Source organism: Haliscomenobacter sp. (genome assembly GCF_041740695.1).
In the GTDB taxonomy this organism is placed as follows: Bacteria; Bacteroidota; Bacteroidia; order Chitinophagales; family Saprospiraceae; genus Haliscomenobacter.
The window spans coordinates 1-57,671 of the sequence record NZ_JBGSLK010000098.1 but is presented as its reverse complement, the minus strand read 5'-3'; the positions used below and the strand labels follow the sequence as shown (position 1 = coordinate 57,671).

Annotated in this window: 38 protein-coding genes (1 of these 38 running past the window's edge); 33 read left to right on the top strand and 5 right to left on the bottom strand. The window is 48.2% G+C overall.

Features of this window, described 5'->3' with window-relative positions:
* The 30 genes from ACEW9O_RS19660 to ACEW9O_RS19515 all read left to right on the top strand — a co-directional run.
* Positions 1–1,853: the 3' portion of a SusC/RagA family TonB-linked outer membrane protein gene (locus ACEW9O_RS19660; RefSeq protein ID WP_373551902.1), read on the top strand. The gene continues 1,162 nt to the left of window position 1, outside the view; 1,853 of the gene's 3,015 nt are visible here — the last part of the coding sequence; its start codon lies off the left edge, out of view; the stop codon is at positions 1,851–1,853.
* Between the two features lie 21 nt (positions 1,854–1,874).
* A complete protein-coding gene (locus ACEW9O_RS19655) occupies positions 1,875–3,572 on the top strand; it encodes a RagB/SusD family nutrient uptake outer membrane protein (protein WP_373551901.1) in 1,698 nt (565 codons plus the stop codon).
* A gap of 108 nt (positions 3,573–3,680) precedes the next feature.
* The gene (locus ACEW9O_RS19650) at positions 3,681–5,648 is read left to right on the top strand and encodes a DUF4861 family protein (RefSeq protein ID WP_373551900.1); all 1,968 of its coding nucleotides are present in this window, start codon (positions 3,681–3,683) and stop codon (positions 5,646–5,648) included.
* 3 nt (positions 5,649–5,651) lie between these two features.
* Positions 5,652–7,151 carry a hypothetical protein gene (locus ACEW9O_RS19645; protein ID WP_373551899.1) on the top strand — a complete coding sequence of 500 codons (1,500 nt, stop codon included), beginning with the start codon at positions 5,652–5,654 and terminating at the stop codon, positions 7,149–7,151.
* 3 nt (positions 7,152–7,154) lie between these two features.
* The gene (locus tag ACEW9O_RS19640) at positions 7,155–8,558 is read left to right on the top strand and encodes a hypothetical protein (protein ID WP_373551898.1); all 1,404 of its coding nucleotides are present in this window, start codon (positions 7,155–7,157) and stop codon (positions 8,556–8,558) included.
* Between the two features lie 11 nt (positions 8,559–8,569).
* On the top strand, positions 8,570–10,060 hold the full coding sequence (locus ACEW9O_RS19635; RefSeq protein ID WP_373551897.1) for a glycoside hydrolase family 88 protein: 1,491 nt from the start codon (positions 8,570–8,572) through the stop codon (positions 10,058–10,060).
* Positions 10,057–11,724, top strand: a complete 1,668-nt coding sequence (locus ACEW9O_RS19630) for a sodium:solute symporter family protein (protein ID WP_373551896.1) — start codon at positions 10,057–10,059, stop codon at positions 11,722–11,724. Before ACEW9O_RS19635 ends, ACEW9O_RS19630 begins: the two co-directional genes overlap by 4 nt.
* 13 nt (positions 11,725–11,737) lie before the next feature.
* Positions 11,738–12,436: an SDR family oxidoreductase gene (locus tag ACEW9O_RS19625; protein ID WP_373551895.1), complete on the top strand. Its 699-nt coding sequence runs from the start codon at positions 11,738–11,740 to the stop codon at positions 12,434–12,436.
* Positions 12,436–13,125 (top strand): RraA family protein, encoded by a 690-nt coding sequence (locus tag ACEW9O_RS19620; protein WP_373551894.1) that lies wholly within the window; start codon positions 12,436–12,438, stop codon positions 13,123–13,125. The genes ACEW9O_RS19625 and ACEW9O_RS19620 overlap by 1 nt, the downstream gene beginning before the upstream one ends.
* Positions 13,126–13,135: 10 nt before the next feature.
* Complete coding sequence (locus ACEW9O_RS19615; protein ID WP_373551893.1) at positions 13,136–15,193, top strand: heparinase II/III family protein; 2,058 nt, start codon at positions 13,136–13,138, stop codon at positions 15,191–15,193.
* A 205-nt stretch (positions 15,194–15,398) separates the two neighbouring features.
* Positions 15,399–15,818 (top strand): VOC family protein, encoded by a 420-nt coding sequence (locus tag ACEW9O_RS19610; protein WP_373551892.1) that lies wholly within the window; start codon positions 15,399–15,401, stop codon positions 15,816–15,818.
* A gap of 7 nt (positions 15,819–15,825) precedes the next feature.
* Positions 15,826–16,839 (top strand): zinc-binding dehydrogenase, encoded by a 1,014-nt coding sequence (locus tag ACEW9O_RS19605; protein WP_373551891.1) that lies wholly within the window; start codon positions 15,826–15,828, stop codon positions 16,837–16,839.
* 23 nt (positions 16,840–16,862) lie between these two features.
* Positions 16,863–17,633 (top strand): SDR family oxidoreductase, encoded by a 771-nt coding sequence (locus tag ACEW9O_RS19600; RefSeq protein ID WP_373551890.1) that lies wholly within the window; start codon positions 16,863–16,865, stop codon positions 17,631–17,633.
* A gap of 130 nt (positions 17,634–17,763) precedes the next feature.
* Complete coding sequence (locus tag ACEW9O_RS19595) at positions 17,764–18,345, top strand: RNA polymerase sigma factor (RefSeq protein WP_373551889.1); 582 nt, start codon at positions 17,764–17,766, stop codon at positions 18,343–18,345.
* A gap of 111 nt (positions 18,346–18,456) precedes the next feature.
* Positions 18,457–19,566 carry a FecR family protein gene (locus tag ACEW9O_RS19590; protein WP_373551888.1) on the top strand — a complete coding sequence of 370 codons (1,110 nt, stop codon included), beginning with the start codon at positions 18,457–18,459 and terminating at the stop codon, positions 19,564–19,566.
* 158 nt (positions 19,567–19,724) lie between these two features.
* Positions 19,725–23,177, top strand: a complete 3,453-nt coding sequence (locus ACEW9O_RS19585) for a TonB-dependent receptor (protein WP_373551887.1) — start codon at positions 19,725–19,727, stop codon at positions 23,175–23,177.
* Positions 23,178–23,187: 10 nt separating this feature from the next.
* On the top strand, positions 23,188–24,966 hold the full coding sequence (locus tag ACEW9O_RS19580) for a RagB/SusD family nutrient uptake outer membrane protein (RefSeq protein WP_373551886.1): 1,779 nt from the start codon (positions 23,188–23,190) through the stop codon (positions 24,964–24,966).
* An 83-nt stretch (positions 24,967–25,049) separates the two neighbouring features.
* Positions 25,050–27,896 (top strand): SusC/RagA family TonB-linked outer membrane protein, encoded by a 2,847-nt coding sequence (locus tag ACEW9O_RS19575; protein ID WP_373551885.1) that lies wholly within the window; start codon positions 25,050–25,052, stop codon positions 27,894–27,896.
* A 20-nt stretch (positions 27,897–27,916) separates the two neighbouring features.
* On the top strand, positions 27,917–29,659 hold the full coding sequence (locus tag ACEW9O_RS19570) for a RagB/SusD family nutrient uptake outer membrane protein (RefSeq protein WP_373551884.1): 1,743 nt from the start codon (positions 27,917–27,919) through the stop codon (positions 29,657–29,659).
* Between the two features lie 113 nt (positions 29,660–29,772).
* Positions 29,773–30,945 carry an acetylxylan esterase gene (locus ACEW9O_RS19565; protein WP_373551883.1) on the top strand — a complete coding sequence of 391 codons (1,173 nt, stop codon included), beginning with the start codon at positions 29,773–29,775 and terminating at the stop codon, positions 30,943–30,945.
* Positions 30,946–30,979: 34 nt separating this feature from the next.
* Positions 30,980–32,269, top strand: a complete 1,290-nt coding sequence (locus ACEW9O_RS19560; RefSeq protein WP_373551882.1) for a polysaccharide pyruvyl transferase family protein — start codon at positions 30,980–30,982, stop codon at positions 32,267–32,269.
* Between the two features lie 17 nt (positions 32,270–32,286).
* On the top strand, positions 32,287–33,660 hold the full coding sequence (locus tag ACEW9O_RS19555) for a right-handed parallel beta-helix repeat-containing protein (RefSeq protein WP_373551881.1): 1,374 nt from the start codon (positions 32,287–32,289) through the stop codon (positions 33,658–33,660).
* A 35-nt stretch (positions 33,661–33,695) separates the two neighbouring features.
* Positions 33,696–35,639 (top strand): right-handed parallel beta-helix repeat-containing protein, encoded by a 1,944-nt coding sequence (locus ACEW9O_RS19550; protein ID WP_373551880.1) that lies wholly within the window; start codon positions 33,696–33,698, stop codon positions 35,637–35,639.
* Positions 35,640–35,644: 5 nt separating this feature from the next.
* Positions 35,645–38,962 (top strand): endo-1,4-beta-xylanase, encoded by a 3,318-nt coding sequence (locus ACEW9O_RS19545; protein ID WP_373551879.1) that lies wholly within the window; start codon positions 35,645–35,647, stop codon positions 38,960–38,962.
* 6 nt (positions 38,963–38,968) lie between these two features.
* Positions 38,969–40,564 carry a T9SS type A sorting domain-containing protein gene (locus tag ACEW9O_RS19540; RefSeq protein WP_373551878.1) on the top strand — a complete coding sequence of 532 codons (1,596 nt, stop codon included), beginning with the start codon at positions 38,969–38,971 and terminating at the stop codon, positions 40,562–40,564.
* 24 nt (positions 40,565–40,588) lie between these two features.
* A complete protein-coding gene (locus ACEW9O_RS19535) occupies positions 40,589–42,058 on the top strand; it encodes a hypothetical protein (protein ID WP_373551877.1) in 1,470 nt (489 codons plus the stop codon).
* A gap of 28 nt (positions 42,059–42,086) precedes the next feature.
* Positions 42,087–43,004, top strand: a complete 918-nt coding sequence (locus ACEW9O_RS19530; protein WP_373551876.1) for an ROK family protein — start codon at positions 42,087–42,089, stop codon at positions 43,002–43,004.
* A 17-nt stretch (positions 43,005–43,021) separates the two neighbouring features.
* Positions 43,022–43,930: a DMT family transporter gene (locus ACEW9O_RS19525; RefSeq protein ID WP_373551875.1), complete on the top strand. Its 909-nt coding sequence runs from the start codon at positions 43,022–43,024 to the stop codon at positions 43,928–43,930.
* A 10-nt stretch (positions 43,931–43,940) separates the two neighbouring features.
* On the top strand, positions 43,941–44,861 hold the full coding sequence (locus tag ACEW9O_RS19520) for an SIS domain-containing protein (protein ID WP_373551874.1): 921 nt from the start codon (positions 43,941–43,943) through the stop codon (positions 44,859–44,861).
* 47 nt (positions 44,862–44,908) lie between these two features.
* Positions 44,909–47,491, top strand: coding sequence for a glycosyl hydrolase-related protein (locus ACEW9O_RS19515; protein WP_373551873.1), 2,583 nt, complete (start codon positions 44,909–44,911; stop codon positions 47,489–47,491).
* Here the strand turns inward: ACEW9O_RS19515 and ACEW9O_RS19510 are convergent.
* Both ACEW9O_RS19510 and ACEW9O_RS19505 read right to left on the bottom strand, forming a co-directional pair.
* Positions 47,472–48,389, bottom strand: a complete 918-nt coding sequence (locus ACEW9O_RS19510) for a DUF1295 domain-containing protein (protein WP_373551872.1) — start codon at positions 48,387–48,389, stop codon at positions 47,472–47,474. The genes ACEW9O_RS19515 and ACEW9O_RS19510 overlap by 20 nt on opposite strands.
* Before the next feature lie 117 nt (positions 48,390–48,506).
* The gene (locus tag ACEW9O_RS19505; protein WP_373551871.1) at positions 48,507–48,851 is read right to left on the bottom strand and encodes a DUF2853 family protein; all 345 of its coding nucleotides are present in this window, start codon (positions 48,849–48,851) and stop codon (positions 48,507–48,509) included.
* A 129-nt stretch (positions 48,852–48,980) separates the two neighbouring features.
* Between ACEW9O_RS19505 and ACEW9O_RS19500 the strand changes: the two genes are divergently transcribed.
* Complete coding sequence (locus ACEW9O_RS19500; RefSeq protein ID WP_373551870.1) at positions 48,981–49,373, top strand: Dabb family protein; 393 nt, start codon at positions 48,981–48,983, stop codon at positions 49,371–49,373.
* Positions 49,374–49,457: 84 nt separating this feature from the next.
* Here the strand turns inward: ACEW9O_RS19500 and ACEW9O_RS19495 are convergent, their stop codons facing one another.
* From ACEW9O_RS19495 to ACEW9O_RS19485, 3 genes are all read right to left on the bottom strand, one after another.
* Positions 49,458–51,692: a M1 family metallopeptidase gene (locus ACEW9O_RS19495; RefSeq protein ID WP_373551869.1), complete on the bottom strand. Its 2,235-nt coding sequence runs from the start codon at positions 51,690–51,692 to the stop codon at positions 49,458–49,460.
* Positions 51,693–52,083: 391 nt separating this feature from the next.
* A complete protein-coding gene (locus ACEW9O_RS19490) occupies positions 52,084–52,998 on the bottom strand; it encodes a DUF4249 domain-containing protein (RefSeq protein ID WP_373551868.1) in 915 nt (304 codons plus the stop codon).
* A gap of 16 nt (positions 52,999–53,014) precedes the next feature.
* On the bottom strand, positions 53,015–55,372 hold the full coding sequence (locus tag ACEW9O_RS19485) for a carboxypeptidase-like regulatory domain-containing protein (RefSeq protein ID WP_373551867.1): 2,358 nt from the start codon (positions 55,370–55,372) through the stop codon (positions 53,015–53,017).
* A gap of 270 nt (positions 55,373–55,642) precedes the next feature.
* On the opposite strand from ACEW9O_RS19485, the gene ACEW9O_RS19480 reads away from it, so the two are divergent.
* Both ACEW9O_RS19480 and ACEW9O_RS19475 read left to right on the top strand, forming a co-directional pair.
* Entirely contained in the window at positions 55,643–56,863 is a 1,221-nt protein-coding gene (locus ACEW9O_RS19480; protein WP_373551866.1) for a DUF3667 domain-containing protein, read from the top strand.
* A 122-nt stretch (positions 56,864–56,985) separates the two neighbouring features.
* Positions 56,986–57,477 carry a DUF5004 domain-containing protein gene (locus ACEW9O_RS19475; protein WP_373551865.1) on the top strand — a complete coding sequence of 164 codons (492 nt, stop codon included), beginning with the start codon at positions 56,986–56,988 and terminating at the stop codon, positions 57,475–57,477.
* Positions 57,478–57,671: the final 194 nt, after the last annotated feature.

Genomic DNA, 57,671 nt, shown 5'->3' with positions numbered 1-57,671 from the left:
GCGACGCACCCAGTGTTGACAACATCGTCACCACCAGTCCCCTGGTCACGCCGACCGATGCCAACGGTGATTGGGTCATCAATCCGATTGGTGATTTTAACGTCAATCCTTTTTTGAACTCCCTGGCCGATAATTACGAAGTACAAAGTCGCCTCGTGGGTAATTTTTACACCATCCTCAAGGTTCCTAGCATCCCTGGGCTGAGTTACCGCGTCAATTTCGGGAACAACCTCAAGTATTTCAAAACCTATTCCTCAACGCCGTATGGCGCCGGGCGTACGGGTGAAGCATTTAAAAACGATGCGACTCAGTACGAACAAACGCTGGACAACATCCTGAACTACGTCCAAAGTTTTGGCAAACACAACATCAATGTTACCGCTGTTTACGGCTACAACACGGCTGATTTTAATCGGACGGTAGCTCGTGGAACTGGATTCTCTGATTTGAATTTGTCCTACAACAATCTGGCTTTGGCGGAGATACAGAAGATTGATTCCGAAGCCTGGGACGAATCCTTGCTGTATCAGGTGGGCAGTCTTGCGTACAATTATGATTCAAGATACCTGTTCAAAGCTACCGTACGCAGAGACGGATTCAGCGGTTTTTCCCAAAACAACAAAACGGGGATATTCCCTTCCGTTGGGGTTGGCTGGGTCGTTTCAGAAGAAAAGTTCTTCAACCTACCTGCGGTAGATTTCTTCAAAATCAGAGGTAGTTATGGTGAAAACGGCAACAAAGTTGCCCGCTACAGCTCATTGGCGCGGGTATTGGCCGAAGAAAGTTCGAAGTATGTCTTTGGCGATGGCGGCAGCACTTCCATTGGCCGCTCGGTAAGTACGCTGGCCAATACCAATCTGCGTTGGGAAAGAACCGAAGGCTACAACATTGGTGTCGATTTTGCCTTCTTCAAAAACCGCATCGATGGCAACGTCGAATACTACTACTCCAACACCAATGACCTGCTTTGGTCGCAAGTATTGCCCCAAACCTCGGGTTTTGCCAACGTGCTCACCAACATTGGTGAACTGAACAATACCGGCATTGAATTCCTGCTGCACGCCATTCCGGTAAAAAGCAAGGATTTCAATTGGGATGTAACGGTGAACTTCTCGCGCAACAAAAACAAGATCGTCCGGCTATTGGGTGAAGATTTGAATCAAGATGGGAAAGAAGACGACCTGATTGCCAGTGGCTTGTTCATTGGCAGGCCCATCGGCACCATTTACAATTACGAGGTTGATGGACTCTGGGGTTTGGAAGATGGTCGCTTGACTGGCTTTGACCCAGGGAGTTACAAGGTTGTAGATCAGGACGGCGACGGCAAAATTTCGCCCGATAAAGATCGGGTTATCCTTGGACAAAGGGAACCTGATTATACTTTTGGGATTCAAAGTACCCTATCCTACAAGAGCTTTACTTTCCGGTTTTTCATCAACTCATTCCAGGGTGGAAAAGATGGGTACTTGGCTGCCAATCACCTGAACGGATACAACAACACCAAAGGAAATGCCAGCAACTCAAACTCTTTCAATTTTGCACAGTACTGGTCGCCCAACAACCCCAATGCCAAATACTCCAACCCCTGGGTAGGTACCCCGGTACCCGGTGCCAGAAATTATTTCCAACGAAATTTCACACGTTTGCAGGACGCATCTTTATCCTACAACCTGAACGACGCGCTATTGGAAAAACTAAACATCCAAAGCATGAAGTTTTTCGTGAGCGCCAAAAATCCATTCACCCTAACGCAATGGGAAGGCTGGGATCCGGAGACCGGGCAAGGTGTATCGTCCTTTCAACCTTTCCCCGTCATGAAATCCTATTCGTTGGGGCTGGAACTTTCTTTCTAATTTTCAAAAGCTTAGTGTATCATGAAAAATACCATTAAAATATTGCTTTTGGCTGGCGCCCTCTTTGCCAGTGTAGGCTGTAATGAAGAAGAGTTTTTGAATGAAGTACCCAAAGACTTTTACAGTCCACAAAACTCCTACATTACCGAAGCCAACTTCAATGCGGCTTTGACCGATTTGTACGCCCGGGTACGCGCCATTCAGAGTGTAAACGGTGGTGCCGATTTTTATTCGGAGGTTTTGGGTACCGACCTGGCCTTCAATGCTCGTTTGGACAATGCCCGCATCGGTGATTACAATTCATCCATCATTACGCAGGGTACCATTCCTCGCTATCACTGGTTGAGTTGGTACAAAATCATCTCCAACGCCAATACCATCATCGGTAGGTTGCCACTGTCCCAGGTGAGTGAAGCGCGCCAAAAAGTTATTGGCGCGGAGGCAAAATTGTTTAGAGCCTGGTCGTACCGCCAATTGGTGCACCTGTTTGGTGGAGTGCCCTTGATCCTGGATGAAGCGACCACGCCAAAATCGGATTACAGCCGGGCAAGCAAAGAGGCCGTCTTGAACCAGATCTTAGCCGATGCCACGGAGGCCGCCACCAACCTGCCCAACGTAGCAACCGCAGTAGATGGCCGCTTGAACAAAGCGGTAGCCAACCACTTGTTGGCCGAAACCTATATCGTGGTGAAAGACTACGACAAAGCCATTGCCGCTGCCACGGAGGTGATCCAGAATTCCGGCTTAAGCTTGATGACAGCACGTTTTGGCAGCTTGCGCAACCAACCTGGCGATGTATTTTATGACCTGTTCAGAGTAGGCAACCAAAACCGCAAAGCTGGTAACTTGGAAGCCATCTGGGTGATTCAGTACGAGTTGGACATCATTGGGGGCGTACTAACTTCAGCCGGAAGCTCCATGAATCAACAGGAGCGGACGATTGCTCCGGCAGTTTTTTCGATCGTTGACCCTGACGGAAAACCATCGATGAACAAAAACCTGTCGGCCTCCACCCTCAACAGCGGCGGTAGAGGGGTAAGTTTTGTACAACCCACCGATTATTGGACTTACGAAATTTGGGGCCTTAATCCTACCGCAGACAACCGCATTGTTACTTCTACCGACATCCGTACCTCGCAATACAATATTGTGCGCGATTTCAAGTACAACAATCCAGCTTCGCCCAATTTTTTTGGCAAAAGTTTGATTGATTTTCCAGCCAACAACTGGAAGGCTCAACGTTGGAGATGGTATCCTTATCCCAGCAAAATCACCACCCCTGGTCAGCACCCCGCCGGTGTACTGGATGACCCGGCCTTGCAGACCCTGAAATCCATCGCTGGCGCTACCTTCCGAGACATGTACATGATCCGCCTGCCCGAAACTTACTTCCTGCGCGCTGAAGCCTACCTCCTGAAAGGGGATGCTGCCAAAGCTGCCGAAGACTTGAACGTAGTGCGCAACCGCGCCAAAGCCACTCCCGTAACACCCGGCGAGGTAACTTTGGACTATATTTTGGATGAAAGAGCACGGGAATTGATCTTTGAAGAAGACCGTCGGGTAACCTTACAACGGATGGGAAAATTGGTGGAAAGGGTCCGCAAATACAACCCGCTCAACAAGGCCAACATCCGGGATCACCACGCGCTTTTCCCCATTCCTTTCTCCGAAATTGAGGCGAATAAAGACGCTAAATTGGAGCAAAACCCAGGATATTAGATTTGGTTAAATAAATGAGTGTATTCTTGTTTTTCAAGCTGTCATGGAAGGTCAGCAAAATTTGCTGACCTTTTCTTTTAAATTTAATAGCGCTTTAAATGCTGTGCAATGCGACAATTCTTCTGCCTGTTTCTCTGCGTTTTTGTATCCACCAGTGGGCCGCTGCTGTCGCAATCTGCGGCGAATCAGCATCCAGCCAAACCCATTCCTGGCACCCCTAAAAAGGTAGAAACCCAGGCCATTGCCCAACTTGTGCTCAACAAAGGTCTGGGAGACATGGACATGGGCCTGTACCCGGGCAGTTTGCTTATGCATGGAATGAGTGAACTCGCCGTTTTGCAAAAAGATCCCCAAGTGTTGAACCGGGCGCTCGCTTTGTTTGGCGACTTCAAAAGCAAAAAAATCAATGGCCGGGGCAGTTTCATCAGCTACAAAGCTGGCGGGAGCGGGGCCGCTTATTTGGATTACCTGCGCAAAACTGAGCAATTGTCCGAACAGGTACTGAGCCATGCTGATAAAATGTTTCAGGAGCAAAAACGCTCCTCAGAAGGCATCCTGACGGCCAGTTGGGCCAAAGATAGCCTCGATCAAATCTTCATCGACATAGCCTTCGCCGTAACGCCCTACTTGCTATATTCAGGGTTACGGTACGAGAAACCAGCATATGTGGATGCGGCAGTATTTGAAACCCTGGAACTGTTCAAAATCCTCGAAGATCCCAACGGCCTCATCCACCAGGCGCGTGGTTTTACCGGCTTGAACATCATTTCTGAAGACAATTGGAGCCGAGGAAATGGCTGGGGTGCCTTTGCACTGGCAACTTTAGTGCGCGATTTACCCGATTCCCATCCCCGCAAAAAAGAAGTCAACGCGTTGGCCAAACGTTTTTTTGAGGCACTCTTAAAATTTCAAAACCAGGAAGGGCTGTGGCACCAGGAAATGACTGATCCCAGTTCATATGTTGAAACTTCGGGAAGCGGCTTGTTGCTTTATGCCATCGGCATTGCCATTGAAAAAAACGTACTGGATCGCTCCAATTTGCCCAAATTCATCAAAGGCCTGAGTGGCTACTTGGCTTACATCGATCCAGATGGTTCGGTAAGTCATGCCTGTATGGGTTGTCTGAATCCAGGCAAAGGCACCAAACAGGACTATGCGAAAAGGATGTGGCAATTCAATGATCCTCATTCCTTTGGGCCCGTGGTACTGGCCTTTACCCAAGCCGCCAAACTGGGTGTCAAAAAGGTCAAGCCACTCCACCCGATGGGCCACTACGTTCAAAATCCGAACGCGCCACGCACTTACCTCCGCTATTTGCCAGAGGCGAATCAAAACATTGCCTGGGAAAACGACCGCATCGCCTTTCGGGTATATGGCCCTCCGGTCAAAGATCGGGTGAGCAGCGGCATCGATGTGTGGACCAAATCGGTCAGCTACCCCATCATCGACAAATGGCACAAACTGAATGCGGAAGGCAAAGCTTACCATGAAGACCATGGTGAGGGTTGTGATTTTTTTCACGTTGGTTTTGGTCGCGGCAATGGCGGAACGGCTATTTGGTATAAAGACAAGCCTTACATTTCCACACCTTATGCTACCCACCGCATATTGAAAAACACCCCCGAAGAAATTGCTTTTGAACTAATCTTTGATCCTTGGGAAGTGGAGGGATTTAAAGTATCCGAGCGCAAAGTCATCAGCATGACCATGGGCAGCAACTTTTTCAAGGTGGTCAGTACCTTTGACACGGATTACCCGGAACCGCTGACCGTGGGCATCGGCATTTCTTATGTAAAAAATCCAGAAGTAGTAACCGATCAGCAAAAAGGTTTGCTCAACATCTGGGAATCGTATCTGCCACAAAATGGCGAATTGGGCACCAGTATCCTCGCCAAACCTGCCGATGTAGAAGGATTTAAAGCCCATCAAAATGAACAATTCATGCTCTTGAAGGCCCGCGCAGGCAAACCCCTCACCTATTATGTCGGCGCTGGCTGGAGCAAAAGCCCGCAGTTTAAAACCAGGCAGGATTGGTTGAAGTATGTTGAAACCGAAGCTTCCAATCTCAAATTTTAAGCGATGAAAAAAATCCTGCTGCTATTCAGTATTGCTTTTTTGGGCCGCACCCTAGGTTATGCCCAAAACATTGACACATCGAAGAATCGGGTTAAAACCGATTTCAACATTGCCCTCAAACGCCTGGGTACCCTCAAACCCAAGAGTGCCAGCGAGATCAATGCTTCCAACTGGATCATCGGCTGCGAAACCCTCGACCGGGACATGACCGACTACGAACAATACAAAACCTACCTCGCTCCCCTGGGCATCAAACGCCTAAGAATGCAAGCGGGCTGGGCCAAAACCGAAAAACAAAAAGGCATATACGATTGGGCCTGGTTGGACAAAATCATCAATGACGCCGCCAAACGTGGCTTGCAGCCCTGGCTCGAAACCTCCTATGGCAACCCCATCTACGCAGGCGGCGGGGGCATCAATCTGAGCGCGGGCATTCCCCATTCTGCGGAGGCCTTGCAAGCCTGGGATCAGTGGGTAGCCGCCCTGGTAGCACGTTACAAGGACAAAGTGAAAGATTGGGAGGTCTGGAATGAACCCAACTTTGGCGACAACGAAATCAATCAACCCGAAAAAGTAGCGGAATTGAATATCCGTACCGCCGAAATCATCAAACGCATTCAGCCCGAAGCCAAAATTTCGGGCCTGTCCATGGGGCACATCAACCTCCAGTACGCGGATGCCTTTTTTAAGACGATCCACCAACAAGGCAAGCTGAACTTGTTTGACAACATGACTTACCACGACTACGTCTACAACCCCGATGCCAATTATGACCACGTTGCTGAATTGAGAAAAGTACTCGATCAATATGCTCCTGGCGTAAAACTGCGCCAAGGCGAAAATGGCGCACCCTCCTTTCCAGGTTTTGGCCGCGGAGCCTTGGGCGATTATGACTGGACGGAACTTTCCCAGGCCAAGTGGAATACCCGTAGAATGTTGGGGGATCTGGGACACGACATTGAGAGCAGCATTTTGGGCATCATCGACATGAATTATGCCGTCACCTCAGGCCCAATTCGACGACTCAACGTAAAGGGAATCATTGAATCTGATTCGAGTAAAAGAGCCATCCGCCCCAAAATCGCTTACTACGCCATGCAAAATGTGGCCTCCATTTTTGACGACAAGTTGCAGCGGATCAAACAGCTACATGCCACCTACAATCCTGGGGCTAAAGTAATTGAGGGTGAAGTGAGGTACAATAAAAGCACAGATCGCAGCCTGGCCGTTTATGGGTATGAACACAAACAATCCAAAAAGCAGGTTTTTACCATTTGGGTGAATGAGTACATCCCTACCAATACCAACCAAACCCGCGAGGTCAACTTTACCTTTTTGAATGGCAATTTTGAGCAACCCGTTTATGTCGATATCCTTACTGGTGGGGTGTACGAAATTCCAGCTACGCAATGGAGCAAACAAGCCAACACCTACACTTTCAAAGCCATTCCGGTGTACGATTCCCCTATTTTGATCATCGATAAATCCTTGATAAATTTTTAAGCCATGAAAAAATTATTGTTAGCGCTAGCTTTATTGATGATCGGTCTGACCTATACCCAGGCCCAAACTGCTTGGAAAGAGATCGGCCAGCTCAAAACCCGCGATGCCAAAGACATCCAAAGCAGTACCTGGTCTATCGGCGGCGAAACCCTCGACCGGGACTATACCGATTATCAGTCGTACAAAACCTATCTGGGCCCACTTGGTGCCAAACGCATCCGCTTACAAGGTGGCTGGTCAAAATGTGAAAAAGTCAAAGGGGTCTATGATTTTGCCTGGCTGGATGCCGTCATTCCCGATGCTGCTAGTCGGAGTGTTTCCCCTTGGGTGGAATTGTCCTATGGCAATCCGATTTATGAAGGTGGCGGCGAAGCCAAATTGGCCGGACGCATTCCTACCTCGCCTGAAGCCCTGGCCGCCTGGGACAATTGGGTGCGTGCCATGGTCAATCGTTATCAAAAACACGTGCCTGAATGGGAAATCTGGAACGAACCTGATCTAAATCCCAAACATACCGGAACCGAAATTGGCGAGTTTTATGTGCGCACTGCCCGGATTGTCAAAAGTATCCAGCCCAATGCCAAACTGATTGCCCTGGGTATGGCCAGTGTCACCAAACTGGACTTCATGAAGGATTTTATGGAGTACCTCAAACAAAACAACGCGCTTGACCTGATCGACATCCTGACCTACCACGGCTACGCCTACAATCCAGATAGCTCGTATCCACACATTGAAAAAATGCGGGAATTGGTCTGGAGCTACAAGCCCACGGTAGAGTTTATGCAAGGTGAAAACGGCGCGCCTTCCACCCCCAAAGCCATCACCATTGGTGCCATGCGCGACCAGGATTGGTCAGAGTTGACCCAAGCCAAATGGGACTTGCGGCGCATGCTCGGCGATCATGGCCGCGGTATTGCCACCAACTTATTTACCATCAGCGACATCCATTATGGCCCTGGCGATCACATGTTGGGCGTGAATACCAAAGGCCTGCTCAAAACCAATCCCGACAAAACCATTGAGCGCCCCAAAATGGCTTATAAAGCGGCGCAACACGTTTTTTCGCTCTTTGATGCCCAAATAGCATTGCAAAAAACCAAACCAACTACCGATCAGCCGAGTGTGTACGCTTTTCAATACCAACACAAAGCCAAAGGGGGCAGCCTGGTCACCCTATGGAGCGGTGAAGCTCGCCCCGCCGATACCTACGAACCCAAATTGACGACCATTACCGTGGAAGGAACTTTCAAAAAGCCGGTGATGGTGGATTTGATTACTGGGAAAGTTTCCGAAATCCCCAAGGACAAGTGGAAAAAGTCGGGAAACCAGTTTGTGTTTAGTAGCATCCCCGTCTCCGATTACCCAGTAGTACTTGCAGAGAAAAATGCTTTATCTATAAAATAATGGACAACCTGATGACACGTCGCCAAGTGCTTGCTACTGCCTCCGTGCTGCTTGCTCCCAGCTATCTCAATCTTTGGGAGAAAAGAAGTAGCTACGCTTATCTTTTGGCCAAGGTGACTGGGCTGAATGCCATTTTACCCCCCGAAAAATACATTCCTTTTGATTGGGCTATTGCCGAGCTTCCACTGGGGCCAACGAGTGTGAAACTATCCTGGGATCAGGCTTCGGTACATAAAAAATCACAGGCTAAATTGCGCATTACCAGCGCAACCGACGTACGGGAAGTGTTGATCGTAGAAGTAAAAACCGCGCTTACGGGCAAAAAAATTGCCGATTGGGATCTTCGCTTTGCCCATTACATGCAACCCTTTGAGTTGGAGATTGCTCCAGCGGATTTGAAGGCAGTTTTAGCGGAAGGCGTCACCTTGAGCAGGACCACTGGCAGCAAAGCCTTTTGGTTTTTCAGTGCCAATGATTCACCCAAAACCGCACCAAGCGCCTTTTTACCACATCTCTTGGTCTATCAGGCAAGCCCCCGGAAAGATGCCTGGGAAGAACGCCTTTTATCCTTCGAATCTGTACAAACCTTTGGCTGGATGCAAGGCGTCGTTTGGGACGGCTTATACGAATGGAGCAAACATTCTACTCGTGCAAAGTCCATTTTAACCCAACAACTCGACTTTTTTTTTGGACAAAACAGCCTGGTTTATGCCAATTTGAACAATGTTAAAACGGTTGAAAAAATCAGTACTGTTGAATCCATACTGCCGTTTGCCATTTTGGCTCAAACCCACCCTGCGCACCCGCTGCTCAATACCGCCATTGCCTTTTGCGAGGCACATGCCAATGCTGAAGGGGTCATCGCCGATGGAACCGGCAACAACCGCATGGTGAAAACCGAAGAATGTTACACCGTTAGTTACCCCTTGGCTGTTCTGGCCAAAACCCTCAAGCGCCCTGACTTGGCCCAACTGGCCATTCAAACGCTACAATCTCGAATCAATATACTGGACAAGGGCGAGCACATTTTTCAGCGAAGTACGGAACAAGGGGAAGCCTTTTTTGGCAATTGGAGCCGTGGCGTAGCCTGGTACTTATTGGGCCTGGCCAAAACACTGGTGCATTTACCCCCAAGCGAGCAAAAGCGGGCGATTCAATTGTCATTCCAAAGTGCCGTTGAAAAAGTAATCGCTTTTCAACAACCCAATGGACTCTGGTTTAACTTTTTTCACCAACCCGAAACGGGTGTTGAAACTTCTGGCACCGCAGGTATCGCCGCTGCGCTGACTTATGGCTACCAAAACGGGCTACTTGCCGAAAACGCAAAGGCAGCTGCCATCAAAGCACAGAACGGACTTTTGCCTTTCCTGACTCCCGACGGATATTTGACGGGTACTGCTCAAGTAAACAAGGGGGGCGATGCTTTACAAAAAAACGGATTTAGAGTGATTTCGCCTTATACGCTTGGATTTCTTGCACATCTAAATTGGAAATTGAAATGAATCAACTGCAAACGCTTGATTACGCGGCGATCTTATTGTACATGGTCATGGTGTCCGGCATTGGCCTTTACCTAGGCCGCTATGTCAAAAACATCAACGATTATTTCAAAGGAGGGAACTCCGTATCCTGGGTGGCCAATGGCATCAGCAATTTCATGACCATGTTCAGCACCTCCATCTTTGTGGCGTATGCAGGTATTGCTTACACCCATGGATTGGTGGCCTTGTCGGTGATTTGGTGTTCAGTTCCCCCCTCCATATTTGCAGCGATGGTGCTGGCCAAACGCTGGCAACGCGCCGGAATCATGAGTCCGGTTGAGTTCCTGGAAACGCGGTTTAACGCTCCCGTTAGGCAAATGCTCTCCTGGGGCGGAGTCGGGTTTAAGGTGTTGGATGAGATGATCAAGTTGTACGCCCTCGGGCTTTTTGTAGCCACAGCCACACAAATCCCCCTTGAAACCGCGATTCTGTCCTGCGGTATTGTGGTGGTGTTGTATACGGTTGCCGGAGGCTTGTGGGCGGTAGTGGTGACGGATGTGGTGCAATTCATTATTTTGGGTTTGGCCACCATTATTTTGTTGCCCTTGTCTTTACATGCAGCGGGTGGTATTTCCAATATTCAACAACAGCTTCCTGAGCACTTGACCTTTACCAACGGTCCAAAAGGGCAACCCCTCTACCTGATGGTGTATTACGTCATGGTCTTGATCAAATACTGCGGAAACTGGGCATTCATGCAACGCTTTTACAGCGCCGAAACCGAAGCCGATGCCCGCAAAACGGGTTGGTTGTCGGCGTCTTTGTTCCTCTTGTTTCCCATCGTTTTTTTGATGCCCGCTATTGCTGCACGGGTGATTATCCCCGACTTGCAAGATCCCGAAATGGCTTACGTCAGTGTTTGTCTGAAACTACTGCCCCAAGGTTTGATGGGTTTGATGATATCGGCCATGTTTGCAGCCACCATGTCAACACTCAGTGCCGAGTACAACGTGACGGCCAGTGTAGTGACGAGTGACATTTACCAGCGTTTGTTCAAGCCCCAGGCGAGTTCAAAAGAATTGCTGTGGGTAGGCCGTTTGTCCACCATTGGGTTGGGTTTATTGGTCACCATCGGAGCACTGTATGTCGGAGGATTTGGCGGGGCTTTTGAAGCCAATAAGTTGTTCACTGGTTTGTTCGCCATTCCGATGGTCATTCCTCTGGTGTTTGGAATCCTGATGCGCAAACCGAACCCTACCGGTGCGGTTGGTGCCGTAGTGGGTGGAATTGCGGTAGGACTGGTGCTGAATGGGTATTCGGGACTAAAATGGGAAATCGCTACCCTCATCGAAATCCTGGTTTGTTTCCTCATTTTCTGGGGATCCGGATTTTTGAAAAATCAGAGCCAGGCTTACCACCAGCGGGTGAGCGCCTTTTTTGCTAAATTAGAGCATCCCATTGTAGTGGTCAAAGCCAGCGCGGAAAACGACATGCATCCCATTCTTCGACGCCTGTATGCGGTCGCATTGGCCAGTACGGGTGCACTGTTTGTCATTCTGGGCATGCCCTCAGTGGCGGTGTACAGTGGAAAAATGGCGATATCGGTAGGGATAATCTGTTTGTTCACTGCAATCTTTTTGTTTAAATATAGAAAAAAAACCCAAAGCACTGGAACTGGTGTTTAAAAACGAATAAACAATGGTCAATTTAAAAAACAAGGTAGTCTTCATTACGGGTGCCTCTGGCGGAATTGGCAAGGCTACCGCCATGATGTTATTGGATGCTGGCGCAAAAGTTTTTGATTTCAGCCGCACCAACCAACTTAGCGATGAAGTTGCGCACGAAAACCTGCGCTCCTTCCGGGGCGATGTCAGCATCGAAGCGGATGTCAAAGCAGGCTTTGCCGCTTGTTTGGAAGCTTTCGGCACGGTAGATGTTTTACTCAACAACGCGGGTTTGGGCCTGCTGTCTACCGATTTGGCCGAAACTGAGCTCGATACTTTTGAACAAATGATGAACGTCAACGTGCGTGGCGTTTTCCTTTGCAATCGGGAAGCACTAAAAATCATGAAACCCCATAAAGCCGGGCATATCCTCACCGTAATCTCTATGGCGGGTCAACGCACCAACCCCAATGCCCCGGTTTATTGCGCTTCCAAGTTTGGAGCAAGGGGACTCAGCAGCGGACTGGCCGACCAGGCCCTCAAACTTGGCATCAAAGTGACCGACATCAATCCCGGCCCCACCGACAGCAACTATTGGGGCGATCGCCAGGTACCCCGCGAGAAATTCCTGAAAGTGGAAGACGTAGCGCGGGTGATCTTATTTGTATTGGATCAGCCTGAATATGTGCTCATTCGGGAGATCAATTTTGACAACATGAAATTTTTAGCATAATGAATCAGAACGGAAAAACTGCACATTCGCCCTTCCCCATTCCGGTTGCCGAGATGCGGGAGCGCTACCTCAATTTGTACACTGGAGCTGTAAATGATGTACTGAGATTCAATTATCAAATGCACGCCTCCAGTTTGCCTGCTGCGTTTGCCCCCCTGCGCGAAGAAATGAAACTGGCTGGAATGGCCTTCACCGTCAAAGGTGGTCCCGATATTACGACTGAAGGTGAATTTGAGATGCGCGCTGAAATGCTTGAAGCCTTATACGCAGATTCGGTAGTGGTATGGGATTGCACGGGCGATACTGTCACCTCACAATGGGGCGAAGTGATGACCATGGCGGCCATAAAAATTGGTTGCCGGGGTGCGGTCATTAATGGCATTCGGGACACCCGGGCCATTGTGGATCAAGGGTTTCCAGTGTTTCACAAATACAAAGCCAATACGGGCATGCTGGGGCGGTTTAGGATGTACCATTACCTGAAGCCCATTCTGATGGGTGAGGTGATTGTCAATCCAGGCGACTGGATTTTTGGTGACATCGACGGCGTGATCTCGATTCCTCAGGCGATTGCTTATGAGGTATTGATCGCTGCCGAAAAATTGTTGCTCAAAGAAGATGACATCCGTGGCATGGTCGAAAGTGGGATGACCCCAACGGAGGTGGTCAAAAACGGGGGGTATTTCTAATTGTTCCAACATGCCAATATTTCTCAGCGATACCGAAAAAGCGATCATTACCAGCGAACGCAACAACCGCGATTCCCTGGTATCGATTTTTTTCAATGCGCTACACAATCGAGTATACGAACGGGTAACCTGGGGAGATTTGTTAGGCCCCAACGCAACCACAATTTGGTGGCATTCCGCCGCCGAATACCTGTCTGATGCTGCAATGTGCTACGCTTTAGAACCTTCGCCGCATTTGGCGCATTGGCTCAACACCGTTACCCTTGACATCATCCGAAAACCGACCTACGATTGGGTTGGCCCCGAGTTTCGGGACCATAGCGAGCCACTGACCGGGCATCTTGAAACGGCTCATTTGTGTTGGGGCGTATCCGCCGTGTACGATTTGGCAAAAGGGGCTTTTTCAACTGCCGAGCAACAGGAAATCCGTAACGCTTTGCAGGAAAAAGGACTTACCCTTTGTCGGCGATGGTTGGACAAAAACCAGCATTTGGCCAATTGGCGAAGCATCCTGGCTAGTGGGGCCATCGTTGCCAGTGTCGTACTGGAAGATGAAGCAGCACTCACTGCGCTATTGCCCGAACTCGAGCTTTGCCCACAAGCCCTCCAGGCAGATGGCTCTTACGGCGAATCCTTGCAGTATGGCAATTATTTGGCCCTGGCTTTGACCTTTGCCCATGAAGCCGTTTCGCGTGGATTTCCTCAGCTTTTTGATGCAGCGTTGACCAATACCATCAGCAAGTGTATGAGCTGGTTTGCAACCAGTATGTTTTACCAAAAACCATTGGCCGATTGGGGCGATGAACCTCGGGCCAGAGCAGCCAATTTCAACGACAGCGCCGCCATTTTTCGCCCCTCTGGTGATGTGTTGTTGTACGTCGCTGCCCGCAGTAGGATGGAGCCTGAGCAGGGTTTGGCCCAGTGGCTTTTTGAACAATACTACGTCTCCTCTCCTACCCAGGGCCCGCACGATTTGGCCACCCTGGGCATGCGCAACGATTGGGGCTTTTTGACCTTACCCTTGCTCTGTTATCCGGCTAAAAGTACATCTCCCGAACGGGCACATTTGCCGCTAACTAGCTCCTTTGCCAATGGCAATGCCTTCATCCGGGATGCCTGGGACGGCAAAACTGTTGTCGCCATCAACGGTGGTAGCCAACCCTTGCATGGCCTAGGGCACTTACACGGCGATTTGAACAGCTTTATCCTGGTTCACCAGCAAGAACGTTTGTTGGCCGACCCTGGGCACAGTTGTTACCGCAACCTGATCCACGGCCTGGAAAGCAGTTCTCAAACCCACAGCACCTGCACTTTTTTGATTGAAAAAGAAGCACTCGGCTTGCAGGAAGACCTGGCCAAAGCGGCCCTTTTGGAGCAAAAAAGTGTGTTCCCTCGCCGGGTAATCCGCAATGGTCGGGCGGGCGAACCCGTCATCAGGGGTGACCAACGTTTGATTTGTTCTCAAGACGACGTGGTATCGGTAGTTGGTGCCGAAGTGGGCAAAGCCTACGGAGAGCCGATTGAAACCTTTTCGCGCTTCTGGATTTTGGCGGGTAGCCATGTCTTGTTTGTGGTGGACCACATTGTTGCCCAGCAACCCGTTACGACCCTCTGGAATTGGATGGTCAACAACCGGGATAGCAAAACCCATTGGCAAACAGCGCAAAACACCTTGACCATAAAACGCAATGGGGCAGGCATGAAACTGTTCCACGGTGGAAAGGGCAGCTGGTCTTACCCCGTCTATGGCTACTTACACGATGCCTATCACCCTGAACCCAATCAGTTGGGCGAGGGCCACTCGGGAACTGGCTTGTTGTTCCGCTTTACGGAAAAAGAAAGGCAAGTGGCGCGGACTGTCGTACACGCCATTGCCCTGGATGAGCCTGATCAATTGGATCAATGGCAATTACAGGTCGACGCCAATGGCTACACGCTCCAAAGTGATGCGCGCAAGTGGACTTTGCAGTTGCAGGATGAAAAGGCAGCGGCTTTTTCGATGATTTCAGGACATGGACGAAAGTGGGAGGTCGTGTTGCAAAATGGCCAATATCAGTTAATGCATTAGTCATTTAATACGACGAAGGTTTGATTTGGCTTCGCCAAATTTTTTTTAACACGACGGCGACGAAACGACGAAACGACGTTTTGCGCGCTTCGCGCTTTGGACACGACGCATGGCGTCGTGTTGTGGCGGTAGCCAAAACGTCGTCGTCGTGGTTAAAATAATTGAGCAGCGCAGCTGCGAATGAAAAGTTACAAAAAGCGGGAACATGTCAGAACAAACAAAAAACACCCCCTTAAAACTTGGTCTTCTTGGCGTAGACCATCCAGCGGTAGCCGCTGATGATGTTGAGGCTTTGAGCGAATGGTATTGTGCAATTTTAGGCTACGAGCGCTGGTTTCAACACCCGAAACCCGTGTGGATGCTCAAAGCACCCGACGGAACCCTCCTCGAAATCATGCCCAAAGACGAAACTACACGCCCCGACCGCACTACCTGGACGCCAGGCTGGTCGCACCTGGCTTTGCGGGTACAAGACATTGAAACAGCCATCGCCCATTTGGATCAGTACCAAGTGCAATGGGGCGGAGAACTCTCCCCAGCAATTGGCGGCGGACGCGTGAGAAATTTCTTTGACCCGGAGGGCAACCTTTTGCAAATATTGGAAAGAGTACTCTCCCTAGAATAAATAAACAATGAACGCACTATTCTACGAAGGAAACCATTCCTTCAACATTAAAACGATTGAAAAAACACCCCTACAAGCGGGTGAAGTCCGTTTAAAAATGGCTTACGTGGGTGTCTGTGGCACTGATGTGCACATCTACCACGGCAAAATGGATGCAAGGGTTAAACCGCCCCAAATCATTGGACACGAGGTATCCGGGGTGATTGAAGCCATCGGGGAAGGGGTAAATGGTTGGGCTGTTGGCGACAAAGTAACCGTGCGCCCGCTCAATCCTGGACCCGAAGTACCTGCGGACAATGGCCAGCGGCACATTGGCCAACATCTCAAATTCATTGGCATTGATTCGGCGGGTGGAATGCAACAATTCTGGAATGTGCCCGCCTTTACGCTGCACCGTCTGCCTGAAAACTTGTCGCTGACCCTCGGCGCACTCATTGAACCATTGGCCGTAGCTTGCCACGATGTGCGTTTGGGTGAATTGCAAGCGGGGGAACACGCTGTGGTCATTGGTGGTGGGCCCATCGGCTTGTTGATTGCTCTGGTGGCACGGCAAAAAGGGGCTAAGGTGCTGGTATCCGAGGTGAATCCGCACCGCATTGCCTTCATCCAATCACTGGGTATTCAAACCGTAAATCCTCTTGAACAAGACCTGGTGGAAGCAGTGAACGCGTTCAGCGCCGGGGCTATGGCTGACATAGTGTTTGAGGTATCGGGCGTACAGGCCGGGGTCACGGCGATGACCCAAATTCCACGCGTACGGGGTAGAATCGTGATGGTGGCCATTCATTCTGAGCCCAAGGCCGTTGATCTATTCCGCTTTTTCTGGCGTGAAATCAAACTGATCGGTGCCAGGGTTTACGAACCGGTCGACTTTGACGAAGCCATTGCCCTGGCCGCCAGTGGAAACTTACCGCTGGAAAAAATGATCACCCAAATTTCACCCTTGGCCGCAGCGCAAGAGGTGTTTGAAACCATTGACAAAAACCCGGCCGGGATGAAGTATTTGCTGGAATTGGCCTAAGATCTTCTCTAAAAAAATCAAACATGAAATCTTTAGCACTTTTTGATCTTACTGGAAAAACCGCCCTTGTTACCGGCTGCAAAAGAGGCATTGGCCGTGCCATGGCCATCGCTTTAGCCGAAGCTGGTGCCGACATCATTGGCGTTTCAGCCTCACTCGAATTGACCGATAGCGACATTGAGCGGGAAGTCAAAGCCCTGGGGAGAACCTTTTATGCCTATCAATGCGATTTTAAAAACCGTTCGGAGCTATACACCTTCATCCACAAAGTCAAAGCCGAATGCCCACCAGTGGATATTTTGGTCAACAATGCGGGCAACATCCTTCGCAAACCCGCCGCCGAACATCCCGATGAATATTGGGACGAAATCATGGAGATCAACCTCAATGCGCCCTTTATTTTGGCAAGGGAATTTGGTAAAGAGATGATAGAGCGGGGCTATGGGAAAATCATTTTCACCGCTTCCTTGCTCACTTTTCAAGGTGGCATTACTGTTCCTGGTTATGCGGCCAGCAAAGCCGGAATTGGCTCCCTCACCAAAGCCTTGGCCAATGAGTGGGCGGCCAAAGGGGTCGGCGTCAATGCCATCGCGCCTGGTTACATCGCCACCGACAATACGAGTGCTTTACGTGCCGACGAGACCCGTAATGCTGCGATTCTCAGTCGGATACCCGCCGGACGTTGGGGCGGTGCCGAGGACTTAAAAGGGGCAACCGTTTTTCTGGCTTCAGCGGCTTCTGATTATGTACACGGTACGATTTTGACGGTGGATGGTGGTTGGATGGGTCGCTAACCTTTTACATTTTTTTGAGCAGCACTAAGGTTATTCTCAACAAAGTTTCGTCATTATTAAAATTGGAGTCAAACATGGTAAAACATTACCTACTCAGCAACGCAAGCTCACTCCAAAAAATCCGATTCTCATGAAAGTTCATAAACAAACTGAAGAATCGGCATTGTGGGAAGCCTTTAAACAGGGGGACAAGGCCGCATTGGGCCGCATCTATGAGCAATACGTAGAGGCACTGTTTACGTATGGCTATTATTTCGCCAAAGACAAAGCCTTAGTGGAAGACGCCATCCACGAATTATTTGTCGAATTGTGGCGAATGCGGGCCAATTTGAGTGACACCACTTCGATCAAATATTACCTATTTAGAGCCTTACAACGCAAGATTTGCCATTTGATGGATCAGGAAACAGTATTCTCGAGGTTGGTGGATACTGCCAATTTAGCCAGGGATACAGCTCCTTCCATCGAAGAGAACCTGATTGCACAGGAACAATCCGAAGAATACAAACAGATTCTTTCCAAAGGTTTAGTATTACTGCCCCAACGCCAGTTGCAGGCCGTACATTTGCGCTTTTTCGACAATCTTGATACCAGAGAAATTGCCGACATCATGGGCATGAATGAGCAATCGGTACGCAACATCATCACCAGGGCTTTGCACAAACTGCGCGCCTCCTTTTCCTTATTCTTGCTTTTTTGGCTCCTTTGGTAAAAGTTTTTCCCAAAAAACGAGTTGAAAAGTAAAAGATTCCCTTTATTCAATAGTGATTCAAGGTTAATCCTGAATCCGTACACAAGCAGAGTCATCAATGAACCGGGCGTTATGAATTACAAAGACTATAAGGTTGAAGATTTTCTACTGGATGAAGCATTCATAGCTTGGGCCAAAACAGCGGATGGGGATGCCTTTTGGCAGGCCTTTTTTCAAGAACATCCTACGCAAAAGGCCATTGCTACCCAAGCTAGAAATATGGTGGTATTGGCCCAGCACCAAATTGATCAGCAACAAAAAGAAAGGCTTAAATCACGTATTCTGAATGATTTAGAACCAGAACAAACAATCCAAAAAAGATACAAGTCATTGCATGCTTTGAGGCCATACTGGTCCGCTGCTGCGGCGATATTGCTGTTAATTGTTGGATTGGCCTGGTATTATACCGCCAATCCGTACAATCCGTTTGGCCCCGATGCGCAGCAGGTTTATCACGATTTGGTAGCGCAAGCTGACGAAGCGCTTATCGAAGTACACAATGCTGAAAACAGCCCCAAACTGGTGGTATTGAGTGACAATAGTTCCGTTTTATTGAAAAAAGGTAGCCGCTTGAGCTATCCCAAATCTTTCGATGGCCTGGCTCAAAGAGAAGTTTACCTCTCGGGGGAGGCTTTTTTTGAAGTAGCCAAAAACCCTGAAAAGCCCTTTTTTGTATACGCCAACGAACTCATCACCAAAGTGCTGGGCACCAGTTTCACAGTAAAGGCATACGCTACTGACAAAAAGGTAGTGGTGATGGTCAAAACGGGGAAAGTGACCGTTTATTCCAACCAGAAAGCCAGCATCCAAACCGCTGAATCAGTTACACGCAGTACGGACGGCGTGGTATTGACCCCCAATCAGCAGATTTATTACAATCGCTCGGATGCCCAACTGTTCAAGGCACTGATACAAAAACCCGCACTCCAAGATTTGGGTTCTGCCCAATTTTTATCCTTCGAATTTGACGATGCGCCTTTGTCCAAAGTGTTGCAACTTTTGGAACAAGCTTATGGAGTAGACATTGTATACGATGAAGAATTGCTGGCTTCCTGCAAACTAACTGCCTCCTTGGCCGATGAGCCCTTGTTTGAAAAAATAAAATTAATTTGCCTCAGCATCGATGCGGAATACGAAATAATCGATGCCCAAATCGTCCTTAGTTCAAAAGGATGTATGTGATTGAGAAGCCGGACAAAAAAAAATTTTGATAAAAGTGAGTTGTTTTTCCAAAAGCCCCCATTTAGAGGGTAGCAGGCTAAAACAACTTTGTTCACTTTTATCAAACGCTCATTATGGGTAAAAGAAATACTTTTTGTCTAAATCTACTGGTTTCAATCATGAGAATAAGTTTGATCCAATTCTCTTTGGCAGTCACCTTTTCCAGCATAGCCCTAGCCTACGATACTAAAGGCCAGGACGTACTGAATCAAAGGATTACGTTGGACTTACGTGATCAAAGTGTAAAACTTGTATTTGAGGAGATCGAAACGCTAGTGAATGTCAGTTTCATGTACAGTTCCAGTCGTATTGCTTCCACTAAGAAGATCAGTATAGTGGCTCAAAAAGAACCACTGGGAACCGTACTAAACAAAATGCTTAGTCCTTTGCAGTTGACATACCAAATCTCTGGTCGCCACATTGTGATCAAACGCGCCAAGCAACCAGCATCGGGCAGTGTAAACAAAGACGACCGCTCTTCGTCAGAACTTGAACTTTCCCCGCGTGAGCTTATTCCAGAAAATTTAGCGCCCATTACCGTTCCCGTCAACGGAGAAATTGTTGACGATAAAGGCGAGCCAGTTCTGGGTGCTACGGTACAAGTGAACGGCACCGACATTGGCACCGTTACTGATCAAGATGGAAAATTCTCTCTCGAAGTACCCGACCTAAACGTGGTATTGGTCGTGTCCTACATCGGTTTTGAAAGGCAAGAAATTGCCCTCAATGGGCGTGAGTTCATCAAAATGACCCTTGCGGTAGATACCAAATCTTTGGAAGACGTAGTCATCGTTGGCTACGGTATCCAGAAGAAAATCACCAACACAGGAGCTCAGGCCTCGATGGCCGGAAAGCTGCTCGTTGAATCACCCGCTGCCAACATCAGCAACTCTTTGGTAGGCCGCTTACCCGGACTCTTTGCTTCGCAAGCAAGTGGTGAACCTGGAAATGATCAATCTACCTTAAGAATCCGCGGCGTAGGTACCTTCAACGGCAGCCAGGAACCCCTGGTACTGGTAGACGGCATCCAAGTAGACAACTACAACAACCTGGATCCCAACGAAATTGAGAACATCACCATCCTCAAAGATGCTTCCAGCACTGCAGTGTATGGCATCCGGGGGGCCAATGGGGTCTTGCTCATTACCACCAAACGGGGCAAGGTTGGCCCTGCCAAGGTCTCGTACACCTTCAACCAGGCCTCGAACACCTTTACCGATTTAAGGGCGCAAATGAACAGCTTTGATTACGCCAATTCATTCAATCAGGCCTTACAAAATGACGCCTACATCTCCGGTGCCAACTACACACCAAGGTATTCCCAGACCGATCTGGCAAAATACAAATCCGGTGAAGACCCGATTTTTTTTCCCAGCGTGAACTGGTATGATGTCATGTTGAAAAAAACATCGGCACAGCAACAGCACAACCTAAGTGTCAATGGAGGAACGGATAAGGTTCGGTATGCCATCTCGACGGGTTATTTCAACCAGGAAGGCTTGTTTAACAACACCAACCTCTCTCCGGGGTACGATGCCAACATCCGTTTCAAACGCTTCAACTTCCGCTCCAACCTGAACTTCAACATCAGCAAGCGCTTCAAAGCGGCACTGGATGTTTCTTCCCAAAACGAATTTCGAACGGGCAATGCCTTGAATACCCAAACCGTGATTGACAACATCGCCCGTGCCAACCCTACGGTTTCACCAGGTATTGTGGATGGGAAATTGATTCAGCTCAGCACGGCAGGTGGTAATCCGCTCGGCAGTTTATATCAGGCGGGGTATCAACGAGAGTTCCGCAATTTTTTGAACGGTTCCTTCCGTTTGGACTATGACTTGGAAGATTTTGTCAAGGGTTTGAGCACCCACGCCATTGTATCTTACCAGAATTTCAACAGTCAACGGTTTTTGAACAGCAAACCAACCTCAACGGTTATCAATTACATTCCGCTAAGAAATACCGATGGTTCGGTGGCTTTCCTCCCACAAACCGACGATGCGGCGTATAGTTTTTCGGAAACGATTGGCAAAAATCGCCGGGTCACGGCGGAATTTGCACTTGATTACAAGCGAAAAATCGGCAAAAACCACAACGTTTCTGCGCTGTTGTTGTACAACCAGTTGAAAAGCATCGACCCCAATTATACCTTTCTGGTTCCCAATGGTTATCAGAGTTATGTAGGTCGCGCAACTTACGATTTTCAAGGCCGTTACCTGGCCGAGATCAACATTGCTTACAACGGTACTGAGAACTTTGCACCAGGCAATCGTTTCGGCCTTTTCCCCGCGTATTCATTGGGTTGGGTTGCCTCCGAAGAATCTTTTTTTCCAAAAAACGATTTTTTGACTTTGCTCAAGTTTAGAGGATCATACGGCGAAGTGGGCAATGACCAGATCGGTTCGGGTTTTCTTACGTCCAACAACCGCTTCCTGTACCGCCCCACCGCCTGGACCTTCACGGGTGGCTCCCGCTTTGGTGAAGTGGGCTCTTCTTACAACGTACTGGCCGGCTCGCGGGAAGGTCGCGGCAGCAATGCTGATCTGACTTGGGAACGCGCCGTAAAAACCAACCTGGGTGTAGAAATGACCTTCTGGAAAAAGAACATCACCCTGAACGTCGATCTATTTGAAGAAACCCGCGACAACATCCTCGCCAATCCCCAAACGGTTTCCTCCATATTTGGGGTAGCCATTCCGCCTCAGAACCTGGGGAAAATGCAAAACCGGGGCTATGAGTTTGATTTTACCCTCAACAACAAAATCGGAGCGCTCAATTACCAGATCAAGGCCAACTACTCTTTTGCCCGGAATGAGATCTTGTTCCAGGACGAAGTAAACCGCGCTTATCCTTATCAATTCCGCACTGGCAATCGTTTTGGCCAATATTTTGGCCTGCTCAGCGATGGCTTTTTTAATACCTGGGATGAAGTAAACGATGCTTCACGGCCAGTGTATGGCTGGCAAAACAACAAAATTCAGCCCGGAGATATCCGCTACAAAGATGTGAATGGTGACGGAAAAATCAACTTTGACGATGAAGTGCCGATTGGGTTTTCTCAAGTACCCGAAAAGACTTTTGGCTTATCGGTGGTCTTGCAATTCAAAGGGTTCAGTGCTTCCGTGCTGTTTCAGGGGGTAGACAATGTTTCGGTCAATTATACCCGCCGGTATACCCAAGCCTTTTATGACGCCAATCCGGCTAGCGCCGTTGAGTACCTGATCAACAGCTGGACGCCCGAGCGTTATGCTGCTGGCTTACCGATTGTGTTTCCCCGATTTTCCTTGGGTACCAATGGTGGCGCGCCCAATAATTACCAGTCTTCCGACTTTTTCACCGTGGATGCCAGTTACGTCCGCTTGAAAAACGCTGAATTGGGGTACACGTTTAGTGGATCCCGGCTCAAGAAGGTGGGGTTCAGTTCCATCCGAGTATTTGTGAATGGCAACAACCTGGTCACCTGGAGTAGCTTGTTCCCAGGGGTTGACCCGGAAAGTCCACCCACTGCTACCAATTTTGAGCCCTACCCACTGGTAAGAACCATTAACACCGGCATTAATGTCAATTTTTAAAGCACGATTCATGAAAAATTTCATCAAAATATCGGTCCTCATTAGCATTTTTTGGGCAGGATTCTCCTGCAACAAGCTTGAGGATTTTTTAGACAAGGCTCCCGGGGTTGATGTCACCGAGGACAACATTTTCACCTCACGGCAAAATGCGGAATCCTATGTGTCTACCCTTTACCAATATGGCATGGTGTCCATTTTTCCCAACCGTGATGCAGCCGTAATCAGTTCTCCCACTGGTGCTTCCTCATCGCTTGCGGGTACTTTATCGGGCGCAACCGATGAGAGTGAAAATGAAGCCAACTTCCCCTTTGCCCAGCAATGGAATTCAGGGAGTATCATTCCCGGCAACATCATTGGCAATGAGGATTCCAAGTACCACGGTCGCTGGAAAGCCATTCGCAATGCCAACATCCTTTTGGAGCGCATCGACGAAGTGCCTGATGCCGATGACACTTACAAAACACAGGTGAAAGGTGAGGCCCAATTCATCCGGGCCTTGAACAACTTCGAAACCCTCAAACGGTATGGCGGTTTCCCAATTGTCGACAAACGTTTTGTGACTGTGGAAGAAGCCAAAATATCCCGGGCTTCACTGGAAGAATGTGTCAATTTTATCCTCAAAGACTGTGATGATGCCGTGGCAAATTTGCCAGCAAGTTATCCTCCTACCCAACGGGGCAGGGCGACGAAATTGGCTGCACTTGCCCTCAAGTCGAGGACTTTGTTGTACGCCGCGAGCCCCTTGTTCAACACCGGTACGCCCTTCATCAGTATGGCCAACGCGGCAGACAACAAGTTAATCTGTTATGGCAATGCCGACAACAATCGCTGGAAATTGGCCGCCGATGCCGCGCAAGCAGTTTTGGATGCTGCGCCCGAAGCTGGAGTTGCCCTGATCGATGTACCCGCTAACCGCGATCCTGCGGTCGCCACGGTAACCCAGGGGAATTATCGGGTAGCTTGGGAACGTCGGGACAATGCAGAAATCATCATAGCCGACAAGACCTACCCTTCTTCCAGTCGATTTGGATTTCCTTGGTACCACCTTTATCCGGTACCCATGGGTAGCTTTTGGGTGAGCAATACCGCTACGCTCAATTTTGTAAGGAAATATGAAAAAAAGGCCGACGGTTTGCCCCAAACCTGGGAACCTGCGGGAGGAGATGACCTGGTGGCCAAGTACAACGAATTGGACCCACGATTCAAACAAACCGTGGGCTACAATGGCGCGCGTTTTAACGCTGAACATCCAATCATCGAAACTTTTGCGGGTGGTAAACACGAAAAAAACTGCTTTGGCGGCGCATGGGTACTGAAACACATTCCCGAAGGCCTCGCCAATGGTGGCTCGGTCGTACCTTCCATTGCATTGTACCGCTTGAATGAATTTTACCTCAACTATGCCGAGGCGATCAATGAATTTCAGGGGCCAACTCCCGAAGCGTATGCCGCCGTCAATACCATCCGCACCCGATCGGGCATGCCCGATTTACCTCCGGGGCTTTCCAAAGATGAATTCAGAATCCGGGTACGGAATGAAAGAGACATCGAATTGGCTTTTGAGGATCACCGGTTTTGGGACATCCGCCGCTGGTTGATTGCCGAAGAAGAAGGCGTGATGAAAGGCGCCATCCAGGGCGTAAAAATCACCAAACTCACCGCGACCACTTTCCGCTATGTACCCTACGTGATTGAGACGCGCTCCTTCAACAAGCAGATGTACCTGCATCCCTTTGATTTAAACGAAGTGTTGAAAGGTAACCTGGTTCAAAATCCGGGCTGGGAGTAATGCACCTGTTTTAAGTTTCATACATCGATAAAGCAAAATTGAATCCCCAGTTTTTTTCTAATTGTTACTTAACCGTATCCGCAATGAAGTTACAATTTTACCATAAACTCTTGCTTGTAGCACTGTGTATAGCAGGGCTGAGCAGACCATCTGTTGCACAAAATGCCGTAGATTCGGTGGTAGTTGTCAATTCGGACATACCGACCACTACTCAGATTGGCTACGCCAAACAACGGTCTAAAATCATAAGCAGCGCCATTTCCACCGTCAAGGGGAGTGAGTTGCAAAAAACTTTTAACACCAATTTTGCCAACACCTTGTACGGGCGCCTATCCGGGCTTACCGTCAACCAAGGGGGCAATGAACCTGGAGCCAACTCGCCTTCTTTGTCTGGTCGAGGGGTGAACACATATGGTCCTGGCAACAACCTATTGATCATCGTAGATGGTTTTTTGGGTGACTTCACCCAATTTGTACCCGAAGAAGTAGACGAAATCTCCCTGTTGAAAGATGCTTCTGCAACGGCAATCTACGGCAGCAGGGCGGCGAATGGCGTGCTCTTGATCACCACCAAACGGGGCCGCGAAGCACCTTTGACCATCAATTTCAGTACCCAACAGGGGTTTACCCAGGCTAGCAGCTTGCCTAAGTTTTTAGACTCCTACAATTACGCCACTTTGTACAACGAAGCATTGGCCAATGATGGAAAACCAGCCTTGTATACCGCAGAGGATTTGGCAGCGTATCAGAATGGTAGCGACCCTTATTTTAGGCCAAATGTGAACTGGTTCGATGAAGTTTTGCGCGAAACAGCTCCGGTTTCCAATTACAATTTGAGCTTTCGTGGGGGTAATGAGACCGCCAAATATTTTGTACTGTTGAATTCCATCAGCAGCCAGGGGTTGCTGAAAAACTTTGGCGATCTGGATGATGAAAGCAGCAACTCGAAGTACACGCGTTACAATTTCCGCTCCAATATCGATGTCAAGTTGACCAAAAGACTCTCCGCAACTTTGTTGTTGGGCGGCACCGTAGAGGACAAGGCGAATCCTGCTGCGCTCAGCTCGGGGGGTACCTTTGGGTTGTTGGCTTCGCTTCCACCCAATGCCTTTCCCGTTCGCAACCCCGATGGTACTTTTGGCGGAAATTCCACCTATGCCAATCCTTACGCCAACTTGTTAAAAACGGGCTATGCCGAGTCAAATGGCCGCACCCTACAATCTTCCTTCCGACTCAATTACGATTTGAGTGCCATCACCAAAGGTTTGAGTACTGCGGTGGCGGCCAGTTTTAATACTTATTTTAGTTCTGGCTCAAACCGGGTCAAAACCATCGAACGTTTTGCCATTTCCAAAAGTGTCGATGGCGATACCGTGTACACCAAATTTGGACAAACGACTTCCATTGTGGGTTCTGAACCCAATTTGGGGCAATACCGCAATTATGCCATTCAGGCTTTTTTGAATTACGAGCGGGTGTTTGGCAAACATGAGATCAGTGCTTTGGCCATGTTCAACTCGGATAATTCTACGATCAACAAGAGCGATATTTTTGCGGGTACCGATGCCGCCAACCTCAGTCTGGCGTACAAGAACAATGCGGTAGCCAGCAGAATAACCTACGTGGGCAACGAAAAATACATTGTTGAACTTTCTGGCTCCTACATGGGTTCGGAAAACTATGCGCCCGAAAAACGCTACGGGTTTTTCCCCGCAGCATCCTTGGGCTGGATTGTTTCCAACGAAGGATTTTTAAAAAACAGCAAGGCGATTAGCTTTTTAAAAATCAGAGGCTCTTACGGTTTGGTGGGCAACGATGAAATTGGAGGCCAACGGTTTATGTTTGATCAGCGTTACCCCAACGTTGCTTCTTATTACCGGGGTACCAACAACAACAACGCCTTTTCACTGGCCGAAGGTAGACTCGCCAATCCTGACGTAACTTGGGAAAAGGAGAAAAAAACCAATATCGGCATAGAAGCTACTTTTTTCAATCAACTGGATTTTTCACTGGACGTATTCAACCAAGATCGCTACGATATTCTGGCCGTTGCCAACCGCTCCATTCCTTTGGTGTTGGGCTATACTGATCTGCCTTTTATCAACCAGGGCAAAGTGAACAACCGGGGTTTTGAAGCCGTTTTGCGCTACCGGAACAAAGACCAAAATGATTTTCACTTTTTTGCCGAAGCGAACCTCTTCTACGCCCGGAATGAAATCGTGTACAATGCACAAACCATCCAGTTGAATCCAGGATTGGTCAATGAAGGCCGCCGGATTGGCCAACCTTACGGCTTACGGGCTTTGGGTTTGTTTCAAAATGAAGCCGAGATCAACGCTAGCCCCCGGCCAGTGGGTATCGCGGTATTGCCCGGCGACATCAAGTATGAAGACGTAGGAGGCCCCTTGGGTGTGCCCGACGGCATCATTGATGGCAACGATTCGCAGCCCATTGGCAATACGGGCCTGCCCGAATTGACCCTAGGCTTGCATTCAGGATTTCGGTACAAGGGTTTTGACCTGGATTTTGTTTTTCAAGCCATCAGTGGTAGAACAGCATACCTCGGCGCCAGTCAATTCAGGCCCTTTCAAAACAATGGACAAGCCGGGGAAATCGCCCTGGAAAGATGGACTCCAGCCACTGCGGCTACCGCCACTTTTCCCAGATTATCCGCCGACAACAACCTGAACAATTACCGCTTCTCCTCTTTTTACCAGCGCGATGGCAGCTTTATCAAACTGCGCAGTGCCGAGTTGGGCTATGCTTTCCCCAGCACCTTCATCACCAAGTATAAGTTGCAGCAGGCCCGGGTGTTCCTTACTGGTACCAATCTTTTTTCACTGGATCACATTGAGTTTGGCGACCCTGAAGCCTTGAGCGGTTATCCGCCTTTAAGGACCATCACTTTAGGCGCACGAGTTCAATTTTAATCTATTCAAATGTGTAAGTCATGAAATCAAAAATACATCTATTGGGGGGGCTTGCCCTTTTTATACTGGTCTCCTGTCAGGAGCTGGAGCGGGAAATCATTACCGATTTGAACAAGCAGCAAATTGAAGAATCCTACACCAATGTGGGTAATCTTTTGAATGCGGTGTATTCAGAGTTACAAGAAGGTTTCCAAAACATTGATGGTGCCATGATGGCTGCCGCTACCGATGAAGCAGAGTTTACCAACGAAACCAGTACGGTACAAACCTTCAACAACGGCAGCTGGAATTCCATCAGCAACCCCAACAACATTTGGGGCACCCATTTCCGAGGCATCCGCCGGGCCAATGTGTTCCTGGTGTCCACCGATGAGGTGAATCTCGATCGCTTCCGCCTGGATCCTTCCCCTTCTCAGCAACTGGTGTATACCACAAGATTGGCGGAAGTCAAGCGCTGGAAGTACGAAGCCAGGTTTTTGCGGGCTTTTTTCTACTTTGAATTGATCAAACGTTACGGTGGAGTCCCCATCATGACCACTGCCTTGACTACCGACGATATTCCTTCCATTAAGCGCAATACCCTGGAGGAGTGCATCCAGTTTATTACCAGTGAGTGTGATTCAGCAGCAACCAATTTGCCCTTGAATTACACGGCGACCAATGCGGCGGACCTGGGTCGGGCGACCAAAGGGGCGGCGCTCGCCCTAAAGTCTAGGGTGTTGTTGTACGCCGCCAGTGAGTTGTTCAACAATCCGTCTTGGGCGGGTGGCTATCCCAATCCCCTATTGATTTCATTGCCCGCAGGTGATCGTGCTGCGCGTTGGAAAGCCGCTGCTGATGCTGCCAAGGCTTTGATTGATTTGCCAGGAACGGGTTATGCCTTATTCAACAACTATTCCACTTTGTTCCGAGCGTTCAACAACAATGAAATCATTTTTACGCGCAGAAATTCGGCATCCAATGGTTTTGAAGCAGCCAATTTCCCGATTGGTTTTGACCGCGGGCAGAGTGGAACTACCCCTTCCCAGGATCTGGTCGACGCTTACGAAATCAAAGTGAATGCCACGACCAGTATTCCATTCGACTGGAGCAATCCCAATCATGCCGCCAATCCTTATGCTACCACCGGCGCAACGGCTCGGGACCCTCGCCTGGCCTTGAGTATTGTGACCAATAATGCTTCTTTTTCAACTGTGGCCAGTGTGAAAAGAAATGTGGAAACATTTACGGGTGGACGCGATGCAAAGCCAATTGCCAATGCTTCCAAAACAGGGTATTACTTGAGAAAATACGTCAATGAAGGGTTAAACCTGCAAACCAACCAAACTGCAGCGCACAGCTGGATCTATTTCCGCTTGCCCGAAATATGGTTGAACTACGCGGAAGCCTTGAATGAATACAGCCCCGGTAATGCCGACATCAAAGCATTTTACGACCGGGTACGCAACCGGCCCGGGGTGTTGATGCCCTTGTTGCCCACGGGTTTAAGCCAAGCCGAGGTGCGGGAAAAAATCCGCAATGAACGAAGAATAGAATTTGCCTTTGAAGACCACCGGGCCTGGGATGTACGCCGCTGGATGACTGCCCCCACCGCATTGGGAGGTGCCGTTAGGGGTGTTGAAGTCACCAAAACAGGCACCACGTTTTCCTACAAACCCGTGGTGGTGGAAAATCGTGTTTTTCAACCCAAAATGTATTTCTACCCGATTCCACAGGGAGAGATCAACATTTCTTCCGCATTGGTGCAAAATCCACTTTGGTAGCGGTGCTAATGTGATAAAAGTGGAAATGGTGCCATCAAAAAATGGATTGATTTTTTTGATGGCATCACTTTTCTTGTTCATTTCAGCTAAGTTAGGCTGTATATCCACCCAAAATGAAACACAAAACTTGGTTTGCGCTGGTTTTTCTTTTGGCCTGTTTAAATGGTAGTGGACAGTCAAAAGTTGAAAAAAAGGACCTGATGCTCCCTGAAGTACTGACCAGCAATCAAGGCAAAAGGATCCGCAATGCTAAAATGTGGATAAAAAAAAGACGCCCGGAAATCCTGCAATTGTTTGAAGACAACCTCTATGGGCAAGTTCCGAAAGAGGTGGACAGCATCCGTTTCAACCTGAAAAAAGAAGAGCATATGGCCATGAACGGAAAGGCCAAATTAAAGGAAATCCAGATCGATGTCTACCGCAATAAGCAATCCGTCACCATCAATCTCTTGCTGTTTATTCCCGCCAATACTTCAAAACCTGCCCCCGTTTTTTTACTGATCAACCACCGGGGGAAAGACAATACCGACCCTACCAGAACCCTAAAAAGTGAATTCTGGCCAGCAGAAGAAGTCATCGCCAGGGGTTACGCCATTGCTGCATTTCATGTCAGTGATGTAGCCATTGACCATAAAGAAACCTACCACGAGGGCGTGCTCAGGCTTTATCCAGAACAAATGACCATGGGCAATGGGATGAAAACAATTGGTGCCTGGGCCTGGGGTGCCAGCCGGGTAATGGATTATTTTGAAAAAGACCGCGATATAGATCGGTCAAAAGTTGCAGTGGTAGGTCATTCCAGAGGGGGCAAAGCTGCCTTATGGGCTGGAGCGCAAGATCAACGTTTTGCCACGGTAATCTCCAATGACGCCGGAGAGGCAGGAGCTGCATTGTCGCGCCACCTGATTGGGGAAACAATACTGGACATCAATACGAATTTCCCGCATTGGTTTTGTGACAATTATAAAAAATTCAATTCCAACATAAACGCTTTGCCGATAGACCAACACATGCTCATCGCCTTAATGGCACCCCGGGCAGTATATGTGGCGAGTGCTTCCGAAGACAAGTGGGCAGACCCAGTTGGTGAATTCCTTTCCCTGAAATATGCGGAACCCGTATTTAACCTTTTTAACTTAAAACCCCTTCCAGCCCCAACACAACCCGCCGTTAATGTACCTGTAAAAAGCTCAAACCTGGGTTACCATCTGCGCACAGGCATCCACAACCTGACCCTATACGACTGGGAAAGATTCATGGATTTTATCTCAGTGCCTGTAAAATGATCTTTCAACTCACTCAATACCAATCCTTGAAACCATGGAAAGAAAGGAATTTTTAGAAAAAACAGCGTTGGCTAGTATGGGTATTTTAATCCCCATTACATTGACCAGCTTATTTGCAACAGGAAAGAAAAATCCAGTCATTTTATTGGTTTCAGGCTGGCAGGATGTCAACATCGGTGACATCGCGCATACGCCCGGCTTGCTACATGTACTGCAAACGTTTTTGCCGCAGGCTAAAATCATCCTCTGGAAAAAGAGCAATGGCGCTGAAGTAAAAAAACTACTCAATACCAACTTCCCCAAAGTAAACATCCTCTACGGCGGGGTCAATGCGGAAAAAGATGTAAGCAACCCGGAAATCATGCGTGCTTTTGAGGAAGCCGACTTGATGATTCATGGTTCTGGCCCCTTATTGGTCGGTGCCGACAACCTGGCCTGCTGGATGAAACACACCAGCAAACCCTTTGGCGTTTTTGGTACTACACTCCAGGCACCCAGTGAATACCATCAAAGCATCCTGAAAAAAGCGGCTTTTATTTATACCCGTGAAACCAAGTCGATCGAAGATTTGAAAAAAGTAGGCATTACCGGATCACACATTCAATTTGCCCCCGATGCCACTTTTTACATCAACCTTCAAGACCTGGCAAAAGCGGATCAATTTTTAAGCGAAAAAGGATTGGAGGACAAAAAATTCATATGCGCCATTCCACGCCTGCGCTATACCCCTTACCACCAATTCAATCCAAACAACAATGGCTGGTCGGCAGAAAAGGTCAAACAGGTAGAGGAGACCAACGCAAAGTACAAGGAAGTTGACCACGCCAAACTCCGCGAAGCCATGATCGCCTGGGTGCGCGAAACGGGCAACAAAGTATTGGTCTGCCCCGAAATGACTTATGAAGTGGCCCTCATGGACGAACTGTTGATCGATCCCCTTCCAGCGGACGTAAAACCCTTCGTAGTAAAACGCGGCTATTGGCTACCCGATGAAGCTGCCTCAGTTTATCAAAAAGCCCACACGGTCTTGAGCTTCGAATGCCATTCGCCCATTATTGCAGCGGCCAATGGTACGCCTTGTTTTTACCTGCGCCAACCGGAAGACACCATCAAAGGCCAAATGTATTACGACCTGGGCTTTGATGACTGGACTTTTGAAATTGATCAAACCAGCGGGAAACAGATCACCGACCAACTTCGTGCTGTATGGCAGGATTATGGAAAGGCGCAGTCAAAACTCAAAACCAGCATGAACAAAGTGGAAAAAATCTACCGGGAAAGCACGAGCAAGATTCGGAAAATGCTGGCAAAACAATCCAAATAGTTGTCAAAATCACCATCATGAAGCATCTACTACACATCTTCCTTTTGTTGTTGTCAATCAACTTTCAAACCTTCGCCCAGGTTTGGCACGTTTCCGGCACTGGCAACGATACAAACGACGGCAAATCTCCAGAAACCGCTTTCCGCAGCTTGCAAAAAGCCGCTGATGTAGTGGAACCCGGTGATGTAGTGATCGTGGGCAACGGTACGTACACCAATTCCGACAAATCCAATGGCAGTGCCGTCTTGTCCATTACTCGTTCCGGGAAAGCGGATGCCTGGATCACCTGGAAAGCCCGTCCGGGACATCGTCCGGAAATCCGACCAATTGGTTGGGCCGGGATTCAAATTTCTGGATCTTATCATATTTTGGACGGACTTGCGGTCATCGGCAGCAACGATTCCATCGTCTTGCTCCAGGCACTGGAAGACGCCAAAAAAAGCCCTCCCGATCCTTATTACAACACCAATGGCATTTTTTTCAATGGCCGCAACAACAAACCCAGTGAAAAACCCCACCACCTCATCGTGCGCAATTGTACGGTGAGCAAATGCCCGGGTGGCGGAATCGCAGCCATCGAAATCGACTACTTAACCGTTGAGGATTGTAAAGTGTATGAGAATGCCTGGTTCATGCGCTACGCCGGATCCGGTATCACGACCCTCAACAATTGGGCTTTCGACGATGCGCCAGGCTACCACATTGTCATCCAACGCAATGTAGTCTGGAACAATAAGACGCTGGTGCCTTGGGAAAGAACTGGAAAGCTGAGTGATGGCAACGGTATTATTCTGGATGTTACCGATCAAAACCAGACCCAGGGTGCGACCAATCCCAATGCCGATGCAGTGGTCAAACCTACTGAAAAACCAACTACTGTTCCCGCTACTACTGATCCTGAAAAACCCAAACGCCCCGAGTGGAAGGGGCGAGCTTTGATTGCCAACAACCTCAGTGCATTCAATGGCGGCTCGGGTATCCATACCTTTCGCACCAGCCATGTGGACATCATCAACAATACCACTTATTGGAACGGACAAATTGTGGGCTACCAAGAGTTGTTCCCCAACCGCTCCGACGACATTGTGATTTTGAACAACATCATTGTTCCTCGCCCTGGCGGCAAGGTTACCTCCAACAACAAAAACACCAACATTCGCTGGGATTACAACTTGTATCCTGCGGCGCAGGAGGTTTTCGTTGGGCCAAATGACATTGTTGCCGAGCCACAATTCATCAAAGTTCACACCGATATTTTGTTGGCTGATTTCAGGTTGCAAAAAGGCAGTAAGGCCTTGCAGAGTGGATCGAAAGATGTAGCTCAGCCAAGCGATCTGCAAAAGAAAAAGCGGCTGGATGTGGGTAGAGACCGGGGCTGCTATGAACAATAATGGTATAAGTTTGGTAAGCGTCAAAATCTGAGCAAATGAAACGCCTAAAAATTGCACTGATTCTGGGATTGATGGGTTCAGCAATGGGAAACATCCATGCACAAACCATTATTGCTACCGATTTTAACCGGGAACAACCCTGGTTCAAAGATTACCGCCCCGAGGAAAAATGGAATGACCTTTCGGCAAGTGCCAGCCATTCGACGCTGGTGGCAAAGGCTACCTGGGGCAAATATGGGATGATCGACGTGGCGAACACCACCATCGCCTCGGATGGATTACAATTGTTGGTGGAAAACACGGGGTCGCTAAAAGAATGGTCGGCCACCCTGCACTCGGGATTACTTCCTGCCAAAAACAGCGAAACCAACCTGGGAAAACTCACCCTCAGTTTTGATCATGCTGTTACTTCACTGCGTCCCATTGTGGTGCGAATAGAATCCTTTGACCCCAATAAAAAACGTACGGGTGGTTTGGAAACAAGGGTTTACCCGGCAACCAGCCGACATTTTTTACGTGCTGCTTTTGAACTGTCGAGCATGCAAGCTTACGGAGACGGTAAATTCAACCCCAAAGACCCTTTTGTGCAGGTTAGTTTTACCATTGCCGGATTGCCAAAGGATGAAGTTTCAAGCACGAAATACGAACTCCAGATTGACAACTTTTCCTACGCTCCCCCTGCTTATTATGTCAGCCCCACGGGCAAAGATGGCAATAATGGCCGTACCGAAAACACCGCTTTAGCTAGCCCCCAGGCAGCCTTGAACCTTGCTCAGCCGGGCGACATCATTTTGCTGATGAATGGCAACTACAAGGCGGATGACAAAACCCAACTACCTGCCGTAGCCAATTTTGTACGCGCGGGAAGCCCATCCGCCTGGATTACCTTGAAGAATTATCCTGGTCATCAGCCAGTCATTTTGTGTCACGGCAAAGACGGCGTGCGCATCGCCCAAGGTACCGCACGCACTGCAACCCTGGCTCCGGTTTTGGCTTACCTCGAAGTACGTGGTTTGCACTTCAAGGGCAACAGTGAAGAACTGCTCAAACAAAATTCCCCGGAATTGGGCACTTCTACTCCGGCTACCGAAACCACTGGCGTGTACATTGATGGAAGTTTTTCTCCCGTCAGGATGTACCACCACATTCGGGTGGCCGATTGTATCGCGGAGTATTGTGGTGCCGATGGCATTTATGGCGATTATACCGATTGGTTGACCCTTGAAAATAACATCTTGAGGTACAACTGTTTTACCTCGGTTCATTGGGCCATGTCTGGGTTTTCCTTGATGCACTATGCCGATTTTGACAAGGTGGATAACGTCACCAAAATTCTGGTGCGCGGAAACCAGGCCTATGGCAACCAATGCAAAGTGTACAAAAAGACCGGGCCACACAAGATTTACAACGGCAACGGAATGCTCTTTGATGCCAATTGTGAAGAGTACCTGCACCCCGATGCCTATCTCGGGCGTACGCTTGTTCAAAGCAATCTGGTGTATGGCAACGGCGGCGGTGGCATTCAGATGTGGGGCAGCTACCGCATCGATGTGGTCAACAATACCTTGTACCACAACGGGATAACGCCCGAATTGAAATGGGGCAACCTGGGATTCGATTATTGCAAAGACATTCGGGTAATCAACAATATCGTCGTGGCGCAACCCGATCGACCGCTCGATTTTTGGATCATTGGAAAAGCGGATCGAAACACTTCCAACATTGAAAGAATCAACAACCTCTATTTTGGAGGCATCCAGCCCAACCTTCCCGGCACCAATGACTTGGTGGCAAATCCACTTTTTGAAAACCCTTCGCTCGATCCAAAATTGGCCAATTTTCGCCTAAAAGCAGGTAGCCCGGCCATCAATGCGGGGAAAACCGCCTTTGAAAGCCTACCACTCATTGACGTATTGGGTAAACCTATTCCTGAGCAAAAAATCGGCACAACTTGTGGTGCTTATACCACCCAACGATGAAAAAAATGAAACGTTTTCTGCTATTCCTGCTGGTCCTGGGTTCCTCTTTTGCGCTGGCAAGTGCCCAAGCGCTGATTCCACAACAGGCTACACCTGCAAGCTGTATAAGCGCTGCCCAATGGCAAAAACTCCCGGCGCATCCCCGCTTATTTGCCAACGATGCCCGGATTGCTGCTTTGAAATTGCAAAAGGATTCGGTATCCAAAACACTTTTGCTGCTCCTGAAACAGGATGCGGAAAAGACCTTGTTGGCCGATAAAATTGTCTATCCAACGGAGGGATTCAAATTTGGTGCAGTGCGCAACGTGCAAGGACGAATCCTGACTTTGAGCCTGAGCTATCGGGTATTTGGGGACAAACGTTATTTGGAACGGGCCAAGGCAGAGTTGATGCAGCTCGTGGAGTTACCCGACTGGTGCCCCAGTCACTTTCTGGACGTAGGCGAGGCAACTCTGGCCGCCGCAGTTGGATTGGACTGGTTGTACAATGCTCTTTCCGCTGCGGAAAGAGCAAAAATAAGCCAGGCAATTGTCAAAAAAGGCATTGTCCCATCCCTGAATGTAAAAGAAAGCAACAACAATACCAGCTGGTTAAACGGAAATTTCAACTGGAATCCGGTATGCAATGGAGGACTTCTGGTAGGTGCATTGGCCATCTACGAAACTGAACCCGAATTGGCGCGTCAAATTGTGGAACGTTCGATCAAGTACATTCCTTTTGCGGGTGCCGACTACAGCCCCGATGGCGCGTCTTCGGAAGGGCCTAGTTATTGGTCGTATGGAACCAGTTTTTACGTCATTGCGATTGAAGCTTTGCGCAGCGCATTGGGAAGTAGTTGTGAGCTGGAAAAAATCCCCGGATTCTTAAAAACCGCCGATTACAACAATCAAATGGTTGGTGCCACGGGTCAGGATTTCAATTATTCCGATTACCATGTCGAAAACCTGAACGAACCGGTCATGTTCTGGTTTGGCCGCGAGTTGAAACGTTCAGACCTCATCCAGGATGAATTGAGCGATTTAAGCCGCTTGCACGAAAAAAACGCTACGGGCCAAAATGCCAAACCGGGAAAAAAAGTAGAACAAAGTCGTCACTTCCCCCTCGAAATACTATGGTGGGAACCTGCTTTACTGCAAAAAGGCCATACAAGTTTCGCGCCCTTACACTGGACGGCCAAAGGTGGCCTCCCCATTGGGGTCATGCGATCCGCCTGGAACGACCCCAATGCGACCTATCTTGCCATCAAAGGAGGCACGCCCAATAACTCTCATGGGCACATGGACGTGGGCAGTTTTATCCTCGAGGCCGATGGAGTACGCTGGGCACTCGATTTGGGAACCGAGAATTACAATAAAATGCGTGCCGCAAAACTCGATTTGTGGAACTATAGCCAACAAAGTAATCGCTGGTCTACGTTCCGCTGTGGCCCCGAAGGGCACAATATTCTGCGTTTTGATACCGCCCGGCAAGACATCAGCGGATTTGGGACAATCCAGGAATTACCCGCTGACAATGGGACCATGGGCAATGTGCTCGACCTGAGTTCCCTCTATAAATCAAAAGTTGATCAGGTAAGCCGAACCGTGAAAATGCTACCCGACCGCTCCATCAGCATTGAGGATCAATGGACTACGAGTACCAATCCTGTCGAAGCCTCTTTTCAATGGTTGACCAAAGCAAAAGCAATGCTTAAACCTGATGGTATTTTGCTCGAACAGGATGGAAAATTTTTGAGCATCAAAGTGGAGGCCTCGGGTGCAAAATCAGCACCTGAAATATTAATCGAAGACATTTCGAAAGCCAAGAACCTACAAGACTCTGACAATCCAGGACTCAGTCGAATTGTTTTCCGGGTAAAAACACCCGCAAACAGCCATTCAATTTTGAACATCAAGGCCACTCCGGGTGATCCAGATCGTCTACTTGCCAAGGGGGCAACGCAAGCAAGTAAGCAAGCAGTTGAAGCACTCAAGTCTGGGTTCACTTTTGCCGGTCAAACCGAAGCCGAGACCGCTAAAAAAGCCGCTTTGGAAAAAGAACACCTGGCCAAAGCCCGGCAAAACATCGAATCTCACCGCAAGGGCGACGCAGCCCTGGTTTTTGTAGATGCAGCGGGCAAACCCCTGAAAAATGCCAAAGTGGAAATCAATCAGGTGAGCCAGGATTTTTTGTTTGGCAACCTCAGTGAAGAAATGTTCAGCCCCCGGCTGACGCCCGAAGAGGTCAAAAAATTCCAAGACCGCTTCACTGCCTTGTTCAATTTCACGGAATTGACCGTCAAATGGGGCCCTTATGAGCCGGTACAAGGAAAACCCGAATGGCAAAAATTACAGCAAAAACTCGACTGGTGCAAACAAAACGGCGTAACCCCCAAAGGACATACCATCGGATGGACCAATATGTCGGGTACCCCAGCCTGGCTTTTGAAACTCCCCCATGCAATGGCGACCGATTTGTACAAAGGCCGCATTCATAACCTGGTTGGAGGTTTCAAAAACCAAATCCACATGTGGGATGTGGTGAACGAGCCCGTCACAACCGTTCCTTGGGAAAAAGCACTCCAGGACTCCATTTTTGGCGAAAGCAAGATCGATGAAGGAAGCCGGTACAATGTGAAGGACATTACCCTGGAAGAAACCATTCCCTGGGTCGAAAACTCCTATCGATGGGCCAAAGAAGCGGACCCTGTGGGTGATTTTATCCTCAACGAATTTTACGTAATCGCCAAACCGAGCGTCCGCGAGAAATTTTATCAATTGCTCAAAACCCTACAACAACGCAATGCACCCGTGACCGGGATTGGCATTCAAGCCCATGAACCCCGCGAAATGTGGTTTTCTCCGGTAGAAATCCAAGCTACTTTCGATAAATACCAGGAACTGAACCTGCCTTTGCACATCACCGAGTTTATTCCACAATCCTCGGGCAAGGCCATCACCGGAGGCTGGCGCGAAGGAGTATGGACCGAGGAAGCTCAAGCCGAATTTGCCGAACAATTTTATACCCTGGCTTTTGGTCACCCCTCCATGGTTTCGATCCATTGGTGGGGGTTATCCGATCGGATGATTTGGTTGAAAGGAGGCGGTTTGTTGGACAAAGATTTTAACCCAAAACCTGTTTACACCCGCCTGCTGAAGCTCATCAAAGAAGACTGGATGACCAAAAACCTCAGCCTGACCACGGATAAAACCGGAGAGGTAAACTTCCGGGGCTTTTACGGCAACTATCAAGTGACCATCACTAAACCCGATGGAAACAAACAAACCTTGAGCATGCATCTCCGCAAAAAAGCAGTCAATTCCCAAACATTCATTTGCAAATAATCCACCATGAAAAAGTCATCTTTTCTCCTCTTTTTACTTGGTTTATCGCTCAAAACCCTAGCCATCAACTACTACGTTTCGCCTTTTGGAAACGACAACGACACGGGCGAATCCAGTGCAAATCCATTTAGAACCTTGCAACAGGCTGCCAATCTCAGTCTGGCCGGAGATACCATTTTCGCCATGAATGGGCTCTACAGCTCTACTTCGGGGCCGGTTTTGAACATCACCGGTTCAGGGACTCCCGAAGGCTACATTACCTTCAAAGCCATGCCGGGGCACAAGCCCAGAATCACTGCTTCGGGCAATGTCTGGAATGCCGTATCGATCAACGGCTCCTACATCGTTCTGGAAGGATTTGAACTCATCGGCAACAACACCAACATCACTTACGAAAAAGCCTTTGCCATTTACACCGAGGCCGCGAATGGGGGCAAAAACTGGTCCGTTTACGCCAACTACAACACCAATGGCATCTCCATCGGCGGTCCACGCGACGAATCGAAATTCCCGCACCACGTGACCATCCGCAACTGCAAAGTACACGATTTTCCGGGCGGTGGAATTGGTGCACTACAGGCCGATTATACCACCATTGAAAATAATGTGGTGTACAACAATGGTTGGTACATGATGTACGCGGGCAGCGGCATCAGTATTCTGAATCCCTTCAACAGCGACAAGGCCACGACCTACAAAAACATCATCCGCAACAACATTTGCTCCAGCAACAAAACCACCATTCCCTGGATCAGCCTGAAAAGACTGAGCGATGGCAACGGCATCATCATTGATGTGAATCAATATCCTTACGGCGCAAAAGCGGGTGAAGGTGAACCTTACGTGGGTAGAACCCTGGTAGAAAACAACGTCTGTTTCAACAATGGCGGTTCCGGCATTCATTCTTTCCTGGCCGATCACGTGGACATCATCAACAACACCGCCTACCACAACGGAACGGTTGTGGGTTATCCCGACATCTTTACCAACCAGTGTAAGGATGTGAACATCATCAACAACATCATGTATGCCCGCGAGGGGGGAGATTGCAACTCCAGGCCCAGATCTACCTCCGAGGTGTACAGCAACAATCTTTATTTCAATGGCAAAGTGGGCTTTCAGGGCAGCAACGATAGGATCGCCGACCCTCAATTTATGACCCTTTCCACTGACCTGGCCACGGCCAATTTTAGACCCAAAAAAACGAGCCCTGCCGTTGACCAAGGCAGTAGTCTCGAAGGGCAATACAGTGCAGTGGATATTTTGGGTACGCCTCGTCCTCAAGGTGGAAAACCGGATCGTGGCGCTTACGAATTTGTCAGCGAAAATGTGTCTACCAGCAGCACTACCCTGCTCGCCAAAGCAAAAGTCATCCTGTATCCCAATCCGGTCAAAGAAAAACTGAACATCCGTTTAACGGATCATCAAAGCAGCCCCTACCGCATCGACATATTGGACACTCGGGGCACCCCGGTACAACAACAAACCATTGCTGCCCAAAACAAAGAGCTGGATGTCGCAGCATTACCGGCGGGAATGTACCTGATGGTGCTTTACCAAAAGGATCAAGGGACTTCGGTTTATAAATTTGTGAAACAATAAAGGGGCGATAAAAAAATAAATGTCATGGGTCAGTTTTTCATTTTTACACGGGTGTTTTGCGCACTTTTTTTGTTGTTATCCGTCAACTTATCTGCTCAATTCATCGACACTTCTCCTGATCGGGTGAAAACGCCCTTATCGGTCAAGTATAAAAAACTGGGGACACTCAAACCCCGTAGTACCCGGGAAATTGAATCCTCCAGAATCACCGTTGGCTGCGAGACCCTCGACCGTGGTCACACGGTATGGGACAATTACAAAGCCTATTTGCCTGCACTTGGGGTGAAAAAAATCCGCCTACAGGCAGGTTGGGCCAAATGTGAAAAAGTGCCCGGTGTATACGATTGGAAATGGCTTGATGAAGTCATTGATTATGCCGTGGCCAATGACATCGAACCCTGGTTGCAACCTTCCTATGGCAATCCAGCATACCCCGGCGGCGGTGGCATCAACCTATTGAACAGCATGATGACCAGCCCTGAAGGTTACGCCGCATGGGACAGATGGGTGGAAGCGCTGGTGACGCGCTACAAGGATCGGGTGAAGGAATGGGAAATTTGGAACGAACCCGATCATCCCGGACAAAAAATCACTCCGGAAACCACCGCTGCGCTGAACATCCGCACGGCAAGCATCATTAAAAGAATCCAGCCGGAGGCAAAAATTGCCGGATTGGCTTTCGCTTCCAACAGCAACATGGAATACCTGGATGCTTTTTTGAAATTCATCGCCGAACAAGGCAAACTCGATCTGTTTCAATGGATTTCGTACCACAGCTACACCATGAGACCAGAGGATGCCTATACCGAAAAAAGGGTTTTGGGCTTGCGCAAAGTCATCGAAAAGTATTCCAAGAACATCCTGTTGCGGCAGGGCGAAAATGGCGCACCTTCAACCTACATCCCTAGTTTTGCCCTTGACAAATACTACTGGACCGAATACACCCAAGCCAAATACGATCTGCGCCGTTTGTTGGGAGATTTGGGGCACGACATTGAAACCTCGGTGTTTACCATCATCGACATTTATTACAATTGGGGCCCGCCCAATGCGGTACTCAATACCAAGGGGCTAATCCAATCGGATGTTACCATGGCCGCCATTCGCCCTAAAGTAGCCTATTACGCCGTGCAAAACCTGGCCTCTATTTTTGACAACAATCTGGTTCTCAATCCTGGTGTCACCTACACCAGCACCGGCAATGCATCGCTCTCGGTTTTTGGCTATCAACACAAAACCAGCAAAAAACCCCTCGTCACCCTATGGTTGGACGGCAAAGAGGTGAACAATTCATTTCAGACCACCCCCGTAGACATTACGTTGGAAAATGTTACTTTTAAAGACCCGGTTTGGGTCGATCTGATGAGCGGGCAGGTGTACGCAATCCCCAAATCAGACTGGAGCAAATCAGGAAACAGCTATAGATTCAAATCGATTGCGCTTTACGATTCTCCGGTTTTAATTGCAGAAAAAAGCCTGCTGAAGTTGCAATAATTGATCCACTACAAAAGCTCAATAAGTTTTGAAAAAACTCGCCATTGGCATTGACATCGGAGGAACCCGCACCAAAATCGGGTTGGTGGACTTGACCATCGGGCAAGTGTTACAAACCACAATTCAAGCCACCGAAACCCTCGACGCCGTCCGTTTTGAGCAGGCGATTGGCGAAGCCATTCAAACCCTAAAAGCCAAAGCGGCCGTGCTGCAAGCGGACGTACTGGGCATTGGCATCGGGGTATCGAGTTTTGTTCATGCAGATGGTTTGGTCGACTCCACTTATGGCTTCATTGATTTTATGGAGGACTACCCCCTGGCCAACATCATTCAGACCCAACATGCGTTGCCTTGTAGAATCGACAACGATGCCCGACTGGTCGCTTTGGGCGAAGCCTTATATGGGCGTGGGCGTGGATTGGAGCGGGTGTTGGTACTTACCTTGGGCACTGGCTTAGGTTTAGGCTTTGTCATCAAGCAAAAACTGGATGGAAAACTGCCCTTTGCCCATATGGGTGGCCACCTGAGCATTGTGCAAAATGGCGTCAAATGTTACTGTGGTAAAACGGGTTGTCTGGAGTCGCTGGTTTCGGCTACGGGCATTCTGGCGGCAGCCGAGCGAGCAAATTGGTCCGCCAAAAATCCCTCTTTGCCTTTCACGGTGGAAAGTATTTTTCAGGCCAGTGCAGCTGGCAATACTGGTGCAAGGGAGCTGATTGATGCCTTCATCGAGCAGCTTAAAACGGGCATTTCCAATTACATCAATTTGTATGCGCCCGATGTGATCGTATTGGGGGGAGGTGTAGCCAAAGGTTTGGCGCCTTACTTGCCAAGGCTACTGGATGAGGATTTGCTAGGGCCCTACAAAGGATACCAGACGAGCATTACCATTTCTGAACTTGAAGAACAGGCTGGCATTTTAGGTGCTGCCGCGCTATTTTTGTAAAACAAGCATTACTACTCATGAAAAACAACGCCTGGATTTTTTACTCCATCGCCGCCGCGCTTTTTTGGGGCGTCTGGGGGGTGGTTGCAAAACTGATTTCTGAAGACGTAAACCCCTATGCCAATCACGTTTTGTTCACCATTGGCATGTTGTTCACTTTGCCACTGGTGTTGAAAAAACTCCGCCGGGAGCGTCCCAATCGCAAGGGTATTTATTGGGGGCTGATTTCCGGTATCCTGGCCATAGCGGGCAATGTAGCCGTTTTCCAAGCCTTCAGCAGCGGTGGTTTGGCCGCTATTGTGATTCCCTTGACCAATCTGTACCCTTTGGTGACCATCGTGATTGCCATTTTGGTTTTTAAAGAAAAACTCAATTGGTTGAATGCATTAGGTATTCTGCTGGCCATACCAGCCGTGGTCATGCTCTCCGGGCAAACGCTCCTGTTTGACGACCCGGCAGCATTTGTCAGAAGTATTGGACTCAACACTTGGCTGCTGTTTTCTTTGGTGGCCCTCTTTTTCTGGGGGGTGTTCAGCGCCGCGCAAAAAGTAACCACCAATTACATTTCGGCGGAATGGGCTTATGCGGCCTTCATTGTCTCCAGTATTTTTTTAGCCTTGGTTTTTATGGGCACTGGCATGGTGGATTTGCAGTTTTCCACCCGCACCTTGTTGCTCGGTTCATTGGCTGGAATGCTCAATGGCCTGGGCGTGCTGTGCAGTTTTGCCGCCTACAAAGCCGATGGAAAAGCCTCCAAAGTAACGACCATTGCCGGGGCTTTGCAGCCAGTATTCACCATCGTATTGGCCATTGCTTTTTTGGCAGAAAGTATCAATAGGGTGGAGTTTATTGGCATCTCCCTGGCCATTGTAGCCGCCCTGGCACTGTCTTATGAGAAACAAACCACAACTGAAAGTAGTCAATAACCTATTCACCATGAATAAAATACTAGCCGAAATCCTGGAAATGCCAGATCGGGCTCAAGTGGTTTTGCAGGCAAAAATCCCTAAACTTCCCTGGCAAGTGCCCTATTTGGGCATGGGCTCCTCTTATTTTGCGCCGCTGGCCTTCAAATACATGGGCATTGACATCTACCCGGAGCTGGCCTCCGAGTATTTCCATTATTTGTCCTTACAAAAGCAAAAACCCTGTGGCGTCATCCTTTCTCAATCGGGCAAAAGTAGCGAAGCGCTCTGGTGTAGGCCATTTTTTCAGAAGTACTACGCCATCTCCAATTACCCGGAGCATCCCCTCAGCACTGCGCCCAACGTAGTTGAGGTCATCGACATTCGGGCGGGCGAAGAATGGTATTCTTCTTCCAAAACTTACCTCAACACCCTCCTGGTTTTGTTCAAAGGATTTGGTTTTGACCCAAGTCCTGCGGTGGATTTGCTGACGCAAAAAATGGAAACTTACGCGGCTCAGGGGAAACAATTGGCGACAGAAGTTTTCCAATTGCTCAGCAGCCAAAAAATCCACGGCATCTACATCACGGGCAGTGGCCCCAACATCGCCACGGCCCTGGAAGCCGCCTTGATCCTGAGTGAAAGTACCAAGCTGAATTTTCACGGGTTGCCCATGGCTCAATACGATCATGGGCCCAAAGAAACCGCGCAAAACAGCATCGTCATCCAGATCATTGCCCCTGGCAAATCCCGAGAAAGAACGATCCAACTAGGTGAAAAAATTGCCGCAGCGGGTGCCCATGTTTTTAGTGTGGAAGAATCAGACGTAGCTGAGCATTTTTCCATTTTGACCAATATCATTCCCTTCAATTTTATGGCCTATTACCTTGCTGAACAGTTGGGGATTGAGGAAACCTTTGCCGTGGGGGGAAAAATCACGGAAGTACCATAAAACCTGCGCTATCCATTTAAAATGATATTCTTTCAAAATTCAATGGGATGAAATCAACAACCATTTTGTCATTGCTCTTGGCACTCACCTTAAGCCTCCATGCTCAAGTAAAAAAAATCTACCTTGCCAACGACGACCACACCGATTACATGTGGACAGGTGATGAAGAAACCTATAAAAAAGCATTTTCAGAAATGCTGGACTATTACATCCAACTCAACGATTCCACCGCTCACCTCCCTTACAACCAGCAAAGCAAATGGAATTGTGATGGTTCGTACTGGGTGTACAATTACAAACAGACCAGAAGTGCCGCCCAGTTTGCCAAACTCATTCAACAAATCAAGGATGGTAAAATTACCGTGCCCCTCAACTCCATGATTGTTTTACTAGGCGCTGCGCCAGCCGAAGCCACTTTGCGCGACATGTATTACGCGGGCTCCTTGCAACGAAAATACGGCCTGGATTTGTCTTTGGTCTTGAACATGGAAGACCAGGTACTGCCACTGGGTTTGTCCTCGCTATGGGCAGGATCAGGAGCCAAATACTCCTGGAAAGGAGTCTGTGCCTGTGCCACAAAAGTAACTGCACTGGAAAGAAAAAGGAATCAGATGTTCTGGTACAAGGGCCTGGACGATCAACGGGTGTTGATGAAATGGTATGCGGTCAATCCCGATTACACCAATATGGCCAAAAGAAAAGAATACCGCTATTTTTTTGGAACGTATTTAGAAGCCAATCATCAGGCCAATGCCGTTTTGGATTGCAAAGCTTTACTGGATGATCCCATTTATCCCTACCACATTGCCGGGGCTTTTGGCAAAGGTGGTGACGACCTAAAAACCATCACCAACAACTTCCCCAAAATTGCCAAAGAACAAACAGATTCCAACTATCAAGTCATTGTTTCCAATGAAATCGATTTTTTTAAAGATTTCGAGCAACACTATGGCGCTGATTTACCCTCCGAAACCATTTCTTACGGCAGTACCGAATGGGGCAACAGTTTCGCCTCCCTGGCTGAGGTATCGGCTTCGGTGAAACGTTCCATTGAAAAATTAAGAACGGCCGAGGCACTTTACACCCTGGTTGCTCTAAAGGATAAAACATTTGCTGCCGATCTTGCGGAGCAAAAGGAAAAAGCCTGGCTGGCCTGTGGCATGTATTTTGAACACGACTGGACTGCCGACGGCCCGCACATCACCAGAAAGCAAAGAGCGGATTGGCAAAAGAAAACCGCGGCAGTATTCAACACTTATGTGGATACCCTCTACAATCGTTCGGCCAAACGACTGGGGCAGTTGATTGCCAAAGCCCCTGGAAGCGAGTCCTTCTATGTATTCAATCCACTAAATTGGGCCCGAACGGATTACAGTGATTATTTGTACTCGGGCTCAAACGCCATTAGTGTGGTGGACAAAACGACCCAGCTAGAAGTCCCTTTTCAACGCATCACCAAAAACGGAAAGTCTTATCTCAGGATTTTAGCCAGCGAGGTACCCTCTTTGGGATACAAAGTTTTTGAAATCCGCAAAAAAAGTAGCCCCACCAATTTCCCGTCCAGCCTGGTCGTGAGCGACAGCACCATCGAAAACCAGTTTTACAGCATCAAGTTTACCCGCCAAGGCGTGATTACCAGTTTGTACGATAAAATCAACCGTCGGGAATGTGTAAAACCTTTGGATAAATTGTACGTCAACGACCTGGGGTCTGGCCTTGGCAATCAGGGCGAGCCCATTCAAATTGAAAACAAAGGTGCTGTTTCGGTGTCCTTACTGGCTACCTCATACAAGCCCATCAAACACCAATCCCGGCTCACCCTTTTTGCCAACAGCGACCGCATTGAAATTGAAAATTACATCCTCCAAAACCTGGATGCCAAACCAGTCACCTATTCCTTTTCTCTAAACCTCACGAAACCAGAGGTCTGGCACGAAGAAGCCGGTGCCATTTTACGCGCAAAAACGCTGGCCAAAGGTGGCCATTATGCCGATGTCGCCAATCGGGTGGATTGGTTGGCCATGAACCATTTTGCCGACATGTCCGATGCTTCCCATGGCATGATTATTTCCAACCGGGACGCCTATTTTATGAAAACAGGCAGCAGTACCAACACCCGGCTCGATGATTCTACGGCCCAGCTAAAAGTATTGGCCGCCGCACAAGTAGACAATGCGCTGGGCATCATCAATCAGGATGGTGATTCCTATTTTGAACATTTTTTGGCACTAAAACCCCACCTTGAGGGCTTTAAACCCGCGGATGCGATGCGTTTTGCCTTGCAACACCAAAACCCCATGGTCGCTCAAAAAATACAAGGTGGCCCTAGTTACGATGGCAAACAGTTTTCCTTGTTTTCTTTTTCTGATCCCAATGCCGTAATTTGGGCTTTAAAACCGGCCGAAGAGGGTATAGATCAAGGCATCATCATGCGGGTTTGGAATGTTTCGGGCGAGAACAAAACCGTAACCATTGGGGCCAACACCCCAATTTTAAAAGGTTTTAGTACGACGCATATCGAAACGAACGACCAAGCCATACCGCTTGAAAAAGGCAAACTGAATGCGGATTTGGGGCACCATCGTTTACATACCTTTAGGCTGTTTTTAGCTAAAACCTCCAAGGAATAAACCGCGGCGTTTTCTTCTGATAATCCTGATACTCCAGATACTTTTCACTAGAGATTTTTTCACTAAAATCCGAGCTACCCAAAAACAACAAGACCAGCAATATTGCGCCTGTCAATGACCAATTGAGCCATCGGCCCGTAGCTGCTACACTAAAAAGATAATAAGCTAGCCAAATGCCTTGCTCAGCGGCATAATTGGGGTGGCGCACCAGACGCCACAAGCCAGTCGCACAAAATCCACGGGCATAGTCCCCATCCAGGGCTTCGCCAGCTTTGATGCGGCGGTATTTTTCGGTTTGGAAATCGTACTGTTGTTGGTCGGCGATGAATTCGATGACGACGAGGGCCAAAAACAGGCCAATCGCCAGGTAATCGATCCAATTCAAGGGCTTTGCAGCACCTTCCCAAGCCACCACAATAGGCAAATTGAACAACCAGATCAGCGTATTCTGGTACAAAGAGATGAAAAAAAGGCCAAAGAGCACCCAGTTGATGCGTTTCTGAAACAGTGGACTTTGGCGCAAAACACCCCAACGGTAATCCTCTTCTCCTTTCCAGGGAATCCAGTGGTAGCCCCCGCGGCGGGCAAAATTGAAAGTAAGCCGCAGTGCCCAGATGCTCACCAACACGGCCATGATGACCATCCGTGTATTCCAATCACTTTGTTGGGCAAAAAACCAGGCGTAGGCCATGGGTACAATGCTCCAGATTTTGTCGACCTGGCTGTAGTTTTTGGTCAACTCACTGACCAAGAAACAGGTCAGCGCGACCCCCAACATGAGGTAAAAGGAACTTTGTAGGGCGGCCCATTGTGCTTCATTCAGTGGTGTATCGTACTTGAAAGCAATGATGGGTAAGGCGATCAGCGTAAGGATCAGGAGAATGATGGTACGCAACATAAATAATCGAGTCAGTGTGGACAAATAAGGTATTGTTCATCCATTAAGCAGGGTTCTATAAATAACAAAAGGCATCAAGCTTGTGCTCAATGCCTTCCGTATGGATTCTGTAAGTGCCTAAGCGTACTTCGCTTCCAGGCCTAATTTTTTAACCAAGAGGTAGTAAAAAATAGCACGGTACTTGTTCCGGTTGGCTGACCCCATTTGTTCACAAACCTCTTTCAAGGCTGCATCAAGGTCGGGACCATCGGCAAGTCCCATTTTTCCGATGAGGAAGTTGTTTTTTACGCGATCCAACTCAGTCTTGTCAGAGCAAGAAACCCGAGAGGAGTCATCATTGTAGATAGATGGACCTAATGCTTTTGTAATGGCTGTCAATAGGGTTTCGTCTACGCCACTTACGTCGCGAGTACCGCCCAGTTCTTCCTTGTACTTTACAAGCAAGTCATCAAATTGGCTCATGGAAAAAATTTTTGGGTTTTGAATGAGGCAGTAAAATAGAGATTTTCCGGTAATGGCACTAATTTTTTCTTGATTTGTTCCTTTCTTTGTTGCTTCGGAGAAAATAAACAAACACAAAAATTCAATCCAATGAAAATTCTTTTACTTTTTGCTTTCCTCTTGCTTGGTTTTATTGGGGGTTATGCACAAGCTTCCTCCAAAAAGATCAAAGCCGGGGTGGTACATACCGTATACTTTTGGCTTAAAAACAAGGGCAATGCCCAAGACCTGGAAGCACTTTACAAAGGGGTTAAAACCTTAACGACGATCAAGGAAATTCAAGCCGCCTACATCGGCACTCCCGCCGATACGAAAGAGCGCCCGGTAATCGACGGTTCTTACGACCTGTCCATCACCTGGGTATTCAAAAACTCGGCGGATCAGGACGCTTACCAAATCCACCCTACCCACTTGAAATTTGTGGAAGAAAACAGCCATTTGTGGGAGCGGGTGATTGTGTATGACGCGAAGGGAAAGCAATAGTCAGCACTCAAAAAAGAAGAGCGCCTTGTAGACTAGCTATAAGGCGCTCTTTTTTTATAAAATTATACCCAACTTAGAAATATCTTATGGTTTAATTCGCTTGCCTTGCTGGGCGGCTTTTTGCATCGGGTTGGGTTGCGGATCCGCTTTGTTCTGCTTGAAAACCTGGAATCGCGTCGGCAATTCTTTGACGGGCCAATTGTTGCTTTTTTCATCAATGTCCGCCGTTTCTTTGAAGGGGTCAATCACAATGCCGCTCACTTCTTTTTCTTTCATAAACACCTTGGAAAATTTGTCTTCATTTTTACGCCAGATTTCCACTGGAATGCGTTCAATTTCCTTTGTGCCATCCTTAAAAGTCCATTCGATAATAATCGGCATGACCAGCCCACCTTTGTTGCTGAAGTACAGTTCGTAGTAGTTTTTATCGCCGAAGAGCTCTTTTTTCTCCTTATCGGTCAAGGTTTCAGCGTACATCGTTTGTTTGAATGTTTGCACTGAATCTTCGGTTTCCCAAGGCTTGTAAGTATCGTAAAAATCACGAAGGTTCGGGTCTTGCTCTACCGCAAATCCGACGCCCGCTTCGCGGTTGCGTTCCTGCGTTAGGGTACGCTCCGGTTTGCTGCTTTTACGAGGGAAGCTGCGCTCTTGCGGTTTCGGGTTGTTTTCCAAATCGGCCTTGAACCATTTTACACTGTCCAACGAAACATCCACCGGCTCAATGCCATAGAACCAGCCGCGCCAAAACCAATCCAAATCCACGCCACTAGCGTCTTCCATCGTGCGGAAAAAGTCAGCCGGTGTCGGGTGCTTGAACATCCAACGGCGGGCATATTCTTTAAAGGCGTAGTCAAACAACTCACGCCCCATGATCGTTTCGCGCAGCATATTCAAACCCGCGGCAGGTTTGGAATAGGCATTCGGACCAAAGTTGACAATATTTTCACTATTGGTCATGATCGGTTCCAACTGATTCTTCGGCAGACGCATGTAACTGGTGATGCCCTGGAATCCCGGACGGCGATTGTTATCAAATTCCTGCATGGCAACCTCATCCATAAAACTGTTGATGCCTTCGTCCATCCAGGTCCACTGGCGTTCATCGCTGTTGACGATCATTGGGAAATAATTGTGCCCCACTTCGTGAATGATTACGCCAATCGCTCCGTACTTCACCCCTTCGCTATACGTGCCGTCCTCTTCAGCGCGGCCGTAGTTGAAGCAAATCATTGGATACTCCATACCATTCGAGGCTTCTACAGAAATCGCAACCGGATAAGGGTAAGGGAAAGTGTATTTAGAATACGTTTTCAGGGTGTGCGCCACTACTTTAGTCGAATATTTGCTGTAAACCGGATAGGCTTCCTTGCCATAATAGCTCATGCACATCACGCGTTTGCCTTCCTCGGTGAAGTGGGGCATGGCGTCCCATACAAATTTGCGGCTGGAGGTCCAGGCAAAATCACGCACATTGTCAGCTTTGTAAATCCAGGTTTTGGTGCCGTTTGGCTTGGACTTTTCGTTCTTCTTGGCTTCATCCAAGGTTACAATTTCCAAAGGCTCTTTGACACTTTTTGCCTGTTCCCAGCGCTTCAGTTGAGCTGGTGTTAAAACGGTAGAATAGTTCAGGCACTCGCCTGTAGAACCAACGATATGGTCTTCGGGTACCGTCATTTTCACAATAAAATTGCCGAAAGTGAGCGCGAATTCCCCTCTTCCGGTGAATTGTTTGTTTTGCCAGCCTTCAAAATCACTAAAAACACAAAGCCTTGGATACCATTGTGTTATTGTGAACAAATAATTTTTATCTTTTTCAAAGTATTCATAACCACCCCGCCCCCGAAAAGTCATGCGGTCGGTAATGTAATAATGCCAATCCACCTGAAAATTGAAGGTTTCGCCGGGTTTGAGTGGCTGTAGTAATTCCACCCGCATCATCGTCTGATTGATGCTAAATTTTAAAGGTTTGCCAACGGCATCGGTAATTTTTTGAATTTTATGCCCATATTTACTGATGTCCTCTTTATCATAATTCTTCAACGCACCTTCACTCATAATGGGTGTCAGGTGGCTGGGATTGGCTTTTTGAATGCCTGCCGATTCTGAGGAATGCTCATTTTCATCCAATTGCAACCACAAGTAACGCAAGGTGTTCGGAGATTGGTTGTAATACGTAATCATCTCACTGCCATCCAGCCGTAGGTTTTTTTCGTCGAGCGTACACTGAATATCATAATCCACGCGCTGTTGCCAGTATTCCGGTCCTGGTGCGCCGTCCATGCCGCGAACGTCGTTGCCTGGAGGTAGAACCGTACCCATTTGCTCGAACTTGTTACCATGATTTGAGCCAGTTTGGCTAAAAACGGTGTAAAAAGAACAATTGGCTAGAAACAAGATCAAAAAAAGCTTAGGTAAGTTAGGACTCGAAATTTTCATAGTCGTTTGATTTGAAAAAAAATTGATGAATCTAGACAACAAAAGATGCCATTAAACGAATTTACAACGAAATCTTTTAGGGTAATTCCTATACAGTACTATTTTCTGACAAATAACTGAAAACAAATGATAGAAAGCGAAAAGCGAATAGTGAAAAGTGAAAAGCAGGTATACCAGTTGTTTTTCAACCGCCTCCTATTATTTTGCAATAAAATTAGGAATGGTAGAAATGTCCCTCTCACTTTTCACTTTTCACTTTTCACTTTTCACTCCCCTACCGCCCCGACGGCTTCGGTATCGCCTTGCTCCCATCCACTACCGTCTCTATGCTCGAAACAGCTGATACCGCAAAGAAGCCCAGTACTTGCTTTTTGTTGTTTTGATCCAGGGGTTGGATGTTAGTGGGGATATTGCTGGGTACCGTGGCAAAAATACCGCCGTTGGTGGATTCTGTGCGCACCAATTGCAGGAAATAAAAAGCTTCTGGTGGAATCGAATAGAGTTCTACTTTCACCTTGTCGTTGGCATTGTACAAGTCGGGGCTTGCTCCAGCGCGAATGGGCAGGATAAACATCAAGCCATCGGCAGAACCTCCCGGACTGAAACTAGCATCGTAAACGGTCAAAATCTGGCTGGGTTTGTCAAAAAGGGTATCGTTGCGATAGGCCCGCACCCAGTAACAATCGCCTTGCCCAAGCGGGTCGCGCGCATAAAAATCCACCTGATAGCCCTCTTGCCGCAAATCTGTGGGTGCTACGGGATATTTTTGTTTGAAATAGTTTATAGAATCAATGGGCGGTACCCGATTGACCCTGCTGATGGAAAAATACTCCTCTGCGCCATACTTCACGTACAAGGCGTACTGTTTGCCCACTTCCAGGATTTTTTCGCCCACCACGCTGGGTTGCCAAACGTAGTTGCCATCATTTTTTAAGTCGATGAAAGGATAAGGAATGCTGTCTTCTGAAAAAAGAATGACTGTCGCGCCTTTGGCGGGTACAATCCCACCCCGATCAAAGTAGGGCTGGGTCAAACTCAACTTGATGGTTTGGATTTTGGATTCATCGGTTACCCAGGCATCGATCACTAATTGGGTTTCGCCTGCTTCAGTTTCAAGATCAATGACGTCCGTACAAGCGGTGCTGACCAGCAGAATGAGGAAAAAATAAAACCACTGTATGTTTTTCATGGATGTTCTGTTTTGATTAAAATTTAAAATTGTAGGTCACCGCCGGGATGATCGACCCAAAAACGGAATAACGCACCGCCTCGGTCTGACTCGGATTGTCTTCATTTTGGCGAACGTACACTGAAAAAGCATTGCGTCGATTGTACAAATTGTAAATAGAAAAAACCCATTCGCCCTCACCTTTGCCAAACAGCTTTTTCTTTTGCTTCACGATTGCGGCCAAGTCAACACGGTGGTAATCGGGGATGCGGTAGCCGTTGCGTTGAGCATAAAAATTGTGCGGCAGCGCATAACCTTGCCAGATGAATTTACTGGTAGGGAAGGTCGCTGGAGTGCCCGTTCCATAAGTGAAATTAAGCGAAAAACTCACCCGCTCATTCAAGTCATAAATCCCCACAAAATTGAGGACATGGGTTTTGTCAAAACGGCTGGGAAACCAGTCGTTGTTGTTGAGCCCCTTGATTTGACGTTCGGTGCGCGACAGGGTGTAGCTCAACCAGCCATTCAATTTGCCTTTGGTTTTTTTGATGAAAAACTCTGCGCCATAAGCTCGGCCATCGCCAAAGAGTAAGTCACCTTCCAGTTGCGGATTCAACAAAAGATCAGAATTGGGGATATAGTCCACCTGATTTTGCAGGCTTTTGTAATACACCTCCACCGAAGTTTCAAAGAGGTTGTCTTTGAAGTTTTTGAACAAACCCAAAGCGACTTGGTCAGACAGTTGTGGTTTGATGTTGTTGCTGGTGGGCGTCCATACGTCCAGGGGCGAAGCCGCTGCCGTATTGGACAAGAGGTGCAGGTATTGCGCCATGCGGTTGTAACTCACCTTGATGGAGCTAGCGTCACCGATGCCAATGTTGGCAGAAAAGCGGGGCTCCCAATTGCCGTATCGGGTGATTCGTTCCCCTCTTTCGTAGGTTTGTGTACTGATGGGTTCGCGGCGTTCGCCCGTTTGGGGGCCATAGGTGTAGGCGTTGCCCGGTCCGATGTAATCATACATGGAGTAACGGATGCCGTATTGTAAGGTGAAGTTTTTGCCCAGTTTTTGCTCATTGCCAAAATAAGCTGCGTATTCGATGGCGTATTTGCTATCCTGCCCGATGACCCGGGTTTCGCCGCCCGAAATGGCTTCCGCCTTGCCGGGCTGGAAGGTGTAATAAATCATTTGCCCGCCAAAGGAGATCTTGTTACGGGAATTGAGGTAGTAGGTGAAGTCGGGTTTGACACTGTAATTTTTGATGTTGGAATTCCAGCGAAAGGCATCCTGAGGGTTGGGTTCTCTGAGGTCGGATTGGAGGCGGTAGTCGTAATTGCTAAAAAAAGCCGTGGTATTGAGGAAGAGTTTGTCGTTGAAAATGTGGTTCCAGCGCGCCGAAGCGGTGGTATTCCCCCAATCGAAGCCAAAGTCAGCCCCAAAAACGTCGCGGCCAAAATAGCCTGATAGAAACACCGTATTTTTATCATCAATCTGGTAATTGGCTTTGGCTGTCAGGTCGTAGAAGTAAAAACGGCTGTCCTTGAGGTCGCCACTTAAAAAGGGTTTGGCCAATACGTCGATGTAAGAGCGCCGCGCCGCTACAATGAAAGAACCCTTATCTTTGATGATGGGCGTTTCCAGCGCCAAACGGCTAAAGATGGTGCCAATCCCACCAGATGCGGCGAATTTTTTGGAATTCCCTTCCTTCATGCGTACATCCAGGATGGAAGATACACGGCCTCCGTATTCGGCAGGAATACCACCCTTAATGAGTTTAACATCTTTTACCGCATCGGGATTGAACACGGAAAAGAAACCAAAAAGGTGGGAAGAATTGAACACAGGTGCTTCGTCGAGGAGTACCAGGTTTTGGTCAACGTTTCCTCCGCGCACGTTGAAGCCCGTAGCCCCCTCTCCTACCGTGGTTACTCCCGGCAAAAACTGGATGCTGCGGATCACGTCCACTTCGCCCAACAAAGCGGGCATTTTTTGGATGGTGCGCATGTCCACTTTGTTGACCGACATTTCGATGCTGCGCACATTGGCGTCGACTCGCTCGGAGCTGATGGTGACGGTTTCCAGCACCAGGGCGCTTTCTTTCAATTCCAGGTCGAGCTTGACGTTGGCGTTTTCCAGTTTGACCTGGCGTTTTTCTTCCAGGTAACTGACGTAAGAAAAGCTGATGTCGTAGGTGCCTCGAGGCAGGGTAAGGGAGTAAAAGCCATAATCATTGGTGGTGACTCCCTCACCCAGAGTGGGTACAAAAACGGTTGCACCAAGGAGGGCTTCCCCGTTTTTAGCATCTTTGACATAACCGCTGATGGTGAGTTTTTCCTGAGCAGCGGCATGGCCAATGCTCATAAAAACCACCAGCAACGCAAGTAGTAGTTTGTACATAAATTTGGGTTTTTTTAGATCCTTTCAGGTGATGACAAGGTATGAACAGTCGTTTGAAGAGATAAGTTTACTCGACCAAAGGTTGTAAAGCCTAGAAGGAAAGAACATTATATTTTTGAGCCAAAGCGCTTTACACCTATCGTCACTTTTCCTCCTTTCAATCGCTGTCCTCGGCAATCGCTCTTGTTTTGTCGATTATCCCGTTTATTTCCAGTGATTAAGTTTTAGATTTACCTAGCTCCAAATCAAAGAACCATTAACCCATTAAATATGGACCTTAGCCCGATTGATCCTAACGAGAACACCGCTGCCGAAGAACCACGGGAATTGTGCAGCAACTGTGGCAAAAAAATGGCTAAAAAAGGGAAGTTTTGCCCGCATTGTGGCCAAAAACGTTTCGAGGGCCGGATTCCTCTAAAATCCTTGACCAAAAAGTTCTTTTACAAACTCACCAATCTGGATAGCCAGTTGCTGCGCATGATGTGGCGCCTGTTTATCCCGGCGCGGGTAAGTTTGGACTATTTTGCGGGAAAAATCAAACAGTATCCCCATCCCTTTCAGTTCTTCTTTGTGGTGATGTTCTTTTTTCTATTGATGTTCAACAAGATAACTGACAATGGAACCAAAGGCTTACATTTGAATTTTGTTTCTACAGATACCACCATTCCGCTCAATGAGCGCGATAGTACCAAAAAAGGCAGCAATGCAAAAAAGCCGAAATCTGCCAAACCAAATCTGGAGTTTGGCGGCAATACCAAACAAGCCAGCAGTGCAAAACAAGCCGATTTTTATTTTTTACTGGAACGTTACGTTTTTTCCCACCAAATCCAGAAAGCTTTTGATTCACTGCCGCCCCGCTTACAAACGCCAGCGGTGAACGAATCTTTAGACATTATTCTTGAAAAAACCAATGGCCACTGGACGAAGCAATTAGATAGTTTGTTATCCAAAGATAGCTTGAGCATTACTTTTGGCTCCCGAGTAATAAGAATTGCGCACCAAGACATCGTAGAATACAGCCCGGAGGAACTTACTGAATTGTATGGAGTAACCGACTGGTTCAGTAAAACCTTGCTCCGGCAGGGCGTCCGTTCCATTCAAAAACCAAGTGACCTCATCAATGCTTACATTGGTAGCTTTTCCTGGACCGTTCTGGCCTTGATCATTATCATGGCGGGGGTGATGCACCTTTTTTACTGGCGGCAAAAGCGGTATTATGTCGAGCATTTTGTGGTTTTGTTGCATTGGCATTCCGGGGTCTTATTGGCACTTACTTTTTTAATGGGATTGGACTATTATTTTCCCTTGGGTACCTGGTGGAGCGCAATAGGAATAGGTATTTTTGTTTTTTTCTTCTTGACCATTAAGCGTTTTTATGGGCAAAATTGGTTTAAGACCAGTTTAAAATGTATTTGTTTTTCCTTCTTGTATTCGCTTGGTTTTTCGATTCTTTTTGTGTTGGGGTTGTTGGTGGTATTTACGTTTTTTTAACAAAATTTTTTGAATCAATTTTGCGACCCGTTTTTACCGCCGCTGTCTAATGGTCAAATTGCGGATGAGACCGCGAGTGTTTTTTCACAACCAACTTATTTATCACCTAAAACCTGACTGTTATGTTTGCTTTCAAAACCTGGAGCCGCCTGGCTTCCGTAATGGCTATTTTGTCGATTGCTCTGGCGAGCACTTCCTGCGAATTGTTTGACAAAGACGATGATGATGACAATGATGGTGTCAAAGCCAAAATTGTAGGGACCTGGCAATTAAAGGCCCTCACTTGTGATCCCGCCATCGATTGGTTTGGTACCACGGTAACTAATGTATTTGCACAGTTGCCCACCTGTATCAAAGACGACCTGGTGATCATCCAAAACAACAATACTTACCTGGAAGATGAAGGCACTTCAAAGTGCCAAAACAGCGATCCTCAAACCGTATCTGGTACCTGGGCGCTCAATCCAGCTCAAACCATCCTGTCTGTAAGCAGAGATGGGGATACCGAAAGCTGGAACCTGAGCAACTTGGGAAAAAGTGAATTCACCGCGGAATACGAGATTGAGGATGGCGGCGTGACTTATACCTTCAAAGCTGTTTACGTGAAGAAATAGACTTTATGTTTTAATGGTAATTTGTTGAAGCGCTGCTGGATCGAGGGGATCCGGGGCGCTTCTTTATTAGACTTGAGGCAAGTTGATTATCAGGTAATTGAATCATTTTTAATGATTTTGAGTTAAGAGTTAAGAATACATGACTTAAGAGTTTAGAAGTGGCTACCGCAGCGACTTATTCAGCGTTGCAGGTC

Coding starts and splice junctions, on each gene's coding strand:
- ACEW9O_RS19655 (WP_373551901.1), top strand. CDS start 1,875: ATGAAAAATACCATTAAAATATTGCTTTTGGCTGGCGCCCTCTTTGCC.
- ACEW9O_RS19650 (WP_373551900.1), top strand. CDS start 3,681: ATGCGACAATTCTTCTGCCTGTTTCTCTGCGTTTTTGTATCCACCAGT.
- ACEW9O_RS19645 (WP_373551899.1), top strand. CDS start 5,652: ATGAAAAAAATCCTGCTGCTATTCAGTATTGCTTTTTTGGGCCGCACC.
- ACEW9O_RS19640 (WP_373551898.1), top strand. CDS start 7,155: ATGAAAAAATTATTGTTAGCGCTAGCTTTATTGATGATCGGTCTGACC.
- ACEW9O_RS19635 (WP_373551897.1), top strand. CDS start 8,570: ATGACACGTCGCCAAGTGCTTGCTACTGCCTCCGTGCTGCTTGCTCCC.
- ACEW9O_RS19630 (WP_373551896.1), top strand. CDS start 10,057: ATGAATCAACTGCAAACGCTTGATTACGCGGCGATCTTATTGTACATG.
- ACEW9O_RS19625 (WP_373551895.1), top strand. CDS start 11,738: ATGGTCAATTTAAAAAACAAGGTAGTCTTCATTACGGGTGCCTCTGGC.
- ACEW9O_RS19620 (WP_373551894.1), top strand. CDS start 12,436: ATGAATCAGAACGGAAAAACTGCACATTCGCCCTTCCCCATTCCGGTT.
- ACEW9O_RS19615 (WP_373551893.1), top strand. CDS start 13,136: ATGCCAATATTTCTCAGCGATACCGAAAAAGCGATCATTACCAGCGAA.
- ACEW9O_RS19610 (WP_373551892.1), top strand. CDS start 15,399: ATGTCAGAACAAACAAAAAACACCCCCTTAAAACTTGGTCTTCTTGGC.
- ACEW9O_RS19605 (WP_373551891.1), top strand. CDS start 15,826: ATGAACGCACTATTCTACGAAGGAAACCATTCCTTCAACATTAAAACG.
- ACEW9O_RS19600 (WP_373551890.1), top strand. CDS start 16,863: ATGAAATCTTTAGCACTTTTTGATCTTACTGGAAAAACCGCCCTTGTT.
- ACEW9O_RS19595 (WP_373551889.1), top strand. CDS start 17,764: ATGAAAGTTCATAAACAAACTGAAGAATCGGCATTGTGGGAAGCCTTT.
- ACEW9O_RS19590 (WP_373551888.1), top strand. CDS start 18,457: ATGAATTACAAAGACTATAAGGTTGAAGATTTTCTACTGGATGAAGCA.
- ACEW9O_RS19585 (WP_373551887.1), top strand. CDS start 19,725: ATGAGAATAAGTTTGATCCAATTCTCTTTGGCAGTCACCTTTTCCAGC.
- ACEW9O_RS19580 (WP_373551886.1), top strand. CDS start 23,188: ATGAAAAATTTCATCAAAATATCGGTCCTCATTAGCATTTTTTGGGCA.
- ACEW9O_RS19575 (WP_373551885.1), top strand. CDS start 25,050: ATGAAGTTACAATTTTACCATAAACTCTTGCTTGTAGCACTGTGTATA.
- ACEW9O_RS19570 (WP_373551884.1), top strand. CDS start 27,917: ATGAAATCAAAAATACATCTATTGGGGGGGCTTGCCCTTTTTATACTG.
- ACEW9O_RS19565 (WP_373551883.1), top strand. CDS start 29,773: ATGAAACACAAAACTTGGTTTGCGCTGGTTTTTCTTTTGGCCTGTTTA.
- ACEW9O_RS19560 (WP_373551882.1), top strand. CDS start 30,980: ATGGAAAGAAAGGAATTTTTAGAAAAAACAGCGTTGGCTAGTATGGGT.
- ACEW9O_RS19555 (WP_373551881.1), top strand. CDS start 32,287: ATGAAGCATCTACTACACATCTTCCTTTTGTTGTTGTCAATCAACTTT.
- ACEW9O_RS19550 (WP_373551880.1), top strand. CDS start 33,696: ATGAAACGCCTAAAAATTGCACTGATTCTGGGATTGATGGGTTCAGCA.
- ACEW9O_RS19545 (WP_373551879.1), top strand. CDS start 35,645: ATGAAACGTTTTCTGCTATTCCTGCTGGTCCTGGGTTCCTCTTTTGCG.
- ACEW9O_RS19540 (WP_373551878.1), top strand. CDS start 38,969: ATGAAAAAGTCATCTTTTCTCCTCTTTTTACTTGGTTTATCGCTCAAA.
- ACEW9O_RS19535 (WP_373551877.1), top strand. CDS start 40,589: ATGGGTCAGTTTTTCATTTTTACACGGGTGTTTTGCGCACTTTTTTTG.
- ACEW9O_RS19525 (WP_373551875.1), top strand. CDS start 43,022: ATGAAAAACAACGCCTGGATTTTTTACTCCATCGCCGCCGCGCTTTTT.
- ACEW9O_RS19520 (WP_373551874.1), top strand. CDS start 43,941: ATGAATAAAATACTAGCCGAAATCCTGGAAATGCCAGATCGGGCTCAA.
- ACEW9O_RS19515 (WP_373551873.1), top strand. CDS start 44,909: ATGAAATCAACAACCATTTTGTCATTGCTCTTGGCACTCACCTTAAGC.
- ACEW9O_RS19510 (WP_373551872.1), bottom strand. CDS start 48,389: ATGTTGCGTACCATCATTCTCCTGATCCTTACGCTGATCGCCTTACCC.
- ACEW9O_RS19505 (WP_373551871.1), bottom strand. CDS start 48,851: ATGAGCCAATTTGATGACTTGCTTGTAAAGTACAAGGAAGAACTGGGC.
- ACEW9O_RS19500 (WP_373551870.1), top strand. CDS start 48,981: ATGAAAATTCTTTTACTTTTTGCTTTCCTCTTGCTTGGTTTTATTGGG.
- ACEW9O_RS19495 (WP_373551869.1), bottom strand. CDS start 51,692: ATGGGTACGGTTCTACCTCCAGGCAACGACGTTCGCGGCATGGACGGC.
- ACEW9O_RS19490 (WP_373551868.1), bottom strand. CDS start 52,998: ATGAAAAACATACAGTGGTTTTATTTTTTCCTCATTCTGCTGGTCAGC.
- ACEW9O_RS19485 (WP_373551867.1), bottom strand. CDS start 55,372: ATGTACAAACTACTACTTGCGTTGCTGGTGGTTTTTATGAGCATTGGC.
- ACEW9O_RS19480 (WP_373551866.1), top strand. CDS start 55,643: ATGGACCTTAGCCCGATTGATCCTAACGAGAACACCGCTGCCGAAGAA.
- ACEW9O_RS19475 (WP_373551865.1), top strand. CDS start 56,986: ATGTTTGCTTTCAAAACCTGGAGCCGCCTGGCTTCCGTAATGGCTATT.